Raw genomic sequence first — 57671 nt, forward strand, 5'->3', positions numbered from 1 at the left:
CGGCCCCACCAGCGCGACGATTTTCCCCGCCGGAATCACCAGGCTCAAATCTCTGACCGCGGGCACGCGTCCCTCGCGGTAGGTAAACGATACGCCGTCAGCGGCAAGTTCGCGCGTGAGCGAGAGCCGATCGTGCGGATGCATTGCAGGCTCAGCGGCAGCGGCGCATCGGGTTTCGATATCCAGCAGGTTGGCGAACGATGGCAGTGCATTGACGAAGGCGCGGTAGTGGTACTGGCCGCTCATGATTCGCGGCATCACGCGCGCGAACAGCAGCAACAGGATCAGAATTGACACTGGCGGCACCGCCAGGATTTGAATCGACACGAACAGCACCACCGCGAGGATTACGACCGAGTCGAGTTCGAACCAGGTCGCGGCGATCGCCAGCTGACGCGTACCGTCCACGTTGGCTCGGGCAACATCGGCGCTCAACTCGGAGAAAATCGAAAAGTTACGCGCTTCCGCGCCATAAGTCTTGGCCGCTTTGAGGCTCTGCAAATGCTCGATGGTGGCGGCGTAGAGCGACTTGTTGGTTGCGGAGACCTTTTCGCCCTGGTTTTCGATCGCATGCGTGCGACCGCGAAAAGCGAACACCAGAATCGCGCCGGAGATCAGCACCAATGCAGTCATCCCGGCCGACAACGCAAACGCAATCGCCATGTAGAGCATTCCGATCACAACTTCGCCAGTGAATACGAGGGCGAGATCGGTGGCCGTACCGACTCGGTCGATTTCAGAGGTCAGCGCGTGAGTGAAATCCGAAGCCCGACTACGGCATACGAACAACCAGTTCGCATCCGCAATCGCACGGTAGAGGCGACGGCGCAGATGATGCTCGACTTCCTGCTGAACCGCATAAGTCCACACGTTCTGCATCTGTCCCAGCACCGTTCGCGCGCCAACCAGCATTACGAATACGCCAAGCAGAAGAATCAGCGACGGGCGTAGCCCCACCGCAACGAATGCATTCGAAACGATCGCCGCGTAGCGTCCCGCCTCGCCCTGTCCGGCGAGATTGAAGCCCGCCACCTGCAGGGTAGGAAGTAGCAGCGCGAAGCCGACCCCCTCGCTCAGCGAATACAGGAGCATCACGATGAGCACGCCGATCAAATGCCAGTGCGAAACCCGCACCAGCATCGCGAGATACTCTGCAAGCGTGCTATTCATCGGCGGATTTGCGGGACTATCGGCCAATGGAGTCTGGCCCGCCAAGTGGCACGTATCGATCGATTTTCGTGGCCGTTCTCCCGCGGCTTCAGTCGGCTTCGTCACCCGCGAGCATCGCAACTATTCCCCGAGCAGTCTTAAAGTCAACATGCAGGGATTTCATGCAGAGCTTCCACGCATCGGCATTATCGCGCTTGGCGACGAACGCTAGCAGCTGCGACTTGAGCGGCTCCTGGACACGCGCCATAGCTTCCTTGGTCTGTTTGCGACCGGCAGCGCGCATCTGCTGCTGCTTGGCAAACCGTTGCATCCCAAGTTCCGTTGGGCATGGCTGTGCCTCGTACCACTTGCCGTCTTCCTGGCCGATCGTTTCGTTCACCGTGGCGGTGCCGCCGTCCTGGGTGGCGAATTCTATTCCCATCAGATCAGTCGGCGGCATTGGGTAGGTGGAGAACTTGTTCGGCATCCTCACATTTGCCGCAAGCTTGGTAACCGTCAGGTGATAGTTCTTGCTGATTGGAAGAGCGAATTGCTTCCTTATCCGGTCGTCAAGATAATCCTCGTTCTTGCCGATGCATTTCAGCGTGGACGGCGCGAACAGCCGCTTAATCGCGGTGGAATCTTTCGCGTACATAGCGTCGACCATCTTGCGCGCCAATTCCTGCTGCTGCGGCGTACCCTTCTCGGCGGACTGCTGCGCAGAGGCAGGCGCGGCGAGCGCGGCGGCGGCAGCCAGCGCAAGCAAGGCAAATATCGTTCCCGAAGGCTTTAGCATCTCACTCCCTCATCGCAGAGTGCACGCGGGGCGCCGCTGCGCAGTCAAATCGTCGATCAATTTCATTTTTCACGTTTTCACTTTTCACTGAATCGCGAAGAGCCTGCAAGCCGTCCGCGAAAACGATGGCGAGATTAATCTTTGTCGGGGATCGACTTCAATTGCTCGAGCCATGCGGTCGCTTCGCTGTCCGAGGGCGCCCGATAGTCGCCGCGCGGCGAGAGCGATCCGCCCGAACCAACCTTGGGCGCGTTGGGGATACAACTGCGCTTGAACTGGCTCAACTGGAAGAACCGGTACAGAAACGTATGCAGATGTCCCTTGATCGTCGCGATGTCGTACTGGTTGCGGCGATCGCGCGAAATGTCCGGCCACTCGCCCGCGTCCTTGTCGCGCCACGCATTGTAAGCGAGGAACGCGACCTTCGGCGGCGGGTATCCGAAGCGCAGCGTGTAGTAAAGGAAGAAATCGTGCAGCTCGTAGGGGCCAAGCGTCGCTTCGGTGTCGTGGCTGGGATGTCCGTCCTCCGACGTGCCGGGGATCAGCTCGGGGCTGATTGGAGTGGCGAGAATTTCGAGCAACGTCGCACTGGTTTCGCGGCCGAGGCTTTCAGTTTGCGCGAGCCATCGAATTACGTGCTGGATCAATGTTTTCGGCACGCTCGCATTGACGCTGTAATGAGACATGTGATCGCCGACGCCGTAGGTGCACCATCCCAGCGCGAGCTCGCTCAAGTCGCCGGTGCCGACCACCAGCCCGCCGCGCAGGTTCGCCAATCGAAAAAGGTGGCTGGTGCGCTCGCCCGCCTGCACGTTCTCGAACGTGACATCGTAAACTTCTTTGCCTTCGGCATAGGGATGCCCGATGTCTTTGAGCATCTGCATGCAACTCGGCCGAATGTCTATTTCATCGGTCGAGCAGCCGAGCGACTTCATCAGGCGGCGCGCCTGCTCGAGAGTTCGCGCGCTGGTGGCAAAGCCGGGCATCGTGACGGCAAGAATATTTTTGCGCGGTGAGCCGAGCCGGTCCATCGCACGCGCGCATACCAGCAGCGCGTGGGTAGAATCGATTCCGCCCGAGATTCCAATCACGACGCGCTCCAGGCCGGTCGAGCGCAGTCGCGTCGCCAGGCCTTGAACCTGGATGTCGAAGACTTCGGCGCATCGCTCGTCACGGGTTGCGGGATCCGAGGGCACGTAAGGGAAGCGCTCGTAGTGCCGCTGCAGAAGCATTTTCCCGCGCCGCGGCAATTCCGTCGAAAATGAAATCCGCCGAAAGCGCCGCACTCGCTCGAGCTCGCGCTGAGCCGTGTCGCCGAACGTGTTTTGACGCATCCGTTCCTGCGACAGCCGTTCGAGATCGATTTCCGCCGAGACCACTTGCGGCCGATCCTTGAAGCGCTCGGACTCGGCGAGGATGTTGCCGTTCTCGGCGATCAATGCATGGCCGTCCCAGGCGAGATCGGTCGTCGATTCGCCCACTCCGGCCGCCGAATATGCGTACGCCGCAATGCATCGCGCGGATTGGCTGGTGACCAGCGAGCGGCGGTAGTCGGCCTTGCCGATCGTGATGTTCGACGCCGACAGGTTCAGCAGCACCGTCGCGCCGGCCAGCGCCGCATATGACGACGGCGAAATCGGAACCCACAAGTCCTCGCAAATCTCGGCGTGAATCGTGAGCAGCGGCTGCTCCTCGTGCTGGAAGATGAGGTTGTTGCCGAACGGAACCGCGGCAATCCCGGCCAGGTCGATTTCGTCGCGCGTCGCGGCGTCGGCCGAGGCAAATTGCCGCGGTTCGTAGAACTCGCGGTAGTTCGGGAGATTCGTCTTCGGCACGACGCCGAGAATCCGCCCGCGATGAATCACGATCGCGCAGTTATACAGATGATGATCGATCTGGAGCGGCGCTCCGACCACGCTGACGATCGAAAGCTTCGCGGTCGCCTCGACAACCCCGGCAATTGCGTCAAGGCATGCGTCGAGCAGCGCGCGCTGCTGAAACAGATCGTCGCACGAATAGGCGCTCAGCCCCAATTCGGGAAACAGTGCGAGCACCGCCTTGCGCTCGGCGGCTTCGCGGATCAGCGCGACGGTGTGTTCGGCGTTGTAAGCGGGATCTGCGACGCGAACGGACGGCACTCCAACCGCGATTCTGACGAAATCGTGATTGTAGAGATTGAAAAAGTTTCCGTTCCTGGTCACGTCGTTTCCCTTGGGCGCCGCACGGCAGTCGGCTCTATATCCGCCGCCCATGCCGGCGCCCCTCTTTAGAAGACTGTGCCGATTGTGGGCGGCCGGTACAAGATTGCCCGATCCGGCCGGGGGCACGCGCCGACGGGGCTTTGCCCCCATCATTGAAGAGTTATCCCATCGCGCGCGCCCAATGCGCCCTCGCATCCCATTGTCTGACGGGTCAATCATTGCAATAACGGCTGGAGTCAAATGAAAATTGCGACATTCACCCATGGCGGCGCGACGCGGATTGGCGTCGTCGTCGATGACTCGATCGTTGACCTTGCGGCCGCGGCGCCCGAGTTGCCGCGCGACATGACCGCCTTCATCGTGGCGGGGCCGCAGGCGGCCGAGCGCGCGACGGATGCGGCGAAGAATTCTGCCCACCGGATTGCGCTGGCGAGCGTCAAGCTCGAGGCGCCGATCGCGCGCCCCCCGGAGTTTCTCGCCATCGGGCTCAACTACGCGGACCACGTCGAAGAAACGAAGATGAAGCGTCCCGAATTTCCGATGTTCTTCAACAAACAATCGAGCTGTGTGACCGGACCGTACGATCCGATTCATATCCCGCGCGTGTCCTCGGCGTTGGATTACGAAGGCGAACTCGGGTTCGTGATCGGCCGGCGATGCCGTCACGTGCCGCGCGATCGCGCGCACGAGGTAATCGCGGGTTACGTGATCGTAAACGACGTGAGCGTGCGCGATTGGCAGCGCCGCGCGCCGACGATGACGCTGGGCAAGTCGTTCGATACGCACGGGCCGGTCGGCCCATGGATCGTAACGCCGGACGAGATTGGCGACCCGCACAAGCTGGACCTGCGCACGTTCGTCAACGGCGAACAGCGCCAGCATTCGAATACCAGGAATCTGATCTTCGATTGCTTCGCACAGATCGAGACGCTGTCGACGGTTTTTACCTTGTTGCCGGGGACGATCGTTTCGACGGGCACGCCCGGCGGAGTGGCTGCCGCGATGAATCCTCCCAAATGGCTCCGGGCGGGCGACGTGGTCCGAATCGAGATCGAGAAAATCGGCAAGCTCGAAAACAAAGTGATCGAGGAACCTGCCGGCACGACGATGATTTGAGAGCGCACTCGCCGCGAGGCCGCCTCAACACGAACTCAGGACGACTGCCCGAGACCGGGCGGGACCAATGGGGCAGGCGTCTCGAAATGGGAGAGGTGAAGTGCTTGCTGCTGGAGACCGGCGGGCTCGCGATGGCTGGCGCGCCGAAGGATCGCCGTCATCAGTGCGATGATCACAATTGGGGCAATTGGGATTTTGGCACTTTGACTGACAGGCAATGAGACGCGGGGCAGAATCCACGCGACCGAAAGCACGGCCTTCTCATAGGGCAAGAACCCCTTCTCGAAACCCTCCATTGCCAGCCACGCTATCGGCAGCGCGAGCAACACCAGGTCGTATTGCAGGACGTATGGGGAAACCATCAAGGAGCCAACGGCCAGAGTGGCGGCTTTGAGCGCGAAGGGGCGGCTGGTTTGCCAAACCCAAACCACCGCAGACGCCGCGTATATCGCAACCACCGCCTGAAACACATACGCAACATCGACGCTGCCACCCCACATCCTGATTGCGCCAAAAATGCTTTGCAGGGTGGAGAAATTGATCGCACCCAGTTCCAGGACAATTTTCTGTGTGATCGCGATACTGCCGACAAACGCGCGCCAGGTTGGTGCGCCAAAGACGGCGAGCGAAGCCGCTGCGAACAGAATCGCGCTGATGGCGGTGGCAATAAGTGCGCGCCATCGGCGAGCTACGATCAGTGCGAGCGGAATCAATATCGCGAATTGCGGCTTGTAAGCCATCAAGCCAAGCAGGAACCCCGCAAGCAGCGGCCATCGGTCGAGAAGCAGCAAGCCGCCCCCGATCAGCGCGGTGGTCAGGAAGCCGTTTTGCCCGCACGTGAAGTTGATGATGACCCCCGGAAATGTGATCGCAAGCCAAAGTCCGACAGGGATGGGAGCGATGCGCCGGAGCACGGCAAGATAGCCGGCCAGCGTTACGGTCTCGAACACGATCCACGACGCGATGAATGGCAGCATCGAAAGCGGCAGCACGATCAGAAGGTACATCGGCGGATACATGAAGGATCCACCACGATCCTGCCCTCCCATCAGCGCAACTTCGTGCAGGTGCTGGCGATAATGAAAGTCGTAAACAGAGGCGGGGTCGCCTTTGAGCGCCGTGATCGAAGCCGCGTAGGGATTTACGAAATCGCCTCCAATCAAAGCGCCGCTCTCAAGTATCAGGTGATGAGAGTGGTAGAATTGAGCTATCGCCACAGCCAGATATGCAAGCAGCATAACGCCCGAATAAAACGTGACGCGCTGGACTGTCAGCCAGGATGGATCGCGGAGCCAGCTGGTGAACCGGTGCGCAAAACCCAAGAGGCCGTCATGGGCCGGGGTAGGCGTCGTTACCGTGACGGATTCCCCGGCGGTATCGATTTTCGCGCGATTGTCCATCGCCAACCTGTTCCTGTCCGCAGCACCTAATATGCCATCGTATTCGGCCAAGGAAAACGCCACTCGACATTCTGGATTCTCGCCGACGCATCGCGAATCCGTTAGATTGGGGCCATGCAGCACGCCGGAACGGAGGTAGCCAGCTTGGCCCCTTTCTCCGCGATAGGAGGATCGGCATCTTTGCCGCCTTACTCTACGAGAAAGAGGAACCTGGCCATGGCGATAGATCTCGGTGAATGGTCGCGAGCAAATAGATGACGAATCACCGCACGAACGACACCTCCAATTTCGACGACTATGCAGGTTCCTATGATCGCGCTCTGGCGCTGGGGCTCGCCGCCACCGGAGAAAATCAGAACTACTTCGCGCGACGGCGGGTTGAATGGCTTAGAAGATGTCTCGATCGCATGCAATTTGCCGCCGGATGCACGATCGAGTTCGGATGCGGAACGGGCTCGAACGTTCCATTTCTGATCGAACTGGCTGGAGCAACTTCGGTGGTGGGAATCGACACCTCGGGGAGATCGCTTGAAGTCGCCCGGAATACATTCGGGTCGCTGAAGGCGCAGTTCTATGGTTCGGGCGAATATGAGGCTCGGGGCAGGGCCGATCTGGTCTTCTGTAACGGCGTGTTACATCACATACCGCCGCCCGATCGCGCAGCCGCAGTCGAGTACCTTTATCGCTGTCTAAGACCGGGGGGATTGCTCGCGCTATGGGAGAACAATCCGTGGAACCCGGGCACTCGCTATGTCATGAGCCGTATTCCGTTCGATCATGATGCGATTACTCTCAGCCCGCCCCAATCGCGGCGGCTGGTGAGAGCGGCGGGATTCGAGGTCCTGAGGACGGATTGTCTCTTTATCTTCCCGCACTTCCTTCGATGGCTGCGCGGTCTGGAGCCGCACTTGTCGGCGCTGCCAATCGGCGGACAATACGAGCTTCTGTGCCGCAAACCGCTCGATTGAAAATGAGTGCGATGCGATTAGTCGAGCTTCTCGGCAACGATGACAACGTATTCCCCCCACCATATTTGGCGGTCGAACCTTTGCAGCAAAGGTATCAGCATGGTGGGGGTGTTGTTCTGCGAAATCATCCCGGTGGTGAGGCTGCTCACGATTCGCAGTCCGCATCGGTGAAGATCCCCTTCCAGAGACTTTGCACATGACTTGAGGCCGCCACGCTCCGCCCGCACCAACAGGAAGAAGGCCAGCATCAAGGGATTGTAGCGGTTTGGCTCCAGCAGCACGACGTACTTGCGGCTTACGCGTTTCATCTCCCCGATAACTCGTTGGCGCGCCGGTACATGATGGAGCACGTTGGCTTCGAAGACCATATCGAACGTGCCGTCGCCAAATGGCAGGGCGGTCGCGTCGCCGCAGATCAACCGGCGATGCGGATTCTGATCGAGCAGGTGAGGGGAAAAATCGACGCCAATCACCGAAGCGCCTGCCGCGGCGAAGCGCGCCGTGAAAATACCGTTGCCGCAGCCAACGTCGAGTATATTTCCCTCGATCGGCGCATAGCGCTTGATGAACTCGATCTTGGGCTCCGCGTATGCACTGACGACGGGATCAAAGGCGCCGCGATATTGGACCTGGTCGAAATATTCGGACTGTAGAGAGCCGGGATCTTTGGTCAGATGGTTCTCCTTGCGGCCGTGTCGCAACCGACATCATCCGGACGCGGGCATCATCGATGCTCGAGGCCGAGAAAGCTGATCATGAACGCCGACAGAATGGTCTGGAATCCCAACGCAACCAGGGTGGCGCCCGGCACCACAAGCCGCATCGTGCGGGCGTAATCGAGCAAACCATAGTTCACGAGTCGCCATTGCTCGATTGCAAGTACGAGTAGCCCCAGACCAAAGATCATCGCGCAGGCGGCGATTACGAGGCCCACTTCAAGGTTGACGGTATTGAAGAAGCGCTCGATCCGCATGTCCGACGGTAATAGGCCCTGTTTGATCGCGAGCGTTTTGGCGAAAACCGCGAAAAATACCGACTCATAGCCACACAGCATTGCGAGACTTCCAAATAAGAGAGTGTGGGCGTCGAATTTTACTCCGTGCAGGGTCATTCCAGGCAGTGCCAGAGCGTAGGCAAGGATGCCGAGCAGGATAAGTATTACGCCTGGGACCAGGAACAGTCGGCGCGGAGTACAGAGCAGGAAAAAGCGCAGTGTTCGCCACCCGTCGCGGAAAGTATTCAGATGCGGCGCGCGCAGTTTTCGACCGTCGGGATGAAGCGTGATCGGCACCTGAGCGGCCTTGCAGCCGAGCAGAGATGATTTAATGATCATCTCGGTTGCGAACTCCATACCGGTGCATCGCTGATCCAGTCGCTCGTAATGCGACTTTTTGAAGCCACGCATTCCGCAGTAGATGTCTTGTATCGGAGAATTGAACCATCGCTGCGCCATCAGCGAGAAAATCGGATTGCCGATCCAACGGTGCAGAACCGGCATCGCTCCGGGCATAACCTTGCCACCCCCCGATGGCAGGCGGCATCCCTGTACCAGGTCGTACCCTTCGCGCAACTTTTCCAGGAATCGGGGAATTTCCAGAAAATCATAGCTGCCGTCGGCGTCACCCATGATGATGAATTCGCCGCGAGCGGCAGCGATACCTCCCATCAAAGCACTGCCATATCCTTTCGCGGGAACGTGGACCAGACGCGCCCCCAGCTTGACGGCGATTTCAACCGACCCATCGTCGCTGCCGTTGTCCGCAACGATGACTTCACCTGCGATACGATTCTCCCGGATGGCGGTTTGCGCCGTCCTAACGCAGTCGGCCAGGGTGTCAGCTTCGTTCAGACAAGGAATGACCACACTGAGTTCGATTTCCTGAGAGTCGCGGTTTGGGTCAATCGTACGACTGGTCATTGGCTCGCTGCCCCGCAGCGTCCGCTAATCCTTCTGAATCATCACCTCGGTCGCTTTGATCACCGCTGTCACCTTGCGTGTATTGCGCAACTCGGCGCGATACCCCTGCGCTCGTAATAGCGCTGATGATGATCCTCGGCGCGGTAAAACTCCGTGGCAGGCACGATCTGCGTGACAATCGGGCGCGCGAGTTTGCCGGATTCTTCGAGCCGGCGTTTCGATTCCTCGGCGGCCGCCCGCTCGTGGTCATCGGAATAAAAAATTATTGAGCGGTATTGAGTGCCGACGTCGGGTCCTTGCCGGTTGAGCGTGCTGGGGTCGTGAATCTGCCAGAAAACTTCCAACAGTTGCTCGTACGATACCCGCGCCGGGTCGTACTCCACCTGCACGACTTCGGCGTGTCCCGTCTTGCCGGTGCAAACCGCTCGATAGTCGGGCTTTGGAACGGTGCCGCCCGCGTATCCTACGACCGCATCGACGACGCCCTTGACCGCGCGAAAAGCCGATTCCACGCCCCAGAAGCATCCGGCGCCAAATGTCGCAATTTTGTTCATCTTGTCCATTTGTGTCCTTTCCCTACTTAACGATGAGAACCAGCACGAATCAATGCTCGCCCGGCCCCGGTGAAACCGCCGCCGCCACTGTGCGACCGTCCGGAGGTGTGCCATTATTCAAGCGGTGATGACAAGTATTATGGCGAACAGCATGCCTGGGAAATCGGGAAACTGGAGGCGATTCGTGAATCTAATCCTTGATGGCAAGCACGCGAAAGTCGTTTTGCGGGCGCTTTTCGCTCTCGCAACTATTCTTTGTATGCGGCTCCCTGCCGGGGCGGGCGCCGCGGAAATCAAAGTCGCCGCGGCGTCGGACCTGACGTTCGCGTTCAAGGACGTTGCCTCCCAATTTGAGAAGCAAACCGGGAGCAAGATTGAGCTCACCTATGGTTCATCCGGGAATTTTTTCGCCCAGATTCAAAATGGCGCGCCGTTTGATCTGTTCTTTTCCGCCGACGTTGGCTATCCGGAAAAGCTCGAAGCGGCGGGCCTGGCTGAACCCGGCACTATCTACGAATATGCGAGCGGAAAAATCGTGATGTGGGTTCCCAACGCGTCGAAGCTCGATTTAAGCCGCGGTCTTGCGGCGATCCTCGATCCGGGCATCCGAAAGATCGCGATCGCCAACCCGCAGCATGCGCCGTACGGGATCGCGGCGGTTGCGGCGATGCGCCACGCGGCGGTCTATGACAAGATCAAAAGCAAGCTCGTGCTCGGCGAAAATATCTCGCAGACCGCCCAGTTTGTTCAATCCGGCAACGCCGACGTCGGCATCCTCGCGCTCTCGCTCGCGCTCGCGCCGGCGATGAAGAACGCCGGACGATACGTCGAAATCCGGGCGACGGACTATCCGCCGATCATCCAAGCCGGCGTGATTCTGAAATCATCGCGCAACAAGGAACTGGCAGCCCAGTTTCTGAAATTCCTCAAGGAGCCCGGGACGGTAGCTCTGATGGAGCGATATGGTTTCTCGGTTCCGAAGGACGTAGCCGTGGGGCACAACGAAAGCAAAGTGGCCGCGCCGCGCTGACCTCCGATGGATTGGAGCGCGATTTTCCTCAGCCTGCGGCTCGCGCTGGTCGTTTGCGCAATTTTGCTGGTGGTCGGGACGCCCATCGCGTTGTGGCTCAGCTTCACGCGCTGGCGATGGAAATTTTTCGTCGAATCCATCGTCGCGCTGCCTCTGGTGCTTCCGCCGACCGTGCTCGGTTTTTATGTGCTGGTCGCGATGGGTTCGAACAGTCCGATCGGCCGCTGGTATCAATCTTTAACGGGGCACGGATTGCCGTTCACATTCGAAGGTCTGGCGATCGCGTCGGTCATCTACAGCCTGCCCTTTGCGGTCCAGCCGATGGCGGCGGCGTTCTCACAGGTGGATCGCAACTTGATCAGCGCGTCGTCGATACTCGGCGCCTCGCGGATTCGCACTTTCCTTCGCGTCGTGCTCCCGCTTTCGATCGGCGGGGTGGTCACCGGCTTCGTGCTGAGCTTCGCGCACACGCTCGGCGAGTTCGGCGTGGTGCTGATGGTGGGCGGCAACATCCCGGGCGTGACGCGCACGGTTTCGATCGCGATTTACGATCATGTGCAGGCGCTCGACTACGCCGGCGCCAATCACATGGCGCTTATCCTGATGGCGTTTTCGTTCGTCACGCTGTCGATCACGTATTCGCTCAACCGCCGAATCTGGGCGGTCTGGCCGATGCATCGCTAGCGGGCGGTGGCGAAACGATGGCATCGGGCAACAGTGCGATACGCGACGGGCGTCTGTCGGTCCGCATCGCGTATCGGCTCTCGAACAGCTTCGCGCTCGAGGCCGAGTTCGAGGCGTCGGCCGGCTTCACGATGATCCTTGGGCCGTCGGGCGGCGGAAAGACGACCATCCTGAATTGCATTGCGGGGTTGGCGCGGCCGGATGCCGGGCGGATATCTCTCGGTGCGCGAGTGCTCTTCGATTCGGCTGCGCGCATCGACATGCCGGTGGCGGAGCGTCGATTGGGATACGTGTTTCAAAATCTCGCGCTGTTTCCCCATCTGACGGTCGCGCAAAACGTCCAATACGGGATCGCGAAGGCGCCGGCCGCGGAGCGCCACGCGCGAATGATGACGATGCTCGAGTCGTTTCGAATCGCGCATCTGATCGCGCGCAAGCCCGGCGAGATTTCCGGCGGCGAGCGCCAACGCGTGGCGCTGGCGCGATCGCTCGTGACGAATCCGGCGGCGATCCTGCTCGACGAGCCGCTGGTCGCGCTGGACAACGCGACCCGGTCGAAGATTCTCGATGACCTGCGCGCCTGGAATGCGGCCCGCGAAATTCCAATCCTGTACGTCACGCATTCGCCCGAGGAGGCATTCGCGCTCGGCGAGCGGGTGTTAGTGCTCGAAGCGGGGCGCATCCTCGCCCAGGGGATGCCGCAAGACGTGCTCACGACGCCGCGCCATGAAACGATCGCGCAGGTAGTCGGCTTCGAAAATGTTTTCGACGCGACGGTGAGATCGATCGCGGAGACTCAGGGCACGATGCTGTGTCAGTTGGACGGGAGCGCGACTCGACTGGAAGTGCCGCTCGGCCGCGCGGAAGCGGGAGCGCGGGTGCGAATCGCGATTCGCGCCGGCGATATCATCGTAGCGGGCGAGCATCCGCACGGTCTAAGTGCGCGCAACGCTTTTCCGGGACGAGTCGAATCGATGCGCCGTCAAGGCGTGACGGTGATCGTGATGGTCGATGCGGGAGGCGCGACGTTCGAGGTTCATCTGACGCCGGGGGCGATCGATGCGTTGGGAATCGAAGATGGGAAGGAGGTCTGGCTGGTGATCAAGACCTACTCGTGCAATTTGGTCGAGCCGGCATTGCGGTAATCACCGTCATTTGTCGTTCATTTCGAGAAACGATTCGTAGAGAACGATTCACTGCCGAATCAGTACCGGAGTAGCAAGTGGAACGGACTGGATACTGAGTCTGGTCATTGTCTTCGCCATTGGCAATGCTTGCACATAGGCTTGAGGACTCGATGGTGATTCGAACTCATCAAAGAGTTCAAGGCTCAGGCCGATCTTCTGTTGGGGACTGAATGAAATGGCTGGATGATAGTCTGCCGTTTGAGAATACGACAATTCGAGAATGGCGGTATCGCTATCAAAACTAATTCCCCTTTCGGTAAATCGTTTCAGATCGAGATCGTACGTCCGGTCAATCATTGGGTAGCTGCGGTGATGAGATTGTGAACCACGAATGGCTTTAGAGGCTGCAGTAGGCTTTAGATGAATTGTAACCTGTCTGCAGGCCCAAAGGTCGTGAACGGCTTCGTGGACCGGTGAATCCCAAGCGCACAAAACCCTCAGGCGCGGAGCGGTTGCAGTCTTGAGCCACTCGCGCGGAATGGGCACCTGAACTCTAGCTATGTCGCCGACATTATTCAGAACTCCCTGCCAGATCATCACGGCGGTCTGGGTGGTGGGTCGTTGCAATCTTGCCGCGTTAGGCGTTCCTCGCCCAAGCGTGCGCTCTACTAGCTGCTTCACTTGAGGAGGATACGATCTCTTGACAGCTGTTAGTGCCAAAAATGCCTTCGCAGTCGCTGCAAAGGGACGAGCACCCGAAGGACAGAAGTTTTGTAGCTCTTGAAGTGCGAACGCGGCCTCACGGGCAACAAGCGGAGCAGCATGTGAAGTGCCGCATCTGTCTTCCCATAGCGCATCCGCCGTGCAGCCCCAGACTCCAAGAAATGGCTTCGCTTGATAACTCTCTGTTGTGTTGCCGCCGTGAGCCGAAAATCCAGGTATCGGGGCGTCACATATTCCTGGTCCGACTCGCGTAAAAGGGCTTGGCCATCCTACCTCCTTGACCAGGCCGTCCGGAGAAAGCCTTTCAACGGTCGAACCGCATGTGAGAGTATTGAATCCAGTCGCCCAGCTACCGAGAGCCCAGTTCGGATCTTGATAATTGTTTGGGTATGGGACCGACGGTATGAGTCCTGGTCTTGTATTTCCCGCCGCCACAACTACCAGCACGTCCCTCGCGAATACGAAATTGTCCAAGTCTTGGAGGAGAAGAAGCTTCTCCCGGCGTTCAACGTCGTTGAAAGACTGGAGGGGCGTGAAATCGCCCAGACTCAAATTGAATACTCGGACGTCAGGTGACGTGGCGATAACGGCTTCAAGAGCAGGAAGGATATCTTTGTCGAATATCCGATCAACGCTTTCGGCCACCATTACGTCTAAGAAGCCGCAGTTTCCTTGATCATCTGGGAAGTTACCATCGCTGCAGTCTACGTCGCCAAAAACTACTCGTGAGGCCACGAAAGAACCGTGATCGCCCAAATGCGGCGAGGGAGAATTCGGGCTCTGATATCCGCCAGGCCTGCGATAAGGCGTCAAAATCTTATGAGCAGTGGGCACTCCAGTGTCGACGACAGCCACACACGGCATTCGTTTAGAGTCAACTTGACCGCCACTCTTTTTCTGAACAGTTTGTCCTCTCGTTCTCGAACGAGGACCCGAGGAAACCGCGATCGGAGTAGAGAGTGGAGGGTGTAGCGATTGGACAGAGAAAAAATCGCTTGCCATCGATTGCAGAGACCTTCGTGCGACTTGGCCTCGCAGCCAGTGACGACCTGAGAAATCGTTTCCACTCCCGGTGAACGCCTCCCGATTCGCTTGGCTAAGCACGCTTGCCAATGCCCGCATAACGTCTTCAATCTCGGTTCGGGTGAGCATCGGCTGAAACTCGACTACTACGTCTGTCGGTAGCGCAGGCGATAGGCTCTTCAACCAGATCTCATCCACTCGAAGACCTGGCGGTATGGTAGAAAACGCATCGATTGTCGCCCATCGCGCCTGTTCTCGCAGCCCTTCATCGGCAAGCGATCGAGTGGTCGCAAGTAGCCGTTCCATACGGTCGGTGGGCGCATGAACGGTGGCAGATCCATTGTCATGGACGGAAATGAGGTCGAGTCCGAGACGTCTAAAAACTAACGAGTGTTCACCACCATAGTGCGTCAGTTCGCTGTACGTTCCGTCTGGGGCCTTCGTCTTGTTCTGGCTGAGCTTCGCGACGGCCTCGACGGGCTTTGCAAGCAAAAAGTAGCGACGGCGCTTCAAAGGGTCACGTGAAGCCTCAACCGCGTGGCGCGCTTCGCTTAGGGACTTGTTGATTCGGCGGCCTTTTGCGCCCCAATCTACGGATGCCAGTTTCGGCAAGGCACCGCCGCCAGCGCTTTCTCCATGGGCGAGTTCATGCTGCTCGTTGAGAAAGAAAGTTCGCGGAGCGGGTGCGTCCTGACCTTTAGGCACGTTTCAACTCGCAGAAATAACCACGGTTCTCTGCTCGTTTTCAATCGCCCTGACAGCGTCGGCAAAGGTCGATGACGCTGCTATAGCCCTACGGAGTGTTGGCGATGGAGCAACACCTCGGTCACGAGCATGAGACAAGGCGAACGATGTGAGCTGCGTACGTCCTGGTTTGGGAAACTCGACGACCAAGTCAAATCGGCGCCATAGCGCTTCGTCGAGACTTCCAGCCAAGTTCGACGCAGCAACTAAGAGCCCTTTCGGTTCTGAATGCTCCAACTCTTGCATTAGCGAAATGACTATTCGATCCAATTCTCCCACGTCCATGGGGTTACCCCGACGTTTGCCGAGCGCGTCGATTTCATCGATTAAGAGCACACATGCCGTGAACGATGCGAACTCGAATAGCTGCCGCAGCCTCTGTGCTGTCTGCCCCAGAAACGCGCCGACGATTGCATCAAACCGCAGCGTGTAAACAGGGAGCGCGAGTTCCCGACCGAGCGCTCTCGCCGTTAGACTTTTTCCGCAGCCCGGCGGACCGTAAAACAGGAGCTTGTTTCGCCGTCGAATACCCTTCCTTTCCAGCGCTTTGCGAGCCTTCCATTCGCGCACCACATCATCAAGTTCGCGACGCGCATGGGTGGTGAGCACCACTCGCTCGATTGGTTCCAAATTGGTTACTGCGATCAAAGCATTGATGATGCCACCAACCTGCATGGTTTCGCCCGACTGCGTATGCCAAATCCGGCCGCCGTTGCCGTTGGGTTGTAGAGAGCCTTGCAGCAGTTTGGCAACAGCGTGGTGCCCGTTGTTAGCCTCGGCGCGCGCCATCTCGAGCGCTATCGAGTGGGCAGCGGGCAAATCGTTGGAACCAATTGCAGAAAATAACTTCGCTAGAATCGACGCTTTTTGCATTTCGTCTTAAACTGCTCAGCCATGGAAAAATTCTGACTCGACCGCCGATTTCATACTCCATGAGATTCCGGATCGTTCACAGGTACTACCGGAAATGCGGGAGCTCAGCCAGTGTCGTCGGAGCTCGGGGACTCGGAGCACGATTCGAACCCACGACGCCAAGACGAGGAATCGTGTGATTTATCCATATGAGCTGAGGGCCTCCGCCAAGGGAGAGAGATTACGCCGATGCGCCTCGCGGACCAAGCGGTGCGCGCCGCGTGGCGCTGACGGAGGCGAACTTAGTTCGGAGTGAGACGGAAAAAGACCCGGGGTCCCTCCGCTTCGGTCGGGATGACGGAGGGAGCCGGGTCGCTGCGAGCGAGGTGGCGCGAAACCGCGGTGAACTGCTGGCGTCTTACATAGAGAGCGACTCGCGTTTATCATTATTGTTCGACAAGGAGCAAGAAGTACGTGCCCGAAGAATCAACCAGTACCCCGAGTCAGAATGACGACGCGCTGGGCCGGCTCGAGCGACGCATCGAAAGCCTCGAGTTCGTGGCGCAGCGGGAAAATCGATGGTGGCGAGGCGGCTTGATTGCGGCGCTCGTCCTGGTGGCGCTGTCGATCTTGATAGCCGGCCATCACCGGCATCACCACCCGCCGCCGATGATGGGAACGCGAGACTGCGAAGGGCCGCGCGTGATGCCCTATGGCCCACCTCCGCCGCCTTACTCGGGTTATGGTCCCGGCGGCGGCTACTACGGGCCTCCGGAGGGTTGGCGCTATCGCCAATGGAATGGTCCGGGCCCCGAGGCTCAGCCGCCTGCGCCCAAGGGCTGATTCTCACGAGGACCGCGGCCTCGCGACGCCGCGGTCCTTTCGCGCTTGGGCTTGCTTGACCTCGCGTTTGCGAGCGACACTGCTGAGGGTCGCGGGCAGAACCGGCGCATTGAACTGGCGCCGGTGCAGTAAGCGCACAACAGGGTGGGATACTCGCGAGCGCGCGGGCATCCCACCGTTTCGTCGAGGTTCTCCCATTTGACTTCCGTCTGAAGCGCGGGCACAAAGAACTCGAGGTCTACGTGATGTGCGAGTTTCCGTCGAGCGCGATCCTGGCGGATAAATTCGCCGAGAGGTTCGACGGTTTCTCGTAGGCACCTGCGGGCGCCGCTCGGCCTGGTTTTTGTGGAACGTTGCAAGGGGCGAAGGATGCGGCAAATGGCGCAGCAGGAAGGGAAGCCACAAAAGAGAATGACGGGGACGGGGCAGCCGCCGCTCCCGCGCGGCGTCCTGTTCTGGTGGCTGATGTCCCTGGCGGTGCTGATCTGGTACGTCGCCGGCATGTGGCCATGGTCGCAGTCCAAGGCTCCTATCCCCTATTCCTTGTTTCTCGCGCAGGTGCGGGAGAACAACGTCTCCCGGGTTCACATCACGGGAGACGTGATCAAGGGGGAATTTGTAAAACAGATCGTTTGGCCACCGGTCGAATCTCCGACAGAACCATCGTCGAAACCCGCGCAGCCGCCTTCTGCATCGCCACCGAGCATAAGCCCAAGCGCAGCGCCACAAGCCCCCACTGCATACAGCGAATTCAGCACGACCTTTCCCGCGACCGTCACCGACCCCGGCATGATGCCTCTGCTCATAGCGCACCATGTCGTCGTAGACGTGTCGTCGTCTTCACTTCCGTGGTTCGTCGAGATGCTGGTTACATGGGGGCCGCTGATACTTCTGCTCGGGTTCTTCTGGTGGATGAGCAACCGAGCCGCACGTAGTCAATCGGGTTTGTTCGGGTTTGGGCGCATGAGGGCCCAGCGCTACAGTAGCGAGCAGCCAAAGGTGACTTTCAATGACGTGGCAGGGGCGGACGAGGCCAAGTCCGAGCTTCAGGAGGAGGTCGATTTCCTGAGGCACCCCCAAAAGTACCACGACCTGGGGGCACGAATTCCCAGAGGTGTGCTGCTGGTCGGAGCGCCGGGAACCGGCAAGACTCTTATGGCACGCGCCGTAGCAGGCGAGGCTGGGGTCCCGTTTTTCAGCCTCAATGCATCCGAGTTCGTCGAGATGTTCGTCGGCGTAGGAGCGAGCCGTGTACGAGACTTGTTCCGGCAAGCCAAGGAGGCGGCGCCGGCGATCGTGTTCATCGACGAGTTGGATGCGGTCGGACGGCGACGCGGCGCCGGCCTGGGGGCAGTCAACGACGAACGCGAACAGACGCTCAACCAGCTTTTGGGCGAACTCGACGGTTTTGACGAGCGGCTCGAGGTCATCGTTCTCGCGGCGACCAATCGGCCGGACGTTCTCGATCCAGCGCTGCTGCGGCCGGGACGTTTCGATCGTCAGGTGGTGATTAGTCTTCCCGACAAAATAGGCCGCGAAGGTATCCTGCGCATCCACACAGGCAAGCTCCGACTCTCCGACGATGTGGATCTGTCCACTCTCGCGCGCAGCACCATAGGCATGAGCGGGGCGGACTTGGCGAACCTTTGCAACGAGGCGGCGCTTGCCGCGGCCAGACACGACCATAACGCTGTTACGATGGCGGATTTTGAAGAGAGTCAGGACCAGGTCCGGATGGGTGCGGCTCATCCGCAACTGGTGAATCCCGGCGAACGACGCGTGATTGCCTATCACGAGTGTGGACACGTGGTAGTTGCGTGGCTGACTCCGGCTGCGGATCCGGTGCACAAGGTGACAATCATACCCCACGGACAGGCTCTTGGGATGACGGAGCAGGTCCCGGGCGAAGACCGCCATAACCTGAGCCTCTCCTATCTGAAGGCGCGGCTGGCAGTGATGCTCGGCGGACGCACTGCGGAGGAGATCGTCTTCGGCGAGGTAACCACCGGCGCGGAGAATGACCTGGTGGAAGCCACGCGTTTGGCCCGCCGCATGGTGACCCGTTGGGGGATGAGCAAGCTCGGACTCGCGGCTTTCAAGACCGACGAGCAGCAGCCTTTCCTGGGATACGAGATCTCGCAGGGACGCGATTACAGCGAAGCGACCGCGGCCCGAATAGACCAGGAGGTCGCGCGTCTGCTCGAGGAGGGCCACGAAGGCGTCCGCCGTTGCTTGACCGATTCCAGGGAGAAGCTGGATCGGCTCGTTGATGCGCTTCTGCAGGAGGAGACCGTTAGTTCCGACGAGTTGAATCGCATCCTTGGTCCGCGTCCGGACTCAGGATCGGAACAGACGGATGGGATTATCGCAGGTTCACGAAAATAATTCCCAAACTTACCGTTCGAGGTCTAACTCCCCACGAGAGCCGACGAACGACGAACGACATGACCGCGAATGTCAGAAAAGTATTGAGCAGGCTCGACTGGATGCGCGAACAACGCATCTGGCCCAATGGAATGCGATACCTATGGACCGACGCTTTCGGCGTCGTTCTGTTGGTTTCGCTCTACCACAAACTGGGGCAGAGCAAGTTCCTGGACGAAGCTCAGCGGGTGGTCGCAGACGTCGAGCGTGTGCTGGGACGCCGGCGCGGTTTCCGAATCGGCGAAGCCGCGGATCGGGACGGTCAATACTTTCACTATCTGGCGATGTGGGCTTTCGCGCTATCACGACTGGGCAAGATAGTTCCCGAATATCGCACGAAAGCGATCCGACTGGTGAAGGACATCCATCCCGCTTTCGTGATTCCGGGTCGGGGCATGCACTGGAAAATGCTCGAAGACTTGAGCGGACCATATCCAGGTTTCGGACCAGGCTCGCTCGATCCATTCCATGGATACATTGTTTACCGGCTGCTTGATGAAGATGCGCTTGCAGACGAGATCCGGCAGATGAAAACCATCGTCGAACGAAGCTACGAAAACCTGGTCATCACTCAAGACCTCGGTCTTGGAATGATGCTATGGATGACGTGCTTCTTTCCTGAGGAAGAATGGGCACGCGTTCAGCGCGAGCGGAGTCTCGCGATACTTGACCGGATGTGGATCGAACCGCCCGGCTACTTCTGCCGCGAGCCGGGAGCGCATTCGGTGAAATTTGCCTTCACTAACTTCGGCGTCTCTGTCGGCCTGCAGGCCGCTGAGGCGTGGCCGGAGCGCGTCGCGCGATTGAACTCATTTTTCGAAACGTACCGATCGGGAGACGAATACGATACGGATGCGATCACGCACGTCATGGCGTGTGTGTCATCTTTCGCGGGCGAGTTCATACCATAGCGCACTACGGCCATCGAGACCTCCGCCACGGCGACTAGATCGCGAAAGCGGCGCGTGAGGGCTTTGGCGGCCTGCTTTCACAGCACGCGGACGGCCTCTTCGATTCGTCTTGCGAGGGCGGTGTAGTCCTCGCCCTCCAGATGGAGCGGTGCGCCGAATGCAACCGATGCAGGGCCAGGATGGATCATCGAGGCGCCGCGAGGGAGGATGCGGTCGAGGCCGCGCAGCCGCACTGGAATCACCGGCAGGCGCAGCCGCGCTGCCAGCATCGCCGCTCCCGGCTGGAACGCTTCGATCTCGCCGGTCACCGAGAGCCCGCCTTCCGGGAAAATCAGGATGGACCAGTTGTCGCTGACCAGCTCACCGATATGACGCAGCGTCTGACGGGTGTCCGCCTCCTGCTGCGAAAGCGGAAATCCGTTGAAGAACATCGCGGCGACGAAGTAGCTCGTGCTGGCGACGAATCGGCGCCATCTCGAATACCGCTCGGGATGGAAATGCGCGTCGAAGAATTCCTTGAGCATCGCGGGCGCGACGCGGTAGCGCCAGCGCGCAGGCAGCGCCGTGAAGATCACCGGAACATCGAGGTAGCTCTGGTGATTGGCGGCGAAGATCACCGGCGCCTCGATCGATTCGAGGTGTTTCAGCCCTGTGACCGTGAGCTTGATTAAGAGCCGGGTCATCGGAATCGCGAATCCGGCCAGCCCGGCCCGCCGTATCGCGCGTGCGGCCACGCTGCAGTTCCAGGTGTTCGCCTCGAAGGATTCCTCGGGCAGGGCCGCTGGCGCGTGCAGCATCTTCGCGAGATCCGCGACTTTGTAAGCGCCTGTGAAAACGGCCTCATCGATGGTGGCGTTGAACTGCTGCTCGAGTTCGACGAGCAGTTCGACGCGCTCGAGCGAGCTTAGCCCCAGCTGATCGAGAGTGGTCTCGGGTGTGATTGCGCGATCGGGCGCATATCTCGCGATCAGTTTGCCCAACTCGTCGGCCGGTTTGGCGGCGCCAGCCGGCGCGCCGGCGTCGACCCATTTCTGGATCGCGCTGCGCTTGAGTTTGCCGGTTCCCTCGACACGCGGAAGGTCACCGGCGGTCCATACCGAAGCGGCTTGTATTCTCTGATGCGCTTCGAGTCGCGCGTTGGCGAGACCGACCACCTGTTCCTTGTCGGCGCCGGGTTCAAGCACGAGCACGGCGTGAACATGATCCTTGCCGACCACCGCGCAATCGCGCACTCCCGCAACTGCGTTGATGACGAGTTCGACGTCCTCGGGAAAAATCTTCAGGCCTGCGGACGTGACGATCATTTCCTTCTTGCGTCCGCGGACGAACAAATAGCCGGCGTCGAGCTTGCCGATGTCTCCGGTGTGGAACCATCCGTTCTCGAACACTTTCATGCTTTCGGAAGGCGCGTTGAAGTAGCCGGGAGTGACTGTGTCGCCGCGCACCAGGATTTCTCCGTCCGGAGCGATTTTGACTTCAACGCCGGACATTGGTTGCCCCGCGCTCCCAATGGGATGCCCGTGAAACGGATGGCTGAAGCTGATGACCGGTGCAGTTTCGGTGAGACCGTATCCCTGCACGACAAGGAAGCCCATGCGCGACCAGAACTCCTCGAGGGCAGGTTCGAGTGGGGCGCCGCCGACTACAACGCCCCAGAACTTGAGGCCGAACATGCGATGCACGCGCCTATAGCGCCACCATCGCGCCAGCCAATGCGAGTTGGTGGGAGGGGCCGCGGCAGTTTCCGGAAACTTGTGCACCACGTACTGGCGCATCACTTCGAGCATCTTGGGAACGCAGACCAGGAACGAGACGCGGCGGCGGCGAATCTGTCGCACAATATCCTGCGGACTGTAGACGCGCATTAGAACCGCCACTCCGGGCAGCATCGGCGGGAAAAACATCGCCAGTAGCTGCCCGAACATGTGGCTCAGCGGAAGCAGGTTCAAGAAGCCCAACGGAAACATCGGGCGCACGTAGCCGCGATACTTCATCACCTCGCGCTGAATCGGCTCGAGATCGGCCGCGAGGTTGCGATGGGTTATCACCACGCCCTTGGGAGCCGCGGTCGAACCCGAGGTGAAGACCAACTCGGCGGTATCGTCGGGAGAAATCTCCACAGCGGGCGCGGGCGAGGCTGCGTGCAGATCTACTTCGCACAGCCGCCAGCATGGGATGTCCAATCCGTTTGCGGGGAGACGGACGTCATCGCCGATCAGCATCAGCCGCGCGTGCACCACCTGCTGCATGTTGCACATCACCTCGGCGGAGGAGCGGTAGTCGATCGGAACTACGATGCTTCCGTTGAGCAGGCAGCCCCAGAACGCGGCGATCCATTCGGGACGAGACTCGGACCAGATGAGAACTTTGTCGCCTTTGCCGATGGACTCGCGCCGCAGCCGCTCAGCGAAGGCGCGGCTGGCCCCTGCGATCTCGTCGTAACGATAGCTCCAGCTCCGGTATCCGTCGTAGTAAACGACGCACTCGGAGCGAATGTCGGCAAATTGGCGGAACAGGTCGAGCAGTGTGCGAATGCCCGCGCTCGATGAAGGCTTAGCTGGCTCATCCGCCACGCGAGTAGGCAGCAGAGTCGGAGCGGCATCGTCGGACATCGTACTTAATCCTGATCAGGAAAGAGGCATTTCCTGTGCGGCAAAGATCGACCCGATCCGAACAGTATAATACCTGCCGACAGTTGATTCAGCGAATTCGATTCCAAGCATCAACAATTCGCCGTGGATCCGCGGTGGACCGGCCACGCGGCGCCGCCCCTCCGGCGCTGTTCGGCTGTCTGTCTGTTCCTGACGGCGGGTGATAGAAGATTTGCCAGCCTCTAACCTGGGTACAGCAATGCAATGCTCGAAGTGCGGGACCGAAAGCACGACAGGTAGGAAGGCTTCGACACCGCCGATCTGAAGGACGCCAAGGCGCTGCTCGACGAATTGAGCACGTGAGCGACCAGAGCGAGGAGTAACCAATGCAGCAGGTAAAAATGGTAAAGGACCAGGGAATCGCTTTGGTGACGATCGGCACTCCCAAGTCGATCTATCTAACGGCGCAGACCGGGGAAGAACTCGACGCGGTCACGCGCGAGATTGAATCTGACCAGAGCGTCCGCGCCGCGGTCTTCACCGGCGGGTCGCCTGGGGTTTTCATCCAGCACTACTCGGTCCAGGAACTGGTAGCGATCGCCGAGCAACTGCGCGCTAGTGGGGCCAGGTTCGACGAACGCAGCGAGCCACAGAGCTTTTCACTCGATAGAGCCTGCGACCGCGTCGAGACGATGCCCAAGCCGACCATTGCCGCGATCAATGGCAACTGCATGGGTGGCGGGCTCGAATTCGCGCTCTGCTGCGATATCCGCATCGTCGAAGACGGCCCATATCAGCTGGGGCTCCCGGAAGTGACCGTTGGTATCTTGCCGGGCGGGGGAGGCACGCAGCGACTGCCGCGCATAGTCGGCACCGCACAGGCGCTGGAGTTCATGCTGCTCGGGCGACGATTCACCCCACGCGAAGCGGCCGCCTTTGGTCTGGTGAATGAAATGGCGCAGGGCAAGGCCCTGGAACGGGCGATGGAAGTGGCGAGTCAGCTCGCGAGCCAGTCTCCGCGCGCGATGGCCCACATCAAGCGCCTGGCGCGATCGGCGATGCAGACGCCGCTGGCCGAGGGCCTTAAGCTCGAGCGCAACCTCTTCATGGATCTGATGACGACCGACTGGGCGATCGACGCGATGAAGGCGTATGTCAGGAGCCTCGGAGAGCAAAAGTGAGAGGAGACACCACGATGGGCAGACTCGATGGCAAAGTCGCAGTGATCACCGGCGCGGCGAGTGGAATCGGCCGCGGCACGGCGATTCGGTTCGCGGGCGAAGGCGCCGCGGTAGTGATAGCCGATTTGAACGTCGAAGGCGGTGAAGCCGCGGTTCGCGATTGCAAGGAGAACGGCGGCCGCGCGGTCTTTCAGAAGACCGACGTTTCAGCAGAGGCGGACGTCAAGGCGGCGGTCGCTCGCGCGGTCAAGGAATTCGGCCGTCTCGACATCATGTATAACAATGCCGGCCTTGGCGGCGCGGTCGGGCCGATCGACGAGACCACGGTCGAGAATTGGGACAAGAGCCTGGCGATTTTGCTGCGCTCGGTTTTCCTCGGAATGAAGTTCGCGATTCCCGAGATGCGCAAGGTTGGCGGCGGATCGATAATCTCGACCGCGTCGGTCGCGGGTCTTCGCGGCGGCGCGGGGCCGCACGCCTATAGTGCGGCGAAGGCGGCGGTCATTAATCTGACGCGCTCGGTCGCCCTTGAGGTCGGCAAAGATCGGATTCGCGTCAACTGTATCTGTCCGGGTGGGATCAATACTCCGCTGATAAATACGCGCCTGCCTGGAGGTGAGCAGGTGGCGGAGCAGTTCCTCGCGCTGATCCAGCCGATTCCGCGCGCCGGGCATCCGCATGACATCGCGGCGATGGCGCTGTTTCTGGCCAGTGACGATTCCGAATGGGTAACCGGTACCGCTATGGTCGTCGATGGGGGTTTGACCGCAGGCGGCGCAGTATTCGGACAGAATCGCGGTCCGGAGCCGGTCATCCCGGGGAACTTCGCGGGCCCATCGTTCGAGAAGTAACGATTCCCGCAGGGAAAGATGCGCTTTTAAGTAATGGGGGAAGTGAAACGTGCTCGGTATCGTGGAACACGCAGACCGCCCGCCGAGCATTCCGCCCACCTGACTTTTTGTAAGTAAACTCTCTCGGATTGAACTCCAGCACCTGCGCGCGCCGCAGTTGCTTGCGCACCACCAGCTTGCCCCGCCCATCGGCGCAACTCACCGCTAACACGCTCTTTGCCAGATCGATCCCAATCGTTGTAACTTCCATCGCGGACCCTCCTCGCTTCGAATGAATGCTTAATCACCTCATTCTTGGCCCATTGCGAGGCCATATATAAGCGGGCGGGGGTCCATCCCATCATTCTGAGCGAAAGCTGCTGTAGCTAAGAATCTCGACGGACGTTTCGGTGCCACTCAGCGACACAATGTTGACGCTCTATCTCTCATAATGAACGAGGCCATGAAATACCTGCGCACAATAGATAGGCGCAACACTAAATTGATTATCGCATTCCGGCATTTCCTGTATCGGCATATCAATTGCAATACCCCAACACCGACGACGTTGTGAAACGACATTCGCCGTCGAGGGGGGTACTCACCTGCGATGAAGCTTCGCACCAGAGCGCTAGGGGAAAGGCACCATCGAGAGAGGATGTGCAGCGCCGTGTTACAACCAAGAACCGGATCAAACGCCGCGAAAGCGATGATTCACACTCTCAACAACCGGACCGTGCTCATGGCGCTGGTGCTGGGAGCGATTCTGGTCGAGTGTTCGGCATGTACGTTTATCGGCATCGATCAGCCGGCGACGCGCGAGGCGATGGATTGGGGACCGTCCGAGACGATTCCCACCTGTGTCTATCTCGATCACAACGTCAACAGGGGCCGCGCGAACGAACTGATCTCCGGCTGGAATGATAACGAGGGCGACTGGTTCAAACTGAGATTCCAGCCAGTCTCTTACGAGGAACTCGACCGGGACGCTTCGGACCTGTTCTACTATCAGATTGCGAATCAGCTCGAGGCAGTCCCCAAGCCAGACAGGTGCGCGAAGCAGGTCTGGTTCGTGAATCGTAACTTGTTCGACGCTGCTTACGGCCTCGGTTCTGTTTCTGTGGGGTTGCCGGAAGTCCTTGGATGGACCGATGATGAAACACGCTCGAAAGTCTTCACGTATGCAGATGCCGCGACTGTCAATCAGCTTTTCATGTGGCCGTCGATGGTGACGCGGCACGAGCTGTATCACACCCTCGGATGCGATCATTTTTTCATGACCGAATGCTACCAACGCATCCAGAACTTCAAGCGCACTTGGGAGTACGCGTTTAGAGACGACAAACCTGAGCCACGGCAAGTCGCGATTCGTACTCCGGGGCCCAATGGGTCGAAGCCCGCAGGCGACGCACCAGCCGATTAGCGGATGCGCCGCCGTCCCTCCTTCGTGATGGCCTTCTGGGAGCAATCCGAAACTGTTTCCGCTCTAAACACGCATTAATCTGGTCAGCAACGTTTCTGATGTGAGGCTGGATGACAGAATGTCATCTGATGACATAATGTCATCTTATGTGCATTTCTGGTTACCAGAGGAACCGATTTAGAACCAACGGCGTAGTGCATCATACCGCCAGATATGAGAAAAAAATATGCCATGACAACGTTTGGCCTTGATCGATGCTTGAGGTCATTGCTAGACTTCAAGAGGGGGTGTTCCCGTGGTTAATGAAACTCCTGTCGTAAAAGAAATTCTTCGGCATATTGGAGAGCAGACAATTGAACTCCCTTCAGCGGAGGAGCTTGACCGGCTCGGCACGAATGGAATGCTAGCATTGATTCATGACGCAATCGGTCACCTCGTCACTCCGGTTGGCAGCCTTCGCAAGGCGATGCCTATTATCCAGGAAGCCGCGCAGGCGTTGATTGAACAAAAGATGCTTTTGAAGGAAGTGTTGACGATACGGGAACGTCCGAACTGGGAGCACCTCGGCGCTTGTAAGCCCGAGGAGGTTTCCTCGCTCCCCCATTCGGTTCTCAAGCCCGATATGCGCTTTGTTTCAGTCAGTGCGTCCTACTGTGATTTGTTTGAATTCACCGCGGCCGAATTCCGGGGTATAAGTTTCATCAACCTTCTTCATCCATCGGAAGTAATGCGATTTTCCAGAACCGTCAAACCGTTGCTAAAAGGCACGGCCGAGTCATGCGAGATCGTTCAGTGGAGAGTTGCAGGTAGCCCCCACTTCGTGCACACGAAAGATACCCTGTGGAGGGTTGGTACGTGCCACTCGGGAGGGCCCCAATATATTGCTACAGTCTCTGAGCGAGTACCTGACCAAGACGACGCGGCGAAACTCGCCGAGCGCGCCAAGTTGAAAATTCATGGACATACACCAGAGCAGCAACGAGAGTAAGCAGAACTTTCAAGACTCATCCGGAATTTCCATTTCCAATCCTTAATCGGATTAGCGCCGACGCCGGGCCTTTCGAAAATGCGAAGTTCGAGCCCGCTTTTAAGTCTGGCCTGCACCCCGATTTACCAGCAGTTATAAGCGGAGGCAGTTGAGGCTCGCCCGTGACTTCAGTCGGGATCGCGCGACGAGCAGGAGCGTGGCCCCGAACCCTGACATCGGAGTTTCAGCATCGCAGCCGACCGGCCCGCGTCCCCGGACGAGGTTTTCGGTCGCGACGCCATCTTCGGACTACCCACCAGGCAGTCCGGTTACCTGACTTTTTGTAACGAAACCTTCCCGGATTGACGAAAATGAGCTACAGACCATCAAAAGAGTGCCATTGACACTGAATTTGCTCTAGGGTAACTTTTTTAGGTCGGTAAACCGAAATGGAAGCGGTGAGGTTGGTTGAAGCGCAATTTAGCTCGCTTTAGCTATTCAGGTTGGGGTGTCAGAGGAGATCAAAGAACAGCCCACCGTTTTCGAGACGGAAAGGGATGGCGGACGCGTGTTCTGAATCACCGGGCGGGCGACATTTGGAAAAATGATCGACGATGCTCGCGTGGCGCCAGACCGCTTAAGGAGCGCACTGATGAATAAATCATATATTGGACCTTCTTTGCTAACTTTTCTTTGCCTTGCTCTTACGCCGGCCGCTTTCTGTTCCGACATCACAGGCAAAGTGCTCGGGCCCCAAGGTCCAATGACTGGAGCTCAAATTACAGTCACGAACTCGAACGGAAATGTTGTTGGCCAAGGGACGACCAACGCGTTGGGCCGGTACTGCATTACCGGACTCCGGCCGGGCAATTACAAGACCTCGGTGAATCCTCCGGCAGGCACATCGTTCAAACCAGGAACGGTCAACGACAAGGTACCTGCGGAAGGTGAGACGGAAGACTGGTCATTATCATACACTCAGGTCGCAGCTGCTTCGAATCCTCTCTGGATGGTATCGGCAAATCCGCCGGGCGCATGCGGCGGGGCGTATTTTGGAGGTATTCCCGACCTTTATATTGCGGGAGGCGCGCTGGGGGCCGCTACGGGTGGCGGATTCGGTGTGTGTGTCGCTTTGGGCTGTTTTGGCGGAGGCGGCGGCGGCGGCCCCTCCCCGGTGGTCAGTTCGTCCAGATAGGTCTCTCTTGGTTTCGTTTCTCGTTTCGTCCACCGATCAGGCTGAATTGAAATGGCATGATTAGCCTCGGGCGAACTCGGGCCCTGCGCCATGGCGCACAAGGTTTCGGCGATCGGACGCGCGCCGTCCTGAACAGGATAGTGAACGAAAAAGAGGATGAGAAAGAGACGTCTTTTGACGACGGGCCTTGTTGCGCTGGGGTTGCTTATGTTCGCGGTGCAGGCCCGATCGGCCGAAATCGCCGGGTTAGTCACCGACATTCAGAATCACCCAGTAACCTCGGCGGATGTCAGCGTCAAGGACCAGGCGGGCAACGTTGTTGGCAAGGCGGATGCCGACACTAACGGGCACTACTCGATCGGAGGGATTGCGACCGGCGAATACAGCATCTCCCTGACCTTGCCCGGGACCAAGTACCAGGGCCAGACGATCGAGACCGGCGTGCCGCCGGAAGGGCTTTGCCTTTACTGGATGGTCTCGCAAAGCGCCAGCGCTCTCGCGACCGGTCGTCCAGGCGCGAGAGCCGGAACCTGTACGCCGGTGAGCGCGGCGGCCGGCGGCGCCACAGGGGGATCGGTTCCAGCACCGTCACCCTAACAACTTCTTTGGTTGAGTTAATATCGTAACCCATTTGCAAAAGGGCCTCAGGCGACTTGCTTGAGTGCGGGGGGATCAGTGTGGTTTTACAAAGAGGTTCGACCCATGCGCAGCGCTGAGAAAACACTATCAACAACGGGTCCGCTCAGTTTGACTCGGAGTGCAAGAGCACCTCGCCGCGGCGGCGTCCCCAGGTTCCAGGTGGCGCTCCTTGCCGCGCTTGCCGCGGCGCTCGCCGGGTGCGCATCGCAGGCGCCACCGGCGCCAGGCAGCGAGGGCTCACCTTCAGCAGCTAAGCTTCCCGCCGCACAATCGGATACAGCGCTTGACAAGCTCTGGCAGCAACGCGCGACGGAACAGAAGGATTTAACGATCGGACCAGGCGACGTGCTGGAAATTTCGGTGCCGAACGTAAAGGACCTTGAAGACCGTACCGTGCGCGTCGACGGAAAGGGCGACATCATGCTTCCGCTGGTGGGATCGCTCCACGTTGCGGGACTTGCGGAACCGGAGATCATCGACCACCTGGCCAACGCGCTCCACAAGTATGCGTACCATCCGGAAATCAATCTGCTAGTGAAGACCTATTCCAGCAGGGCGGTGGGGGTGATGGGAGCAGTACGCGCCCCCGGGCTTTACGTACTCAACGGGCCCAGTGACACCGTTCGTGATCTGATCGAACGCGCTGGAGGGCTCAACGATAACGGCGCGCACAAGGTGCTGCTCAGCCCCGCGCGGCCAGGCTCGAACGGTGACTCGATGCTTGCGCAGCAGGGCGCAAACGACGCAGCGATGCCCAAGCCGCCTGAGGTCCCGACCGCTGCGCTCGGTGCTGTCGACAATTCCAACGCACAACCTTCGGGCGTCGTCACCAACACCGCACTGAAAAACGACTACACCCCGTGGGTTCGGCCACCCTCCGAGAGCGAATTCGATGGCAGCTCGGGGTACGTTATCGCCTTGGATGGTGACTCGCCCTATCGGAAATATGTCGATTTCCCGGTAAGGCCTGGCGATACTCTTTTCGTGCCCCTCGCAGGCCAGATTTCGGTGATCGGCTGGGTCTATCACCCCACCGTGCTTCCAGTGACTCACGGTCTGACAACACTGAACGCTGTTTCCGCGGCGGGAGGCATGATGTACGCGGCGGATCCGGCCACCGTAAAGATCATGCGACGCGAAGCCGGTGACCAAACCCAAGTAATCCACGTAAATCTGGCGGAGGTTCAGCGGGGCCAGGCGCCGGACGTCGCCCTGCAGGCGAACGACGTTGTGGACGTTGGATATTCGGCGGTGAAAATTCCCGGATACGCTGTCTACCTCGCGGCGCAGGGGATAGCTTCGATGGCCCCGGCCGCCGCGCTCATGGGGGCATTCTGATGACACAAATCGAACCGCGTAAAGAACCTCCGCAGTACGTGGAAGCGCATCTCGTGCGCCGGCCGCCGCGCAGTGCGGGTCACGAGCCATGGATTGAGTTTCACGAATACCGTCGCATCGTGCAAAAGCACCTGCGCCTGGTGCTTGTGATCGCGGTGGCATGTGTGGGTTTCACGCTGGTGCGTGATTTGATGGCGGAGCCGACCTACACGGCCAGCACCACGCTGCTCATACGATTCGCCCCATCACGGGTCTTCGAGGACGAAAGCATTTCCGCGCCGCAGGACTCTTCTCAGGAACCGTATGATGACACGCAGTCCGAGCTGCTCAAGTCAAGCAGCCTCGCAACCCGGGTGATTCTCGACCAAGGACTAATGAAGCTGGAGGCTCGGCCTTCGCACGCCTCCGGGTCGTGGTTGCCTGGGTGGGGCGTCTTGCGGTCCGCGCTTGCGGGTTGGTTTCCCAGCCTTGCGGCGAAGCAGGCTGCTCCGACGTTGGACGATCCACTGGCGGACAGCGTTCCCCGTTCCGTGGTCCAATGGTATTTGGGCGCGCTGCAGGTCAAGCCCATCGAAAACACACAATTGGTACAGATCGGGTTCACGACCTCGGATCCCAAGTTGTCGGCGCGAATGGCCAATGCTCACGCGCGCGCATTTATTCGGCAGGGGATCGAGCTCAGCGCCCAGGCGAGCGACGAGGCTCAGCGATTCTTGGCCGGTAAGCTCGACGAACTCAAGCAGCGCGTCGAGCAATCGGAGCTGGCGCTCAACAACTACCGGCGTGACAAGGATATCGTCCCAGGACTGATCTCGCTCAACGGCAGCCAGGATGTGGTGGTCGAGCAGCTCAACAAACTCAACCATGACCTTCAGGACGCGCACCTCAAGACCATCACCTTGGGCACCCAGCTCGAGCTCGTGAAGGCCGGCCACACTGACGCCCTGCCCCAAGTGATGGACAATAAGGTGATCCAGGGCTTGAAAGGCGACCTTGACCAGCTCGAATCGCGCTATGCCAGTATGCGCGGCGAGTACACCGATGAATATCGGGAAATGCGAGAGCTCCGCGAGAAGATCGGCGGGACGCGTGCGGTTCTGGATCGCGAGCTCAAGACCGCGGTCGCAAGCGTAAACGAGCAATATCAGGCCGCGCTCAAGAGCGAAGCAGCGATCGCCACCGAGCTCGACAACGAGAAGGGCTTTGCGCTGGGGCTCAACGACGCCGCCATCAAATACGTCATGCTTGAGCGCGAGGCCGACACCAACCGCGAGCTTTACAACGCCGTGCTCAAGCGGATGAAGAACCTGACCGTCGTCGGGGACGCACATGCGTCCAACGTTTCGGTCGTAGACCTGGCGCAACCGCCGCTTGGCCCGTCGAGCCCACGTACCCAGCGCGACCTGGTAGCCGCGGCCGCGCTGGGATTGCTGCTGGGGATTTGCGGCGCGCTATTCATCGAGCGGCTCGACAACACGCTTAAGACCCCCGAGGAGCTGGAACGCTATCTGAAGCTTCCGGGTCTGGCGACGATACCTGACTTCAACAGCGCCATCTCCATCGGCTCGCGCTACCACGCGGGATATCTGCCAAAGCCCGCGGTAGCCGACCTGCCCGCCGACGGCGCGCACGGACGAAACCTGGTCGCAACCTACGGCAAATACTCCGTACTGGGCGAGTCCTTTCGCCAGCTTCGCACCGCGCTGCGGCTGTCGCGGGCGGGGGCGCCACCCAAGGCGACCATGTTCACCAGTGCCGTTCCCGGCGAAGGAAAGACCACGGTTGCCGTCAACACCGCCTCAGTGTTTGCGCACACTGGCTCGAAAGTGCTGATAATCGACGCGGACATGCGGCGCCCGAGATGCCATCGTTTACTTGGTTTGCAGAACCGCCCGGGTCTGACCGAGGCGCTCACCGGGACGGGCGGAACAGAGCTGGTGCAGCCGACCTCGGTTGAAAATCTCTTTTTTCTGAGTTGCGGGAGAATTCCGCCGAACCCCAGTGAGCTGCTCGGTTCACCGCGGATGAAGGAATTTCTGGGGGAACTTTCTGAAGCGTACAATTATATCATCATCGATTCGTCGCCGGTGATGTTGGTGAGCGACCCGCTGGATCTTGCTCAGGTTGTTGACGGGGTGGTGCTGGTTACGGCGGGGGGACACACACCCCGCCATCAGGTGGCCGCGGCGCTGGGCCGTCTCGAGTACACGAACGCGAAGGTCCTGGGCGTCGTACTCAACAAGGTGCGGTTGTACAAGGCGGATTTCCCGCACTATTACTCGAAGGCCTACCAAGGATATTACCAGGGTTTCGATAACGTAGACGCCGATGAACCACCGTTCGAGGACGCTTCTCCAATGGCCGACAGCCCCAAGCGCGCGAGCGACGGCAACTAGGCGGGCTTGTCGCCGCTTCGCTCGACTACCATCCCTCTAGCGATGGCCTTCCGCCCAGGTTTGCGACTGCATGCGCACCCAGTCGATTGATTTGATTGACCGTGCAGTGATCGGAGGCCTGGTCCTTCTTATCCTTGTCACGCCCCTGTGCTTCGGGACGGTTCATCCCCGGGCGTATCACATCGCTGAGACTGTGGTCTTCGCCATGCTTGCCGCGGCGCTCTTGCGGATGCGCGCGGCCGAGCCGGCGATCAAGGGTGCGGCGGTGGTGCTGAGCATCGCGGCGCCCACCGCTGTACTGGCGCTGCTCATCGGTTTCCAGCTGGCGCCCATGCCGCCGTCGCTTTTGCACGTCCTGTCGCCGCGAACATACGACCTTTATCAGCACGCGCTGGACGGATGGCCGAAAACGGTTGATTATCCTCGGCCTAAAGCCCGACCGGCGCAGGCTGCGACCTCCGAGGTCCGAGTGGTGGTAATGCCGACGGAGAGCGAGGTGAGGAGCGGCGCGCCGGTTCCATTCACCTCGCAGCGCGAGAGCGGTGAAGCGGCTTCGCCGCCGGTGGTGGGGCGCTCTCCTGCGGACCCGGGCTGGTATGGAACTGCGTGGCGGTCGTTGTCGCTCGCGCCCCCGCTCGGGATTGCAAGTGCGCTGCAACTCTTTGCCGCGTTCGGGCTCTTTGTGATTGTGGCGCTCTACCCGGTCACGCCCGAGGCGACCCCGCGCGACGAGGATCCGCTTACCCGTTTGCTCGTGGCGGTGATCCTGATCAGCGGACTTGCCGTGGCGGCGATCGGACTGGTGCAGCAGGCCACGTGGAACGGCAAGGTGCTGTGGTTCTTTGTCCCGCTCGATTGGCGTGCGCCAAAACTGGGCTGGCAGCGCATGATGGGTCCTTTCATCGATCCCGACCATTTTGCCGCTTATCTCGCGATGACCGTGCCGCTGTTCATCTCGCGGGCCTGGGACGCGTTGGCAGCCGACGCTGGGCGGGAACGCGATGAGACGGTGCCGATTCTGTGCAGCGCGGCGCTGGTCATTGTGGTGTGCGCGATGCTTCTGAGTGAATCGCGCGCAATCTGGGCTGGGACGGTGCTGTCCTGCGTACTGTTTGCGGTGATGGCGAATCGAATAAGAACACCCACGGTGTTCCGCGCGCGCGCCGATGGCGCGCGCGCCTGGGTGCCCAGGCTCGGGCTCGCGGCGCTTGCGATCGCCGCGCTGTCGATCGCACTCATCGGTTCCGCGGGCAGGGGTCAGGTCGACACCCGGATCGACCAGAGCGCGGCCGGGGGGCTCGGTTTTTGGTTCCGCGCGCATATCTGGCGCGACACGCTGCGAATGTTCCGGGACTATCCGTTGTTGGGGGTCGGCTTCGGATCGTGGGCTGAGGTGTTCCCTCACTATCAGACAGGTCCATGGCCTCCTATGCTTTTGCGCAACGCCCATAACGACTATATCGAGACTGCCGCGGAACTTGGAATCCTCGGCATTGCCGCGTTCGCGATGATCGGATGGCGAATCGCGCGGGTCATATGGAAGCGATGGAACCGCGTGTCCCCCCGCGCGCAACTGACGCTGGCCGCTTTAGTGGCCGGAATGTCGGTCGAAGCATTCCACGAGTTGTTTGATTTCAGCCTCACCACCCCAGCCATCGGATTTCTGTTCACGATCTACGCGGCATTGATGGTGAGGATCGCGGTCGCCGGCGCCCCGGAAACTGGGTTCGCGATCCGCGCCCGCGGGCTGGTTCGAGGTGCCGGTCCCTATGCCGCCGCGGCGGCGGGGATTCTCGCGATTGCCTCCACCGTCCAGGGAAGTGTGATTTATCCCTACTATCCGCCAGCCAGGACGTTTGACGCTGCGCGCACGATGGTGTTGCTGCACCCGGCCAACGCCGGCCTGCACCTCGCCCTGGCGTCGTGGTACGGGAGCTCGCCGGCCGGGCTCGCGGAGGTTGCGCGGGCGGTATGGATCGATCCGCGCAATCCGTTCGCGCGCGACTTCTATGCTCGCAGCCTGGCCGAGAATGGGCGCACCGCCGAGGCGCTGAATCAGATTACGATCTCAGTGATGCGCGCGCCCAGCTCTAGTAACCATTTCTATCTCACCCCTCGGATAATGCCCTACTTGTCGGGGCCCGATCGCCAAGCCATCGAACAGGGTCTGCTCGAGGCGATGGCGCGCGGATACTCCGAAGCGATCGACAGCCTCAGCGCATTCTACGTGGATACCGGACGCACTCTGGTTGCCGCGCAGCTCTACGAGCGCGGTGCGGCCTCCGAGCAGGATCCCCGTCGTCGTGAGCAACTTCTGATGACCGCGGGGCAGACCTATGCGAGCACGGGACAACTTTACCGGGCGCGCCGCTGCTTTGAGGGGGCCCGCGCCTTGCGCCCGCAAGACCCGGAGCCATATTCTGCGCTCTTAACCGAGGTGTTTGTCACGCCGAAGGACGCCTCTGACGCTGAGATCGTCCTGAAGGAAGGGCTGGATGCCGGCGTCGACCCGGTTCCTATGTTTGCAGCGTTCGCGCAAATGGCGCAGGCCTCGGGACAACCCGATAAGGAGCGCGCGGCCTTGGCGAAGATGGTCGAGTACGAGCCGACCTACGACAACCTCCTGCGCCTGGGTTCTTTCTACTTGGGGGCGCGCGACTATGAGAGAGCATCTCAGACCTTCCGCCGCGCCACGGAAATCGATCCGACGAATCCCCGGGCGTGGGTTGAGCTCGCAGGCGCGGAGAACGGCGCCTACCAATATGTCACCGCTGACCACGACTATCTCCACGCGCGCGCGCTTGCCCCGAACGACATCGAGGTGCGCGACAGCTACGCAGCCTTCCAGAAGAAGCTCGCTGCCGGGCGTTCGGACGCCGCGCAGAGTGTTGCGCCGGCGCTTGGGGCGGGCAGCGCCGACAAGTTACCGTGATAGAATGTAGTTGTTGAGGGCGCCAGGCGATGAAAGTGGTGATTTTGGCCGGCGGACTGGGCACGCGGCTTCGCGAGGAGACCGAGTTTCGGCCCAAGCCGATGGTGGAGATCGGCGGGCGCCCGATCCTCTGGCACATCATGAAGATCTATGCGGCGCATGGATTCAGCGACTTCGTGATTTGCTTGGGCTACAAGGGCGACGTGATTCGCGACTATTTCCTGAACTACGAGCTCCGAAACCGCGACTTTACCGTGACGCTGGGCTCCCGCGATTTGCAGGTGCACGACAGCCACGGAGAATCCGGATGGCGTGTGACATTGGCGGAAACGGGACAATCCACGATGACCGGAGGCCGCATCCGCAAAATTCGGCCCTACGTCGGCGACTCCACCTTCCTGGTGACCTACGGCGACGGTGTCGCCAACGTGGATGTCGCGCGGCTTGCGGCCTTTCATTCCCAACAGCGCCGGCTCGCGACCGTCACCGCCGTGCGCCCATCGTCGCGTTACGGCGAGCTTGGTATTCGCGATGGCGCTGTGACGCTGTTCCAGGAAAAGCCGCAAGTCACTTCGGGCTGGATCAACGGAGGTTTCTTCGTCTTCGAGCCCGGTGTGTTCGACCTGATCGAGGGTGAAGACGACACGCTCGAGACGGGGCTCCTCCCCCGTCTGGCCGCTCGCAACCAGCTCTCGGTCTATCAGCACGAGGGTTTCTGGCAGTGCATGGATACTTATCGCGAAGCCCAGCAGCTTAATGCGATGTGGGACGCGGGCTCCGCGCTTTGGAAGGTCTGGAACTAGGTGGTCGATCAATTCTGGAACCGCCGCGTCCTCGTGACAGGCCACACCGGCTTCAAGGGAGGATGGCTCGCGATGTGGCTCCGCGAGCTCGGCGCACAGGTGTCGGGCTACGCACTTGCGCCGGAGTTTTCCGGCGGAATCTTCTCCGCGTGCAAGCTTGAAGGCGTGATCGACTCACGCATCGGCGACATCCGCGACCGCGACCGTCTGCGTGGCGCATTCGAGCAATCTCAGCCGGAGATCGTTTTTCACCTGGCGGCGCAGTCGCTCGTGCGCCGCTCCTATTGCGAGCCGCTCGCGACCCTTGAGACCAATGCCATTGGCACCGCCAACGTGCTCGAAGCGGTGCGGCACGCGCCGTCCGTGCGCGCGGTGGTCGTGGTGACGAGCGACAAGTGCTACGAGAATCCTGAGACCGCGCACGCGTTTCGCGAACGAGACAGACTTGGCGGAGCGGATCCCTATAGCGCGAGCAAAGGCTGCGCCGAGATTGTCGCGCACGCGTGGCGCCGCTCGTTCCTGGAAAACCGCGAACCTCCAGTCGCGCTTGCCACTGCGCGCGCGGGCAACGTGATCGGTGGCGGCGATTTCGCCGAGGATCGCATTGTCCCCGACGCGATCCGCGCCTTTAGCCACGATCAAGTCCTGTGTGTCCGCAATCCCGATGCGATTCGGCCGTGGCAGCACGTGCTGGAGCCGCTGTCGGGGTACCTCGCGCTTGCCCGCGCACTGATCGAACGCGGCCGGAAATTCTCCGGCGCGTGGAATTTCGGCCCGCAAGATTCCGCCGCTGCGACAGTTGCGCAGCTCGTCGAGCTTCTGAGCGATGCGTGGGGTGGCGCGCGATGGCGCGTCCAGCCGGCCGCCGACGGGCTTGCCGAGGCGCGGATGCTGTGGCTCGACACCGCCAAGGCAAGCAAGCGGCTCGGTTGGCGCCCCCGGCTTTCGCTGCGCGAGGCGGTGGATTTTACCGTCGAGTGGTACCGCGCCGCGCCGTCTGTTCGCGGACCGCGCCTCTACGACCTCAGCGTAGAGCAGATCCGGCGCTACTCCCGAATCGGAGATGCCGCGACGCCCGACCCGCGCCGCGGCACGCACGTGTCGCCGTGATTTTTCACGAAACCGAAATTCCCGGAGCCTGGGTTATCGATCTGGAGCAGCGCGCCGACTCGCGCGGCTTCTTCGCGCGCGCCTTCTGCGCGCGCGAATTCCAGGCGCACGGCATCAACCCCGCGGTCGTGCAGTGCAACCTCTCATACAACCACGTTCGCGCAACGCTGCGTGGGATGCATTACCAACTGGCTCCGCAGGCCGAGGCGAAGCTGGTCAGATGCACTTCGGGCGCGATCTTCGACGTAATCCTCGACCTCCGGCCCCGATCTGCGGCGTACTGCCGCTGGTACGGCGTCGAGCTGACCGCGTCCAACCGCCGGATGCTCTATGTGCCGGAGGGATGTGCCCACGGTTATCTCACGCTCGCGGACGGGACCGAAGTCTTCTACCAGGTATCCGCGTACTATGCGCCCGAGGCGGAGCGCGGCGTGCGATGGAACGATTCCGCCTTCGGCATCCGATGGCCATCCGAGCCGTCGGTGATCTCCGAACGCGATCGCGCTTATCCGGATTTCGTGCCATGAAGCGGGTGATCGTAACCGGCGCATCAGGATGGATCGGAAGCCATGCCCTCCCGTTTCTTGTCGAGCGCGGCTACGAGGTGCATGCCGTCGCCCATCGCGGCGCGTCAGCTCCCGCGCGCGGCGTAGAGTGGCATCGGACGGATCTTCTGGACGAATCGGCCGTGATGCCGATGCTCGAGCGGGTCAGGCCGACGCATCTGCTTCACCTCGCGTGGTACGCGGAGCCCGGCAAGTACCAGATGTCGGAGCAGAACTATGTCTGGTGTCGCGCGGGAATTGATCTGCTGCGCGCATTCGCCGCGGCCGGCGGCGGCCGCGCGGTTTTCGCCGGCAGCTGCTTCGAATACGATCCCTCGGCGGGCATGTGTTCGGAAACAGACACGCGATGCGCTCCCACCACGCGTTACGGCGCATGCAAGCTTGCCCTGTCCGAAGTTGTGAGGCGCCCGCCGGGCGGTCTCAGCACTGCATGGGGAAGAATCTTCTACCTGTACGGTCCGGGCGAGCATCCGTCGCGCCTGGTGCCGTCGGTGATCGAATCTCTCCTGCGCGACCAGCCGGCGCGATGCACCCATGGACGCCAGCTACGCGACTACCTGCACGTCGCCGATGTCGCATCTGCGTTCGCGGCGATCCTCGATGGAGAAGTCGAAGGGACCGTCAATATCGGGTCGGGTGAGGAAGTCACCGTCCGCGCGCTGGTCGAGATGATCGCAGACGCGGTTGGCGCTCCACGCTCGATGCTCGAGTTCGGCGCGATAGCCGCTGCGCCCGGCGACTCGCCACGCGTCGTCGCCGATGTCCGTCGTCTGCGCGACGAGGTGGATTTCCGGCCGCGATTAACCCTCCAAGACGGCCTCGCCGCGACGATTCAATGGTGGCGGGATGCAGCGCCGAAGGACGCGATGGAACTCCGCGCGCGATAGCTGTTTGAGCAATCCGACCAATCTCACCAGCGGGCGTCTGCTTGCTCGCAACACGATCATCAACCTTGCGGGCGAGGTCGCGCCTTCCTTGGTTGCGTTGCTGGCGATACCGCTCGTTATTCGCGTGCTCGGAGTGGATCGCTATGGTGTCCTCACTCTGTCCATTATGGTGGTCGGCTACTTTGGCCTGTTCGACTTCGGGCTCGGCCGCGCCGCGACCAAGTTCATCGCCGCGGCCGCCGCGTCGAGCGACCAGCAGGAGATCCCTGGCCTGTTCTGGACCTCGCTGTTCATGATGCTGGCGTTCGGCACCGCAGGTGGCGTCGTGGTTGCCGTTCTTGCGCCATGGCTGGTGCACGGCGCCCTCAAAATTCCCGTTGCGCTCCAGCCTGAGAGCCTGCACGCCTTGTATCTGCTCGCTTTCTCGATGCCTTTCGTCATCAGCAGCGGCGGCCTGAACGGCACGCTCTCCGCCTTCCAGCGCTTCGACCTCATCAATGAGATCCGCGTGCCGAGCGCCATCTTCTCCTATGTGGGTCCGCTCCTGGTGTTGCCGTTTTCCCACAGCCTTGGCTGGCTGGTCGCGGTGGTGGTGCTGGGACGGGTGGCCGGGTGGATCGTGACATTCTGGCTTTGCTTGCGTCTCGTTCCGGGGCTCGGGCGCGAAATTCACCCGGGTCGCGCCACGATCCGCCCGATGCTGAGCTTCGGCGGCTGGCTTACGGTGTCGGCGGTGGTTAGCCCAATCATGGCCTATTTCGACCGCTTTCTGATCGGCGCGATGCTGTCGATGGCGGCGGTTACCTACTACGCAGTGCCCTTCCAAGTGGCGACCAAGCTGTGGATTATACCCAATGCCGTGTCAGCGGTGACGTTTTCCGCTTTTTCCGGCGCTTTCAGCAGCGATCCGGACCACGCTGCGCTCTTGCTCGAGAGCGCTACCAAGTACATCGTTCTCACGCTGTTTGCCCCGGTTCTTTTTATCATCACGCTGGCGCCCGAAGCTCTTCGCCTGTGGCTCGGTCCCTCCTTCGCGGACCACAGTGCAAGCGCATTGCGATGGCTCACTTTTGCCGTGTTCATCAACAGCACCGCACACCCGGCCTACGGCCTGATCCAGGCCGCTGACCGGCCTGATCTTCTCGCCAAGCTTCATCTCGCTGAAGCACCATTCTACGTTGCCATGCTGTGGTGGATGATGGTGCGATATGGAATCGCGGGAGTGGCCATAACATGGACAGTTCGGGTGGTAGTCACAACGCTTATAGTATTCCTTATGGCGTGGCGGTTGTTGCCGATGGCGGCCCCAGGGATTGCTAGGATTGCCACGCTCACTTCAGCGGCGTTGCTGATCTTCGCTGTTGGGACGATACCAATGGATTTGCCTGAACAATGCCTCCTACTCGGTATAGCACCACTTCTATTCGCCATGCTGGGCTGGCTGGTACTCGGACCAAGAGAGCGGGCTTCTGTGCGTGGTGTAGTTCGCGGCGTGCGCCTTCTCCTTGCGCAGGCGCACTGATTGGGCTCCCGCGGATTGAAACAAATCGATCGTTTTTGAGGCTGCCAGAAAGACATCGAGAAGATGATTGAGATACGATCACTCTACTTGGACCTAATGAAAAAGGCGGTGTCCGGAGCGGTCTACGCCGAAAAGCCTATAGGTCGCCTTCACCAGACCCTTCCTGCTCGCCGCTGGCAGAAATCGCTGTACACTTCAACGCGCAGCACTTTGGAACATTATGGTCTTTCTTTGATGAGGCTGTATCGATCGGACTTGAAGATCGTGGCCGAGGGCACTCATTATAATGAGGTCGCTTTTAGCATGATTGGGATGAAGCGCCTCGACAATCTCCAGTTTTGCTGTGAGGAAGTGATCAGGAACCGAGTGCCCGGCGATTTCATAGAAACCGGCGTGTGGCGTGGCGGAGCTGTAATCTTCATGCGCGCGGTTCTCAAGGCGTATGGAATCGACGACCGGACTGTTTGGGCCGCAGACTCCTTTTGCGGCCTGCCGCCACCCAACCCTGCAAAGTACCCAGCAGACCGCGGCGATCACCTTCATACTCATGATGAGCTGAGGGTTTCGCTGGAAGATGTCAAGTCGAACTTTTCCGCCTTCGGTCTTCTCGATTCCCAAGTCATGTTCCTGAAAGGCTGGTTCAGCGAAACGCTATCCACCGCACCGATTGCGCGACTTGCTGTGTTGCGGCTCGACGGCGACATGTATGAATCAACGATGGATGCCCTGACTTGTCTCTATCCCAAATTGTCCAGGGGCGGGTACGTAATTATTGACGACTACGCGCTCCCCGGCTGCCACAAAGCGGTTGACGACTTTCGCGCACGGTGCGCCATCAAGGAAGAGATGAAACGCATCGATTGGAGCGGTGTCTATTGGCAGCGCGCGGATTAGGCAAGGAGTGGAATCGATCGTGGAGCCGTCAAGAATTGCCCGGTCGACAGGATGCCAGATCCGCGGGGCTCTACTGCGATAAGGTATGAAGCGAGCGATGAGCGCTGCGGACGCAAAGCTGAACGAACAGGCCGAGTCGGGCGAAGAAATCAGGAGCCGGCCGTGCCCCGAGTGTTGCCTCTGCGGCGCCGGCGGCAAGCCGCTGTATGAGGGGCTCACCGATCGGGTGGCCAACGCCCCGGGCCAATGGAACCTCAAGCGATGCCCAAACCCCGAATGCGGTCTTCTATGGCTCGACCCGATGCCACTCGAAGAAGATATCGCGATGGCCTACGAGGGCTATTTCACCCATGCTGCCCCCGAGGATGCGGCGGATGCGTCGCCACCGGCTGCGCCCGGAGCGGGCCATCGGGCGGCCGAGCTTTGCAGGTCGGCCTATCGTGCCTGGCGCTTCAATTGCGGAGACGACACCGGCAAACCATTGCGGTGGTTGTTCGCGCTGCCGATCCTGCTCTCGCGCATTGAATGCGACGCGCTCGATATTCCGCTTCGCTATCTCGCCGTTTCCCAAAAGGGGCGGATGCTCGATGTCGGATGCGGTGACGGCTATGCGTTGAACATGGCCCAGGAGCTTGGCTGGAACACCGAGGGCGTGGACTTCGATGCGCAAGCAGTTGATGCGGCGCGGCGCAAAGGACTTTCCGTGAGGCTTGGAAGTCTGGCCGCGCAGCGCTACCCGGACGAGTCATTCGATCTGGTCCTGATGAACCACGTGATCGAGCACCTTCACGATCCGCTTGGGACGCTTCGCGAAATCCGTCGAGTGCTGGCAGTGGGCGGTACGCTTGCCGTCACCACCCCCAACGCCGAAAGTTGGGGCCATCGCCATTTCGGGCCCAGCTGGCTCGGGCTCCACCCGCCGCAGCACCTTCAGATCTTCACCGGCAATGGCCTGGCCACGCTGGCAAGGCGCGCCGGGTTCGTCCAAAGCGCGGTCTCGAGCACGCTTCGAACGACCCCGTTCAACTTCGTCCAGAGTCCGCTTATCAGGCGTGGCGGGCGCGTGGAATGGCTGCGTTCGCTGACTCACGCGGACGTGCGCTATGGACGCGCGGCGTCTCTCGTCGAGATGTTGATGCGCCTGTGGGACCCGCTCGCCGCGGACGAACTCTTGCTGGAGGCCCGCAAGTGAGCACCGGATCGAAAATCTCCATAGCGATGGCGGTGTACAACGGGGAGCGGTTCATCGGCGAGCAACTCGAAAGCTTTGTCCGCCAGACGCGACTCCCTGATGAGTTGGTGGTCAGCGACAATGCCTCGACCGATCGAACGGTAGAGATCGTCCGCGACTTCGCTGCTCGCGCTCCGTTTCCGGTGCGGTTATTCATCAACGACTCGAACCTCGGGTTCATGAAGAATTTCGAGCGTGCGATAACGGAATGCACTGGCGGCGTCATCTTTCTCAGCGACTGCGATGACGTTTGGTATCCCAGCAAGGTCTCGCTGATGGAGCAGGCCCTCGCCGAATCACCGAGAGCCGCTCTCGCAATCTGCGACGCTGATCTGGTCGATGAGCATCTGGAGTCTCTCAATCGCCGCTTATGGCAAGTGCACAAGTTCCGATACCGGAGCCGCGACCACGAGAGGTTGTCCGCCGGCAACACTTTCAATAGACGCATTCCGCCAACGGGTTGCTGCATGGCCTTTCGTGCAAGATTCAAACCGCTTGTCCTGCCTCTCCCCGATGGTTCCTCTCACGACATTTTCATTGCATGGACAATCATTTATTCCGGGGTTGGTGGGGTTGCCCTGGTGCCGCAGCCGCTAGTCGCGTACCGGCAGCACCCGAAGCAGACCAGCAGGACCGCCCGCGGAGCAAAGCCTAATGGGCCCGAGCGAGGGCGCTTCGCACAAGACTTCGCCGGCAGAAAAGAAAGGCCGGTCCGCGATCTAGGACCCGTGATTAGGAGGTTGGAAAGCGCCTACGAGTGGGAAGAGTCCAACAAGAAGCTTTTATCAGCCGTGCTCCGCCACTGGCGAGCACGCTGCGAGTTGCCAGCGAGCCGATTAGCACGCGCGCCCCTGGTAATCAGGGAGCTGGCAACGCTGCGTTATTGGCGTTTTTCAGGTGGCATACCCACCGCCGTAAAGGATCTTATCTTCGTTCAGTGAGCCAACTGAGGCTGCTGATGGCGGCGATCACAACCATCATTCCAACACACCGGCGCCCACACCTTCTTACACTCCATCCGCAGCATAGTCTGAGCTGATGCGCATCACTTTCATACTGCCAGGTTACGCGCCCGTGCCTCGCGGCGGCTTCAGAATAGTATATGGCTATGCTAACTATCTCGCCAAAGGTGGCCATATCGTCAGCATCGTCCATCCGCACAGAATGGATCCCGCGGCCACACTCGTCCAAAAGCTCAAGAATCGCGTTTGGCTCGGCGTACGCCATCTCACTGAAAGGCCGTTGGTTCCATGGGCACGACTTCATCCTAACGTGCGTGCGATCCTCACGCATGATTTGCGGCCCGGCGTTATTCCGGATGGGGACGCGGTTTTCGCAACCTTCTGGCAGACTGCTGAGCATGTGCTTGGGTACCCGGCGTCCAAGGGCGCAAAACTATATTTAATCCAGCACTACGAAACATGGGCTGGACCTAAGGATCGTGTTGATGCCACGTGGCTCATGCCCATTCACAAGGTGGTCATCGCGCGATGGCTGTATGACCTTGGCGTCACTCTCGGAGCCGGCCGCCTCCACCATATTCCCAACGCTGTCGACGACCATTTCCGTGTTCTGAACCCGCCGGCGAATCGCCCGGCCAGCATCACAACCATGTCGCATGCTCACGACTGGAAGGGGGTTCCAGATGCGGTCGCAGTCCTCAAGCAGATTCACCAGCGTTACCCTGCGCTCCCGATCAGCATGTTCGGGACAGATCCGAAAGGGCCCGATGTCCCAAACTGGATTACTTACCATCGAAATCCAAGCCAGCAAACCCTCGTCGAGCAGATATATAACGGGCACTCGATTTATGTGGGAGCTAGCTGGATGGAGGGTTGGGGTCTTCCTCCCGCCGAGGCCATGGCCTGCGGCTGCGTCTTTGTGGGCACGGATAGCGGCGGCTGCCGTGATTACGCCATTAACAATGAGACCGCCTTGCTTAGTCCTCCGAGAGACCAGAAGTCACTTTTGGACAACCTGTGCCGCGTGATTGAAAACCGGGAACTCAGACGCACACTGCAGGAACGCGGCACAGCATTCGTCCGCACCTTCACGTGGGAGCGCTCCGGCGCGGCGCTGGAGCAATACATTCACGATGTCGTGCAGCAAGGAGGCGCACCGGTTTCCTTTGCGTGAGATGGCAGCGACGGGAGCTTTCCCGCCTCGCGAGGGCTCGGCTCAAGCAGTGCCATCCAGCGAGACGGATGACCACTTCAGATCGTCCGCAGCTAAGCTAGGTGTCGGGGTCGCTCTTACTTTACTGGCATTTTCGGCATCCGTCATCCAGACAATCGACGGAGCGTCGATGCTTGCTGTATCCGTGTCCCTCTCGACCAATGGGAGCTTCGCCGTCCCTCCCTGGTTCGGTATTCTTGGTCGAAATGGTCACTATTACTCTGGGTGGTACCCCTTGCTCTCCATCGTTGCTCTCCCGTTCGTAGGACCGGGTCTTCTCATCGCTCGCCTTTTTCATCTTCCAGCGAATTTCGTTGCGGGCGTATGTGCGTTGACACTGTCGCCGTTGTTAGTCGCGGGTACGAGCTATTTAACGGCTCTTCTTGCTTATCGTCTGGGAGCTTCCGCCAAGAACGCTCTCATTGCGGCGTTGGGTTTTGCGTTCGGGACGATCTCTCTGGTATATGCGCGCGAGTTCTTTGCCGAGCCTCTTTTGGCCTTATTGACGGTTTGGGCCATTTTCCTGGAAGTAGGAGGAACTCGGCATGAAAGAAACGGCGCCTCTGTTCTCGCGGCCCTTGCGGTACTTGCCAAGCCAAGCGGCATTGTCGTAGGCCCGCTGCTGGTCGCTCACTCCGCTGTTAAGACGCACTCACTCCGGACCGCGCTAGCGCCGCTGTGCGGTACCAGTGTGGGATTGGTCTTATATTGCGCTTACAATGTTGCACGATTTAGCCACGTTTTTGCCTTTGGTCAGCCTAACGACTTCAGTTTGGCTCACTTGCCTGCCGGACTTAGCGGGCTATTGCTCAGTCCAGGTAGGGGCTTGTTTTGGTATTGCCCAATAGTTATTTCCTTAGTCGGGCTCGGTTGGTCCGCGCTTAGACGAGTGGACACGCTACTGATCTTCGGCGTATTCGGCGCATACCTGGGTTTATATTCTCTATGGGGTGATTGGGCCGGGGGTTGGTGCTGGGGTCCCCGTCTTCTCATGCCTGCGCTGCCGGGCTTGCTGGCCTTGACGGGATTGCTAGGGGCAAGCTGGTGCAGGTTGGTCGCAATCCTGATCCTGCTTGGGTTTGTTGTCAATGCTCCAACTTTGGTTTCCGCATACGACCGTATCTATTGGGAGAGAGCCGTCGCCGGAGTGCCCCCTGCGTCACAGTGGTCCCTGCCTGAGGCGCCTTTGGTGCGTATCTGGGGGGCTACCTACAGAGAAATATCCGATGCACGCCACACCGACGTAAAGGACCTCGTCAGGACGGTCGAAAATCCGAACCGTGAAAAAGGATCTTGGCGGGTCGTACGAACTGTAGCGGTCTGGTGGTGGATGCTACCAGCCGCCGGGATACCTCGTGCCCTTGGTGTATTTATATCGGTGACATTGTGCTTGATCGGAATATCTTTGATCTTCGCTGCCATGTACCCGACCCTTCGATTCCGCCCGCAAAGCGCCTTTGCGTAATTGGCGCATCCGAATGACCGAAAACAACTGGACAGCCAATTGGTGCCGACGACGTGCGGCGCATGAATCCGCCGGACGCCTCGAAATAGCCTCTATCGGAGGCAGAGTTTCGTGAACCCTTACGAACACATGCTCTCGATGCTGCGCCGCTATCATGGTGGCGCCGCGGACGGCGAGCGCCTCGCCAATGAGATGCTGGTGATCGGATACAATGTTGTCCAGGACTTTGTTCGCCTCCAAGTCGGTCCTCCCTGGGTATGGAGCCCGGCGATGGAGAGCTTCTACGGCCAGACCGACGCTTTCGTCTACGAGCTCCTCGCCTACCACTACAGACCTGGCCGTAGGCAACTTCGCGAAGCCACCGCCGACGAGGTCGGCAAATTCCTTCCTGGGGGAGGGCGGGTGCTATGCCTCGGCGATGGAATCGGTTTCGACGCGTGTGAAATCGCGGCGCGCAACCGGGACGTCAAGGTCGTGAGCTTCGAATTCGAAAATGCAACCTCGACTTTCGCCCGGAGGCTTATCGACGATAGCGGACTTTCCGACCACACTGTGCAGTTGTCCCAAGTCGAAGAGTTAAGCGCCGGGAGCTTCGACGTTGTGGTATGTTATGATGTTCTCGAACACGTTCCCGCACCCGCCGAACTGATTCGGGATATCGCACGATACCTTAAGCCGGGCGGGCGCGCATTTATCGTGGAAGCGTTCGAGAATGTTGGACCGTCCCATCCGACTCATCTGCTCTCGAACCTCAAATACGCTGGTAGGACGATTCCGCTGTTCGAAGCGGCAGGGCTTCGATTCGAAGGAATTGGTCCCGAGAACTTCCGGATTTTCGTCAAAGGCCCGCGAACCAGTCGACAGTCCACCGCCTGGATTCGGTTCAGGCAGCGCGCTAACGGGGTAAGGGCCCGAGCTTGGTTCGCGTACCGGTATGGCGGTCCCGAGAAAGTCGACCTGCGAGAAGCAAAAATCAACGGTCCAGCGTTTGCCCGCACCTCCCGTGGCATGTGAGTCCTGCACGATGATAGAGCGGGTTTGTCAGCGCAAAGAGACCAAAAGCGCCGGCAACCCTCCGGTATGACGGGGCTACCATCGATGGAACGGCTAAGAGCCAGCGTCATCATAAATAACTATAACTATGCGCGCTTCCTGCGCGCAGCCATCGATAGCGCCCTCTCTCAGACGTACCAGAATTGCGAAGTTGTCGTCGTTGACGACGGCTCGACTGATAATTCCCGGGAAGTGATCGAGAGTTACGACCGACGCGTAAAGGCTGTATACAAGTGTAACGGTGGCCAAGGGTCTGCCTTGAATGCCGGGTTCGAGGCTTCTAGCGGCGACCTGATCATATTCCTTGACGCTGATGACGTTCTGTTGCCTTGCGCGGTCGAGACGGTTTTGACGGAACTGCGGGAAGGAGTCGCGCGGATTCAGTATCTTCTCGAAGTAATCAACGGATCAGGCGAGGCCTCGGGCAGGTATGTTGGGGGTTCACGGGTACCCGCAAGGCTTGGTCCGTTCGCAGCAGATTCACCCATGAGCGCGAACGCATTTCCAAGGCAAATACTGGAACGAATAATGCCCATCCCGGAAAAGGAGTGGGCGATTGCAGCGGACGCCTTTTTGACAATTTTGAGTTCGGTGCTTGGCGAAGTCGTCTATTTGGACAACGCTCTCGGCAAGTATAGGATCCACGGACACAATGCGGGGGGCAATCCAGATTCTTTAGTTGAAATCAGACGAGGTATCTTGGGTGATTTCAATCTTCATGCGTCCTTGCACGAGCTGACCCGCGGCGAGACCGGGTCCCTGGAGCAATGGCTCGGCAGGTACCCTCCGCACTGGGTTGGCCGGATAACGTCTCTTCGCGAAAGCCCGGCGGACCATCCATGGGATGACAAACTATTTCCGCTAATGTACCGGGCGGTATCTGCCACCTGGCGGCAGCCGTACTGGAACTTGCGGCGAAGGCTCGCTTACAGCGTATGGATTGTAGGATACAGCTTGTCTCCCAAACGAATGGCGCCGGCTCTAAGGCGGCTGGAGCGGCGAGGTAGCGAAGGCCTATCGGGGCTTTTGCTTGGCCGGTGAATCCATAGCTTCTTCAGCCACGGCGATGCAGGGTAAGAGGACGAGCATCTCAATCGCGATGGCGGTGTACAACGGCGAACGCTTCATCCAGGAGCAGCTCGATAGCTTCATCGGCCAGACGCGACTCCCCGACGAGTTGGTGGTCAGCGACAACGCCTCGACCGATCGCACGGTCGAGGTCGTGCGTGAGTTCGCTGCTCGCGCCCCGTTTCCGGTGCGGCTTTCCATTAACCAACGAAACCTCGGCGTTACCAAAAACTTCGAGCGCGCGATCAGCGAATGCACAGGCGACATCATCTTCCTCAGCGACTGCGACGACGTCTGGTATCCGGCAAAAGTGGCCGCCATGGAACGGGCTATGACAGAGTGGCCAGCAGCTGCTGTTGCGCTGTGCGATGCTGACGTTGCGAATGAGGAGATGGGGCTTTTGGACCGCCGCCTCTGGAAGGAGTTCCGATTTGCGCCCAGCCCCCGGTTACAGCGCAAAATGGCTGCCGGCAAGACATTCAAGCGGTCGGTCCCGATTCTCGGTAACTGCATGGCGTTCAGGTCTGCGTTGAAGTCTATAATCCTGCCGCTGCCGGACGGCGATCTGTTTCAAACCAGCGGACAGGACGTTTTCATTGCATGGACTCTCGTCTATTCCGGGATGGGCGGGATCATTTGCATTAACAGACCGCTGCTTGCCTACAGACAGCATCCGGGACAAGCCACCGGAGCGGGGGGACATCGCTCGACCGCGGCATTTCTCGCTGGGTTTTTCGCCCAACGCAAAGAGAGATCGTGGACGCCCCTCTTTGCAGCAGTTAGCGAACGACTCGAAACGATTGATTCCCACGCTCGGCCGATTACTCCGGGCATACGAAGCGCTGTGCTGCGTCATTGGCGGGCGCGGAGGTGCCTGCCGGCCAATCGAGTATCACGCATCCCAATCATCGCGAGAGAGTTGTTGACTTTGCGCTATCACCGCTTCTCCAGCGGGGCCTTGACCGCGCTTAAGGATCTGCTGTTCGTTGAATAGGCTCATCAGAAACGAGCGCGATCTCCCGCCAAACGCGTTCGAGCCGCGAAGAATTTCCGTGGCTATCACCCATCCCAGAATGGGCCGCGGAGGATCGGAAGCCGTGGTGATGTGGGGAGCGGAGGCGCTCAAGCGCGACTTCGACGTATCTATCGTGACGACCAGCGCGATTGATCTCGTAGCCATGAATTCGTTCTACGGAACCGCAGTTCGTGAGGAGGAAGTCAAGCTTCGACAGTTACCGATACCCCGCATACTGCTGAGAATTCGCAGTGGAGCGGCTATCCGTGGCGCTTTGTTCGAGAGAGCAATACGCCGAGTCGCATCTGAGTATGACGTTTTGTTTAGCGCTTACAACCCATGCGATTGCGGCGTTCCCGCTATTCATCTGCTCGATTTGTCCTGCGACGAGGAATTGCAGACCCGCTTCGCTCCGAGGCCGCGCGGTTTCCAGGGCTTGTTCCATCGGGTCGCGCCCGTGCGCGCTATCTATCTATGGCTGGCACATCGCATTTCAAGCCCCTCGGGGCGGGATTTATTTTCGGGCGAAGACGTTCCGCTCGCCAACTCGCGTTGGGTAGCCTCGGTTATCGAGCGCAAGCACCACGTAAAATGCCCGGTGCTCTACCCTCCGGTTCCAAGTGGATTCGCAGACGCGCCCTTCGAGAGTCGTAATGACGATTTCGCTTGCATTGGCAGAATCTCGGAGGAAAAGCGTCTTGAGCAGGTGTTCGAGATCCTCGCAAGGGTTCGCGCTCGCGGTTATCAAGTGCGACTCCGCATGATTGGGGGTTTCGGCACGAATAAATATGAGCGCAAACTTCAGGCGCTCGCACGCAGCTTGCCTTGGGTTATTCTGGAAGGTTCTGTTTCCGAGCAGCGCAAACAGGAAATCTTGAAGTCATGTCGCTATGGCATCCATGGAGCAGAAGGCGAGGGATTCGGCATCGCGGTCGCCGAGATGGTCAAGGCCGGATGCATCACGTTTGCTCCGGCGGAGGGCGGACCGGCAGACATTCTTGACCACGACGCCTTGCTCTACCGTGGCGACGATGACGCTGTGGAGAAGATCTACGCGCTGCTCAGCCGGCCGGCGTTGCAGGCAAGCCTTTTGGAACATCTGAGGCAGCAGGCCGAAAAGTTTTCCGCCGAGCGCTTCATGCGCGACCTGCGGACGATTGTCGATAAGTTCCTGGCCCGATCCAATTTGCCGGCGAGCGCTGCAACCGCCGGCGACGGAGCGGACCACGCGTTACAGCCAGTCACGTGAACAGAATCTCTTTAGCCGTCGCGACCAGGGACCAGCCCGACGATCTGCGCCGCATGATACCTCGGCGTCAAACGGTATGGCTGGTGCTGATCGGGATAGCCGCGCTCTTCATCCGACTCGCACCGCTCGCGCGAGGCGATCTGAAATTTCAGAGCGCTTGGGACGCGGCGGACTATATACCGCTTGCTCAGGGTATTCAGCATGGCTGCGGATTCGCGAAATTCGACAATGGACACTGCGCCAGCGCCGAAATCTTGAGACCTCCGGGCTATCCCTTCTTCGTGGCGATGATGCCGGGCCTGCGCACGGTGCTTGTGATCCAGGCTTTTCTCGGCGCCGCCCTTTGCATATGGCTCGGCTGGTTCGTCAGCGCGCGTTGGGGGATTGGCGCCGGACTCACGGCCGCGGCCATTCTCGCAACGGACATACCCTCGATCGTTTACGGCGCAATGATAATGTCGGAAGCGCTGTTTCAATTTCTGCTCACCGGAGCCATTCTGTTGCAGCTTTCGGCTATCATTGCAGATGAATTAAACGCCGTAACCGCCGCCAAGGTTTTTGCTGCCGCTGGTCTGCTCGCCGCTGCGGCCATGATTCGGCCCACCGGTATTTTCCTGCCCCTGTTTGCACCGCTTCCGTTCTTGTTGATGAAAGGCGCCACCTGGCCGCGCGCATTGGTGCTCGCGGTGTTGGCGTTCGCAATTCCGATTGCAGCAATGTTGCCTTGGATGGCGAGGAACCAGCGAGTCGCCGGGGTGAACGCGATGAGTACCGATTCGGCTGTTACAATTTTCGACTATAACGCCGCGGGAGTTCTGGCTTACGCCACGCATCGTTCGTTTGGCGAGGCATCGACCGAGTTGGCGCACGAAATCGGCTGGCAAGGGGACCCTTCCGCGATACCGTTTACGCTCAGCCAAGCGATGATACGACAAAGTTTTAAGACCTTTGCAGAGCATCCGTTTGCCACGCTGGTCGTTACCGTTCGTGGTCTCGTTTTGGTGGCGATCGTGCCCGACCGCAATGAGTTGAATGAACTGCTTGGAACCAATGGTGGGGGGCCGCTCGGCCTTGCGCCATCGTTCGACATCACTACGAGAATACGGCGCACCATGAACTCGCCTGTTTTGGCCATCCTCGTTCTGGTGCAACTGATGCTGAACTTATTGGTCTGGGCGGGAGTGGCGCGTGGGCTGTTCCGTACTGATTGGAATTCAAAAATAGAGGCGGCCTGCATCTTGATTCCGTTGGGGGTGGCTTTCGCGATGCTCGCGTGTGCCGCTAGTCCGGCTGCACATGCGCGCTTCCGAGTCCCTGCGGTTCCATTTCTTGCGATGCTCGCCGGAATCGGCTGGTTGGGAAGGCGAGCAGATGAAGTCAGCTCCTCCGAAACGGATGTGCGCGATTCGGCTATGGCGGTGCGGCCCGTCGTTTCACAAATGAGGGGATAAGCGGGCAATTGAACAGACGTGTGGCGATTTTCTGTTTCTACGAGGCCTATCCGCCGGCGAGTGGCGCCGCGAGCGTCAGCTATAACCTCGCGAAATTCATCAGCGACTCCAGCGTGCTGGTACAGCTCGGCCGCCACGACGGGCGCTTCGTTACCGCAGATGGCGTGGAGGTTGTGACGCTGGCAGGCGCGTCCGAATCACGCCGCGAAAGACTCATTCGGCTTCCGGGCTTCGTCAATCGTATGGTCGCGGAAATCCGCGGGGCGAAACCGGATGTGGTGATTCTCGAAGGCGCCTCGTGGGCGTTTTATCATTGGATGCTGCTGCGGCGAATCCGGCGCGCGATTCCGCAAACCAGAGTCGTTTACCATTCCCACAACGTCGAGTATCTTCTGCGCTCGATGCGCAACGGCCGGACCGTCGCGCTCCTGACACGCCTCGCCGAGAGGCAGGTTGTTCGCGATGCCGACCTGGTCACCGCAGTTTCGGAAGTCGATCAGTCGCATTTTGCCCGGCTCTATGGCGTAACGCCGATACTGCTGCCCAACGGTGTCGACACCAAACGATTTGTACCGCTCGATCGCCAAACAATCGCGAGCCTGCGGGCGAAATACGGGATCGACAGCCAGACGCTGCTCTTCGCCGGATTTTATGCCTACGGTCCTAATCGCGAGGCCATCGATTTCCTGGTCACGTCTGTGATGCCGGCGCTGCGGCAGAGGCACCCGTCGGCGACGCTGGCGCTGACCGGCGGCGGCGCTCCGTACTGCGAGCCGTGGATCAGGAATGCCGGGGCGGTTCCCTATGAGGACTTTGCGGGCTTCGTTGGAGCATGCGGCGTCGCGGTCGCGCCGATTTTCTCGGGCTCTGGGACGAGGCTCAAGATCCTCGAAGCGATGGCCGCGGGCATACCGGTCGTGGCTACGGAGAAAGCCGCCGAGGGCCTTTCGCTCAAACATGGCGAAGATATTCTTTTCGCCCGCGACCGGGACGAATTCGTCCGGCGCATTTCGGAACTGTTCGATAATCCCGATTTTGTCGCCCGCCTGCGCGAGCGGGGGCGCCTCAAGGTCGCCTCGAAATTCACATGGGACAGCATCGCGCGCAAGTTCCAGGACGACATACTTATGGCTGGCGGGGCTGCTGACCAAGGCGCCGGCCTTCAAGCCATGCGCGCAGCGGACTTTAACCGGTGAAAGTGCCGGGCTGCGCGTCTCCGCGGCAGCGGATTTGACGGGAATGTATGGAACCTTCAATAGCCGGAATCAATCGCCTGCTCAAAAACCTGCTATTTTTACTAGGTGAGTGTCGAGGAGTCAGGAGCAAAGCTCGTTTCTGTCGCTATGCCGGGACATTGACTTTAGCAAAGCTGTCAAGCGCCTTGGGGTCGCGGAACGGACAAATCAGTGTTGACGACCCGGAGTTATTCCTGAGACTGAAGCACGGCGACGTGTGGTTTGAATCGTCGCCTGGATTGGGAGAGTTGTGGCCTTACATAGAAGTTTACTCGGGACGTGAGTATGACAGCGAGAGAATTCGGTTTGAGCCGCAAGACGTTATTCTGGATTTGGGCGCCAATATAGGTATTTTCGCAATCCGCTATGGCAAGGAGTTCCCAACCGTTCCTATACATTGTTTTGAGCCCAACCCCAGAGTTTATAAGAGGCTGGTGCGCAATCTCGAGGCGAATGGCCTCATCAATGCGGTCGCGGTCAATGCGGCGGCGGCCGAATGCGCCGGAATGCGCCCGTTTTTCATAGGACGGAGCACGGTCGCGGGAAGCCTCATTGAGGGCGGGGCGCTTCCGCCAGCCTTTTATATTGAGGTGATAGATCTTGACACTTACTGCAAAGCGCATTCGATCACATCGATCGGTCTGCTCAAGATCGATGTCGAAGGCGCGGAAGTCGCGGTGCTCGAAGGTGCGCAATGCGCACTGAAGAGCGCAAAATATGTAATCGTCGAGTGTCATTCTCCCGCTCTGGAAAGTTCGGTCAGGACCGTAATGGCTGGGTACAACTTCGAAGCAACAGTGAAGCGAGAGTTCATGTATGGCACATGCGTGCTTCACTTTGCGCGTCCCGCCTGAGGAAGCGCCATGTTTGCGGACTGGCTTTCAATCCCAAGCGCGTATCTACGCTCACGTGCGAGCTTGGCGTATGCGGCCAAGAGAAACGGACCCGGCATGGAGTTTGCCCAGTTCGGCAAAGTCCTGGCGCGTCGTATGATTGCCAGAGGTAATTTTCGCGTTGGACTCACCTATCTGCTGACCCCGGTAAATATTGTTAGATATTTCGAATTTCCATTTGCTCTGTCATGCTTGGCCGAAGGACTGGGCGACTGCCTAGATGTAGCGTCGCCGAGGCTTTTTAGCCTGTTCGCGGCACGGAAACATCCAACTGCTTCGATTCGCGTAATTAACCCTGACCCCAGAGACCTATCTTGCACGGCGCGGGCCGCAAAGAGCCTGCGGCTGAACAACATATTCACGGAGTGTGTGGCAGTAGAGCGCTTGAAATATACTGCCTGCCAATATCAGTCGATTTGGTCGATCTCGGTTGTTGAACACATTGCCGGCGAAACCGCGGATACCGACGCCATGTGCACGCTTTACAAGGCTCTGGAGCCCGGCGGTCGGCTAATAGTAACCGTTCCCGTGGATCGCAAGTTTTGGCTGGAGTACCGCCGGACAGATCTCTATGGCACTCAGGGCACTGCTCGGGACGGGCAGTTTTTCTTTGCACGGCACTACGATCGAGCCGCGGTCTTTCAGCGGCTCGTTGACCCCTTGGGGGTACAAGCAAGCGTCATACGGTGGTTCGGAGAAAAGACTCCTGGCCGTTTCGCAAGCCACGACCGCAGGTGGCAAACGCAGGGGTTCCGATGCACAGCCGATGACGCGAGGGAAATCGTTGACAACTATACAGAATTCGCCGATTGGAGTCTTATGCCAGGTCAGGGTGTATGCGGTCTTATGATCGAAAAGGTCAGCAACTGAACTATCGTTGTTTCTGTGCGAGACGACCAATCGAGCTGAAAGACCTATTGGCGCACTTTGTGTAGGTTACTGGATGCGGAGCGAACAGGTCAGAGACCGCGATGAATGCCGTATCGGAATCGACGGGCGAGCCTTTATGGGTATGCCTACAGGGGTGGGGCGCTACGTTATCGAGCTTTGCAGACATTTGGACCACTTGCTTCCGAAGGCGCGCTTCTTTGTCTACGCTCCGTGCGCGTTAAGCTTGCCGGTTTGCTCGGAGAGATGGTCAGCGAGGATCGACCAATCCTGGATGGCTCGTAATTTAAACCGCGGACTGTGGCTGACCTCGCGCGCCGGCAGCCTTTGCCGTTGCGATAGCCTGGATGTCTTTTGGGGCGCCGTCACGCTACTGCCGGCGCTTGGACCGAGGGTCAGGGCTGTGAGTACGGTTCACGACCTCAATCACAAGATAGTGCCGTCCACTATGCGGGCGCGCGACCTTTGGGGCCGAAGGTTGCTGTTCAGCCAATCCTTGGCACGCGCCAATGAAATCCTCACGAATTCTCGCGGTACTGCGGCGAAGCTTCACTCTGCATACGGATTTACCGCCGCCGCGGTGGTCCGGCCCGGGGTTTCTGAGGAATTCACACCGCAGCCTCGCGACAAAGTGGAAGCTTGTCTCAACAAGTACAGATTGAAGACCTCGTACTTACTTGCGGTCGGGACACGTGAGCCGCGAAAGAATTTCGAGCTCCTGGTCGAATCGTTCTTGAAAATGAAGGCGGAAGGCCTTATACGTGCGCACACGCTGGTTCTGGCCGGCAGCAGGGGATGGAAGGACAGGAGACTATGCGGGCTTCTAGAGCGTGGCGCATCGTACGGCGTGATTGTGCTCGACTATGTCGATCAGGGAGACCTGCCTGCACTTTATACGGGTGCCGATGCTCTGATTTGCCCGTCCCTCTATGAAGGATTTGGAATGCCGGTGTTGGAGGCGCGGGCGTGCGGTACCCGGGTGGTCGCAAGCGACATCCCGGAGCTGCGCGAAGCCGGCGGCGATGAGACTATTTACATAACTCCAAATGACGCCGGGATCCGTGAAGGTATTCTGGCCGTGCTAAACGACGGCGCCGCAGCAAAGGCTCGCGCGGACAGGCTGGCCACATGGGAAGACGGGGCCGAAGTGCTGGCGAAGGTATTGACCGGAGGGATAGATTGCAATGCTCGCTGATACGCAACGGCTTGCGCGTCAATTCACATTCAGCAAACTCGGTCTTTTAAAATGAGGCAGCTGAAAGTGTTGATCGCAGCATACGCCTGCGATCCCTATATCGGTTCCGAGAAGGCCGTGGGCTGGTCTTGGCCAACCGCTATCGCAAGGAATCATGACGTCTGGGTAATTACGGCAGAATGGCAGCGGGAAAGCATAGAGCGGTTCATTGCATGCGCTCCCACAACGTACTCGAATATTCATTTCGCGTATGTGACTGCGAAACCATGGCATTACAGTGATGCGAACCGGTTCTGGCGCATGTGCGAAGGTTCCATCCTCAAGCCCTTGATGCATTCCTCCTACAGAATCTGGCAGCGCGATGCGTTGAAGCTGGCCCGCGAGTTACATAAGAAGGTTCAGTTTGACCTCGTGCATCAGCTCACTTTCGTGGGATTCCGCTTCCCCGGCCATCTCTGGAAGCTTGACGTTCCGTTCGTATGGGGCCCGATCGGCGGGCTCGAGAATATGCCGTGGCGGTTGCTGCCCACGATGGGCGCGCAAGGATCTATCTATCACGGCGCACGCAACCTCGTGAACTCGATGCATCGCCGGTTTCTCCGGCTACCGCGCAAGGCCTTCGCCGCCGCTGGTCCGGGAGTGATCGCGGCAACCAGCGGAATTCGCGGCGAAATCCAGCGCTGGTACGGAGTTGAGGCGGAGGTGATCTGCGAGGTCGGACTGCCTCCTCAGACCGGTAATACCTACGCGATGCGGCGAGACGGAGAGCCGCTGCGAATTGCATGGAGCGGGCGTCATATACCGCGCAAGGCATTGCATCTCCTGCTGCGTGCGTTGGCGGACGTACCTGATACCACCGATTGGCGGCTGGACATCTACGGCGACGGCCCGTGCAAACTCAAATGGCAGCGGCTCGCCGCCAGACTTGGAATCGAGTCCCGCTGCACGTGGCGCGGCCAGGTGTCGCGTGCGGAGGCGCTTGCCGGTCTGACATCAACGCATCTGTTTGTAACAAC

Annotated in this window: 46 protein-coding genes and 1 pseudogene (2 of these 47 running past the window's edge); 36 read left to right on the plus strand and 11 right to left on the minus strand. The window is 59.7% G+C overall.

The features are described 5' to 3' along the window. The 3 genes from ABR989_RS04300 to ABR989_RS04310 all read right to left on the minus strand — a co-directional run. Positions 1–1170, minus strand: partial view of an ABC transporter ATP-binding protein gene (locus ABR989_RS04300; RefSeq protein ID WP_428125969.1) — the 5' portion only. The gene continues 621 nt to the left of window position 1, outside the view; 1170 of the gene's 1791 nt are visible here — the first part of the coding sequence; it begins with the start codon at positions 1168–1170; its stop codon lies beyond the left edge, outside the window. Between the two features lie 88 nt (positions 1171–1258). Further along, positions 1259–1945: a hypothetical protein gene (locus tag ABR989_RS04305; protein WP_428125971.1), complete on the minus strand. Its 687-nt coding sequence runs from the start codon at positions 1943–1945 to the stop codon at positions 1259–1261. 134 nt (positions 1946–2079) lie between these two features. After that, the gene (locus tag ABR989_RS04310) at positions 2080–4197 is read right to left on the minus strand and encodes an NAD(+) synthase (protein WP_428125972.1); all 2118 of its coding nucleotides are present in this window, start codon (positions 4195–4197) and stop codon (positions 2080–2082) included. Positions 4198–4386: 189 nt separating this feature from the next. Between ABR989_RS04310 and ABR989_RS04315 the strand changes: the two genes are divergently transcribed. Then, complete coding sequence (locus ABR989_RS04315) at positions 4387–5262, plus strand: fumarylacetoacetate hydrolase family protein (RefSeq protein WP_428125974.1); 876 nt, start codon at positions 4387–4389, stop codon at positions 5260–5262. 35 nt (positions 5263–5297) lie between these two features. On the opposite strand, the gene ABR989_RS04320 is transcribed toward ABR989_RS04315, so the two are convergent. Further along, positions 5298–6662, minus strand: coding sequence for a glycosyltransferase family 87 protein (locus tag ABR989_RS04320; protein WP_428125976.1), 1365 nt, complete (start codon positions 6660–6662; stop codon positions 5298–5300). A 254-nt stretch (positions 6663–6916) separates the two neighbouring features. On the opposite strand from ABR989_RS04320, the gene ABR989_RS04325 reads away from it, so the two are divergent. After that, positions 6917–7630 carry a class I SAM-dependent methyltransferase gene (locus ABR989_RS04325; RefSeq protein ID WP_428125977.1) on the plus strand — a complete coding sequence of 238 codons (714 nt, stop codon included), beginning with the start codon at positions 6917–6919 and terminating at the stop codon, positions 7628–7630. A gap of 17 nt (positions 7631–7647) precedes the next feature. Here ABR989_RS04325 and ABR989_RS04330 read toward each other — a convergent pair whose 3' ends face one another. The 3 genes from ABR989_RS04330 to msrA form a co-directional block, all read right to left on the minus strand. Continuing rightward, positions 7648–8331, minus strand: coding sequence for a class I SAM-dependent methyltransferase (locus ABR989_RS04330; RefSeq protein WP_428125978.1), 684 nt, complete (start codon positions 8329–8331; stop codon positions 7648–7650). A 23-nt stretch (positions 8332–8354) separates the two neighbouring features. Further along, entirely contained in the window at positions 8355–9548 is a 1194-nt protein-coding gene (locus tag ABR989_RS04335; protein ID WP_428125979.1) for a glycosyltransferase family 2 protein, read from the minus strand. Between the two features lie 68 nt (positions 9549–9616). Then, the gene (gene msrA / locus ABR989_RS04340; RefSeq protein WP_428125980.1) at positions 9617–10111 is read right to left on the minus strand and encodes a peptide-methionine (S)-S-oxide reductase MsrA; all 495 of its coding nucleotides are present in this window, start codon (positions 10109–10111) and stop codon (positions 9617–9619) included. A 250-nt stretch (positions 10112–10361) separates the two neighbouring features. Between msrA and modA the strand changes: the two genes are divergently transcribed. The 3 genes from modA to modC are packed head-to-tail and all read left to right on the plus strand — an operon-like array spanning position 10362 to position 12961. Continuing rightward, on the plus strand, positions 10362–11132 hold the full coding sequence (gene modA / locus ABR989_RS04345) for a molybdate ABC transporter substrate-binding protein (protein WP_428125982.1): 771 nt from the start codon (positions 10362–10364) through the stop codon (positions 11130–11132). A 6-nt stretch (positions 11133–11138) separates the two neighbouring features. Beyond that, positions 11139–11816, plus strand: a complete 678-nt coding sequence (modB, locus tag ABR989_RS04350; protein WP_428125983.1) for a molybdate ABC transporter permease subunit — start codon at positions 11139–11141, stop codon at positions 11814–11816. Positions 11817–11833: 17 nt separating this feature from the next. Next, positions 11834–12961: a molybdenum ABC transporter ATP-binding protein gene (modC, locus tag ABR989_RS04355; RefSeq protein ID WP_428125984.1), complete on the plus strand. Its 1128-nt coding sequence runs from the start codon at positions 11834–11836 to the stop codon at positions 12959–12961. A gap of 48 nt (positions 12962–13009) precedes the next feature. Here the strand turns inward: modC and ABR989_RS04360 are convergent, their stop codons facing one another. Both ABR989_RS04360 and ABR989_RS04365 read right to left on the minus strand, forming a co-directional pair. Then, a complete protein-coding gene (locus ABR989_RS04360) occupies positions 13010–15394 on the minus strand; it encodes a S8 family serine peptidase (protein ID WP_428125985.1) in 2385 nt (794 codons plus the stop codon). Positions 15395–15397: 3 nt separating this feature from the next. After that, positions 15398–16306, minus strand: coding sequence for an AAA family ATPase (locus tag ABR989_RS04365; protein WP_428125987.1), 909 nt, complete (start codon positions 16304–16306; stop codon positions 15398–15400). 453 nt (positions 16307–16759) lie between these two features. Here ABR989_RS04365 and ABR989_RS04370 point away from each other — a divergent pair, with 453 nt between their 5' ends. The 3 genes from ABR989_RS04370 (at position 16760) to ABR989_RS04380 (ending at position 20463) form a co-directional block, all read left to right on the plus strand. Further along, positions 16760–17128, plus strand: a complete 369-nt coding sequence (locus tag ABR989_RS04370; RefSeq protein WP_428125988.1) for a hypothetical protein — start codon at positions 16760–16762, stop codon at positions 17126–17128. 378 nt (positions 17129–17506) lie between these two features. Continuing rightward, positions 17507–19513, plus strand: a complete 2007-nt coding sequence (gene ftsH, locus ABR989_RS04375; RefSeq protein WP_428125989.1) for an ATP-dependent zinc metalloprotease FtsH — start codon at positions 17507–17509, stop codon at positions 19511–19513. 83 nt (positions 19514–19596) lie between these two features. Further along, positions 19597–20463, plus strand: a complete 867-nt coding sequence (locus ABR989_RS04380; protein ID WP_428125990.1) for a hypothetical protein — start codon at positions 19597–19599, stop codon at positions 20461–20463. 77 nt (positions 20464–20540) lie between these two features. Here ABR989_RS04380 and ABR989_RS04385 read toward each other — a convergent pair whose 3' ends face one another. Continuing rightward, positions 20541–23075, minus strand: a complete 2535-nt coding sequence (locus tag ABR989_RS04385; protein WP_428125991.1) for an AMP-binding protein — start codon at positions 23073–23075, stop codon at positions 20541–20543. Between the two features lie 365 nt (positions 23076–23440). Between ABR989_RS04385 and ABR989_RS04390 the strand changes: the two genes are divergently transcribed. Both ABR989_RS04390 and ABR989_RS04395 read left to right on the plus strand, forming a co-directional pair. Continuing rightward, on the plus strand, positions 23441–24235 hold the full coding sequence (locus ABR989_RS04390; protein WP_428125992.1) for an enoyl-CoA hydratase/isomerase family protein: 795 nt from the start codon (positions 23441–23443) through the stop codon (positions 24233–24235). 14 nt (positions 24236–24249) lie between these two features. Further along, positions 24250–25086 carry an SDR family NAD(P)-dependent oxidoreductase gene (locus tag ABR989_RS04395; RefSeq protein WP_428125994.1) on the plus strand — a complete coding sequence of 279 codons (837 nt, stop codon included), beginning with the start codon at positions 24250–24252 and terminating at the stop codon, positions 25084–25086. Positions 25087–25216: 130 nt separating this feature from the next. On the opposite strand, the pseudogene ABR989_RS04400 reads toward ABR989_RS04395, so the two are convergent. Beyond that, positions 25217–25336: pseudogene (locus ABR989_RS04400) on the minus strand (IS110 family transposase); the annotation flags it as partial. A gap of 438 nt (positions 25337–25774) precedes the next feature. Here ABR989_RS04400 and ABR989_RS04405 point away from each other — a divergent pair. From ABR989_RS04405 to ABR989_RS04530, 26 genes are all read left to right on the plus strand, one after another. Then, positions 25775–26488: a hypothetical protein gene (locus ABR989_RS04405; protein ID WP_428125996.1), complete on the plus strand. Its 714-nt coding sequence runs from the start codon at positions 25775–25777 to the stop codon at positions 26486–26488. A gap of 295 nt (positions 26489–26783) precedes the next feature. Next, complete coding sequence (locus ABR989_RS04410; RefSeq protein WP_428125997.1) at positions 26784–27476, plus strand: PAS domain-containing protein; 693 nt, start codon at positions 26784–26786, stop codon at positions 27474–27476. A gap of 631 nt (positions 27477–28107) precedes the next feature. Next, positions 28108–28650, plus strand: a complete 543-nt coding sequence (locus tag ABR989_RS04415; RefSeq protein WP_428126078.1) for a carboxypeptidase-like regulatory domain-containing protein — start codon at positions 28108–28110, stop codon at positions 28648–28650. Positions 28651–28806: 156 nt separating this feature from the next. Beyond that, a complete protein-coding gene (locus ABR989_RS04420) occupies positions 28807–29247 on the plus strand; it encodes a carboxypeptidase-like regulatory domain-containing protein (protein WP_428125998.1) in 441 nt (146 codons plus the stop codon). 201 nt (positions 29248–29448) lie between these two features. Beyond that, positions 29449–30627, plus strand: a complete 1179-nt coding sequence (locus ABR989_RS04425; RefSeq protein ID WP_428126000.1) for a polysaccharide biosynthesis/export family protein — start codon at positions 29449–29451, stop codon at positions 30625–30627. Next, the gene (locus tag ABR989_RS04430) at positions 30627–33023 is read left to right on the plus strand and encodes a GumC family protein (protein WP_428126002.1); all 2397 of its coding nucleotides are present in this window, start codon (positions 30627–30629) and stop codon (positions 33021–33023) included. The genes ABR989_RS04425 and ABR989_RS04430 overlap by 1 nt, the downstream gene beginning before the upstream one ends. Positions 33024–33114: 91 nt before the next feature. Further along, the gene (locus tag ABR989_RS04435) at positions 33115–35955 is read left to right on the plus strand and encodes an O-antigen ligase family protein (protein WP_428126004.1); all 2841 of its coding nucleotides are present in this window, start codon (positions 33115–33117) and stop codon (positions 35953–35955) included. 29 nt (positions 35956–35984) lie between these two features. Further along, entirely contained in the window at positions 35985–36758 is a 774-nt protein-coding gene (gene rfbF, locus ABR989_RS04440; RefSeq protein WP_428126005.1) for a glucose-1-phosphate cytidylyltransferase, read from the plus strand. After that, complete coding sequence (gene rfbG / locus ABR989_RS04445; protein ID WP_428126006.1) at positions 36759–37868, plus strand: CDP-glucose 4,6-dehydratase; 1110 nt, start codon at positions 36759–36761, stop codon at positions 37866–37868. It abuts the gene before it with no gap. Then, on the plus strand, positions 37865–38395 hold the full coding sequence (rfbC, locus tag ABR989_RS04450; RefSeq protein ID WP_428126007.1) for a dTDP-4-dehydrorhamnose 3,5-epimerase: 531 nt from the start codon (positions 37865–37867) through the stop codon (positions 38393–38395). Before rfbG ends, rfbC begins: the two co-directional genes overlap by 4 nt. Next, complete coding sequence (locus ABR989_RS04455) at positions 38392–39321, plus strand: NAD-dependent epimerase/dehydratase family protein (protein WP_428126008.1); 930 nt, start codon at positions 38392–38394, stop codon at positions 39319–39321. Before rfbC ends, ABR989_RS04455 begins: the two co-directional genes overlap by 4 nt. Before the next feature lie 4 nt (positions 39322–39325). Then, entirely contained in the window at positions 39326–40843 is a 1518-nt protein-coding gene (locus ABR989_RS04460) for a flippase (protein ID WP_428126009.1), read from the plus strand. Between the two features lie 63 nt (positions 40844–40906). Then, complete coding sequence (locus tag ABR989_RS04465; protein WP_428126010.1) at positions 40907–41737, plus strand: TylF/MycF/NovP-related O-methyltransferase; 831 nt, start codon at positions 40907–40909, stop codon at positions 41735–41737. Positions 41738–41834: 97 nt separating this feature from the next. Next, a complete protein-coding gene (locus ABR989_RS04470) occupies positions 41835–42929 on the plus strand; it encodes a class I SAM-dependent methyltransferase (protein ID WP_428126012.1) in 1095 nt (364 codons plus the stop codon). After that, on the plus strand, positions 42926–43909 hold the full coding sequence (locus ABR989_RS04475; RefSeq protein ID WP_428126014.1) for a glycosyltransferase family 2 protein: 984 nt from the start codon (positions 42926–42928) through the stop codon (positions 43907–43909). The genes ABR989_RS04470 and ABR989_RS04475 overlap by 4 nt, the downstream gene beginning before the upstream one ends. Before the next feature lie 97 nt (positions 43910–44006). Further along, positions 44007–45104 (plus strand): glycosyltransferase family 4 protein, encoded by a 1098-nt coding sequence (locus tag ABR989_RS04480; RefSeq protein ID WP_428126015.1) that lies wholly within the window; start codon positions 44007–44009, stop codon positions 45102–45104. Between the two features lie 1615 nt (positions 45105–46719). Continuing rightward, a complete protein-coding gene (locus ABR989_RS04485; protein ID WP_428126016.1) occupies positions 46720–47622 on the plus strand; it encodes a class I SAM-dependent methyltransferase in 903 nt (300 codons plus the stop codon). Between the two features lie 84 nt (positions 47623–47706). Further along, positions 47707–48702, plus strand: coding sequence for a glycosyltransferase family 2 protein (locus tag ABR989_RS04490; RefSeq protein WP_428126017.1), 996 nt, complete (start codon positions 47707–47709; stop codon positions 48700–48702). A 58-nt stretch (positions 48703–48760) separates the two neighbouring features. Continuing rightward, positions 48761–49723 (plus strand): glycosyltransferase, encoded by a 963-nt coding sequence (locus ABR989_RS04495; protein ID WP_428126018.1) that lies wholly within the window; start codon positions 48761–48763, stop codon positions 49721–49723. Positions 49724–49877: 154 nt separating this feature from the next. After that, entirely contained in the window at positions 49878–50993 is a 1116-nt protein-coding gene (locus ABR989_RS04500) for a glycosyltransferase family 4 protein (protein ID WP_428126019.1), read from the plus strand. Next, positions 50990–52444 (plus strand): hypothetical protein, encoded by a 1455-nt coding sequence (locus tag ABR989_RS04505; protein ID WP_428126020.1) that lies wholly within the window; start codon positions 50990–50992, stop codon positions 52442–52444. The genes ABR989_RS04500 and ABR989_RS04505 overlap by 4 nt, the downstream gene beginning before the upstream one ends. Positions 52445–52452: 8 nt before the next feature. Continuing rightward, positions 52453–53640, plus strand: coding sequence for a glycosyltransferase family 4 protein (locus tag ABR989_RS04510; protein WP_428126021.1), 1188 nt, complete (start codon positions 52453–52455; stop codon positions 53638–53640). A 47-nt stretch (positions 53641–53687) separates the two neighbouring features. Continuing rightward, positions 53688–54533: an FkbM family methyltransferase gene (locus tag ABR989_RS04515; protein ID WP_428126023.1), complete on the plus strand. Its 846-nt coding sequence runs from the start codon at positions 53688–53690 to the stop codon at positions 54531–54533. Positions 54534–54629: 96 nt separating this feature from the next. Then, positions 54630–55442 (plus strand): class I SAM-dependent methyltransferase, encoded by an 813-nt coding sequence (locus ABR989_RS04520; RefSeq protein WP_428126024.1) that lies wholly within the window; start codon positions 54630–54632, stop codon positions 55440–55442. 142 nt (positions 55443–55584) lie between these two features. After that, positions 55585–56655: a glycosyltransferase family 4 protein gene (locus ABR989_RS04525; RefSeq protein ID WP_428126079.1), complete on the plus strand. Its 1071-nt coding sequence runs from the start codon at positions 55585–55587 to the stop codon at positions 56653–56655. 300 nt (positions 56656–56955) lie between these two features. Then, positions 56956–57671: the 5' portion of a glycosyltransferase family 4 protein gene (locus tag ABR989_RS04530; RefSeq protein WP_428126026.1), read on the plus strand. 355 nt of this gene lie beyond the right edge of the window; 716 of the gene's 1071 nt are visible here — the first part of the coding sequence; it begins with the start codon at positions 56956–56958; its stop codon lies off the right edge, out of view.

Origin of the sequence: Binatus soli (SeqCode) (genome assembly GCF_050015535.1) — a bacterium.
GTDB lineage: Bacteria > Desulfobacterota > Binatia > Binatales > Binataceae > Binatus > Binatus soli.

Coding starts and splice junctions, on each gene's coding strand:
- ABR989_RS04520 (WP_428126024.1), top strand. CDS start 54,630: ATGGAGTTTGCCCAGTTCGGCAAAGTCCTGGCGCGTCGTATGATTGCC.
- ftsH (WP_428125989.1), top strand. CDS start 17,507: ATGGCGCAGCAGGAAGGGAAGCCACAAAAGAGAATGACGGGGACGGGG.
- ABR989_RS04515 (WP_428126023.1), top strand. CDS start 53,688: ATGGAACCTTCAATAGCCGGAATCAATCGCCTGCTCAAAAACCTGCTA.
- ABR989_RS04465 (WP_428126010.1), top strand. CDS start 40,907: ATGATTGAGATACGATCACTCTACTTGGACCTAATGAAAAAGGCGGTG.
- modC (WP_428125984.1), top strand. CDS start 11,834: ATGGCATCGGGCAACAGTGCGATACGCGACGGGCGTCTGTCGGTCCGC.
- ABR989_RS04320 (WP_428125976.1), bottom strand. CDS start 6,662: ATGGACAATCGCGCGAAAATCGATACCGCCGGGGAATCCGTCACGGTA.
- ABR989_RS04310 (WP_428125972.1), bottom strand. CDS start 4,197: ATGGGCGGCGGATATAGAGCCGACTGCCGTGCGGCGCCCAAGGGAAAC.
- ABR989_RS04335 (WP_428125979.1), bottom strand. CDS start 9,548: ATGACCAGTCGTACGATTGACCCAAACCGCGACTCTCAGGAAATCGAA.
- ABR989_RS04480 (WP_428126015.1), top strand. CDS start 44,007: ATGCGCATCACTTTCATACTGCCAGGTTACGCGCCCGTGCCTCGCGGC.
- ABR989_RS04430 (WP_428126002.1), top strand. CDS start 30,627: ATGACACAAATCGAACCGCGTAAAGAACCTCCGCAGTACGTGGAAGCG.
- ABR989_RS04495 (WP_428126018.1), top strand. CDS start 48,761: ATGGCGGTGTACAACGGCGAACGCTTCATCCAGGAGCAGCTCGATAGC.
- ABR989_RS04405 (WP_428125996.1), top strand. CDS start 25,775: ATGATTCACACTCTCAACAACCGGACCGTGCTCATGGCGCTGGTGCTG.
- ABR989_RS04305 (WP_428125971.1), bottom strand. CDS start 1,945: ATGCTAAAGCCTTCGGGAACGATATTTGCCTTGCTTGCGCTGGCTGCC.
- ABR989_RS04365 (WP_428125987.1), bottom strand. CDS start 16,306: ATGCAAAAAGCGTCGATTCTAGCGAAGTTATTTTCTGCAATTGGTTCC.
- ABR989_RS04325 (WP_428125977.1), top strand. CDS start 6,917: ATGACGAATCACCGCACGAACGACACCTCCAATTTCGACGACTATGCA.
- msrA (WP_428125980.1), bottom strand. CDS start 10,111: ATGGACAAGATGAACAAAATTGCGACATTTGGCGCCGGATGCTTCTGG.
- modA (WP_428125982.1), top strand. CDS start 10,362: ATGCGGCTCCCTGCCGGGGCGGGCGCCGCGGAAATCAAAGTCGCCGCG.
- ABR989_RS04395 (WP_428125994.1), top strand. CDS start 24,250: ATGGGCAGACTCGATGGCAAAGTCGCAGTGATCACCGGCGCGGCGAGT.
- ABR989_RS04315 (WP_428125974.1), top strand. CDS start 4,387: ATGAAAATTGCGACATTCACCCATGGCGGCGCGACGCGGATTGGCGTC.
- ABR989_RS04390 (WP_428125992.1), top strand. CDS start 23,441: ATGCAGCAGGTAAAAATGGTAAAGGACCAGGGAATCGCTTTGGTGACG.
- ABR989_RS04420 (WP_428125998.1), top strand. CDS start 28,807: ATGAGAAAGAGACGTCTTTTGACGACGGGCCTTGTTGCGCTGGGGTTG.
- ABR989_RS04415 (WP_428126078.1), top strand. CDS start 28,108: ATGAATAAATCATATATTGGACCTTCTTTGCTAACTTTTCTTTGCCTT.
- ABR989_RS04455 (WP_428126008.1), top strand. CDS start 38,392: ATGAAGCGGGTGATCGTAACCGGCGCATCAGGATGGATCGGAAGCCAT.
- ABR989_RS04490 (WP_428126017.1), top strand. CDS start 47,707: ATGGAACGGCTAAGAGCCAGCGTCATCATAAATAACTATAACTATGCG.
- modB (WP_428125983.1), top strand. CDS start 11,139: ATGGATTGGAGCGCGATTTTCCTCAGCCTGCGGCTCGCGCTGGTCGTT.
- ABR989_RS04525 (WP_428126079.1), top strand. CDS start 55,585: ATGCCTACAGGGGTGGGGCGCTACGTTATCGAGCTTTGCAGACATTTG.
- rfbF (WP_428126005.1), top strand. CDS start 35,985: ATGAAAGTGGTGATTTTGGCCGGCGGACTGGGCACGCGGCTTCGCGAG.
- ABR989_RS04470 (WP_428126012.1), top strand. CDS start 41,835: ATGAGCGCTGCGGACGCAAAGCTGAACGAACAGGCCGAGTCGGGCGAA.
- ABR989_RS04385 (WP_428125991.1), bottom strand. CDS start 23,075: ATGTCCGACGATGCCGCTCCGACTCTGCTGCCTACTCGCGTGGCGGAT.